Annotated in this window: 52 protein-coding genes and 1 riboswitch (2 of these 53 only partly in view); of the genes, 30 read left to right on the forward strand and 22 right to left on the reverse strand. The window is 48.3% G+C overall.

Annotation, left to right across the window (positions count from 1 at the left end):
- Nucleotides 1–1,212 carry the 3' portion of a glycoside hydrolase family 78 protein gene (locus tag K1Y79_RS22120; protein ID WP_220252375.1) on the forward strand. It extends 1,518 nt beyond the left edge of the window, so the window shows 1,212 of its 2,730 coding nt (coding positions 1,519–2,730); its start codon lies off the left edge, out of view; it ends in the stop codon at nucleotides 1,210–1,212.
- 100 nt (nucleotides 1,213–1,312) lie between these two features.
- On the opposite strand, the gene K1Y79_RS22125 is transcribed toward K1Y79_RS22120, so the two are convergent.
- Nucleotides 1,313–1,492, reverse strand: coding sequence for a hypothetical protein (locus K1Y79_RS22125; RefSeq protein WP_220252376.1), 180 nt, complete (start codon nucleotides 1,490–1,492; stop codon nucleotides 1,313–1,315).
- A 61-nt stretch (nucleotides 1,493–1,553) separates the two neighbouring features.
- Here K1Y79_RS22125 and K1Y79_RS22130 point away from each other — a divergent pair, with 61 nt between their 5' ends.
- On the forward strand, nucleotides 1,554–2,138 hold the full coding sequence (locus K1Y79_RS22130) for a Crp/Fnr family transcriptional regulator (protein ID WP_220252377.1): 585 nt from the start codon (nucleotides 1,554–1,556) through the stop codon (nucleotides 2,136–2,138).
- Nucleotides 2,139–2,175: 37 nt separating this feature from the next.
- On the opposite strand, the gene K1Y79_RS22135 is transcribed toward K1Y79_RS22130, so the two are convergent.
- The 9 genes from K1Y79_RS22135 to K1Y79_RS22175 all read right to left on the reverse strand — a co-directional run bounded on the left by K1Y79_RS22135 (nucleotide 2,176) and on the right by K1Y79_RS22175 (nucleotide 9,376).
- Nucleotides 2,176–2,784, reverse strand: a complete 609-nt coding sequence (locus tag K1Y79_RS22135) for a TetR/AcrR family transcriptional regulator (protein ID WP_220252378.1) — start codon at nucleotides 2,782–2,784, stop codon at nucleotides 2,176–2,178.
- Nucleotides 2,785–3,037: 253 nt separating this feature from the next.
- The gene (locus K1Y79_RS29445; protein WP_220252379.1) at nucleotides 3,038–4,018 is read right to left on the reverse strand and encodes a c-type cytochrome; all 981 of its coding nucleotides are present in this window, start codon (nucleotides 4,016–4,018) and stop codon (nucleotides 3,038–3,040) included.
- Nucleotides 4,019–4,029: 11 nt separating this feature from the next.
- A complete protein-coding gene (locus K1Y79_RS22145) occupies nucleotides 4,030–4,371 on the reverse strand; it encodes a DUF3817 domain-containing protein (RefSeq protein ID WP_220252380.1) in 342 nt (113 codons plus the stop codon).
- 11 nt (nucleotides 4,372–4,382) lie between these two features.
- The gene (locus tag K1Y79_RS22150) at nucleotides 4,383–4,847 is read right to left on the reverse strand and encodes a hypothetical protein (RefSeq protein WP_220252381.1); all 465 of its coding nucleotides are present in this window, start codon (nucleotides 4,845–4,847) and stop codon (nucleotides 4,383–4,385) included.
- A gap of 266 nt (nucleotides 4,848–5,113) precedes the next feature.
- Complete coding sequence (locus K1Y79_RS22155) at nucleotides 5,114–5,998, reverse strand: hypothetical protein (protein ID WP_220252382.1); 885 nt, start codon at nucleotides 5,996–5,998, stop codon at nucleotides 5,114–5,116.
- Between the two features lie 24 nt (nucleotides 5,999–6,022).
- A complete protein-coding gene (locus tag K1Y79_RS22160) occupies nucleotides 6,023–6,895 on the reverse strand; it encodes a hypothetical protein (RefSeq protein ID WP_220252383.1) in 873 nt (290 codons plus the stop codon).
- Nucleotides 6,896–7,378: 483 nt separating this feature from the next.
- Nucleotides 7,379–7,774 (reverse strand): (R)-mandelonitrile lyase, encoded by a 396-nt coding sequence (locus K1Y79_RS22165; RefSeq protein ID WP_220252384.1) that lies wholly within the window; start codon nucleotides 7,772–7,774, stop codon nucleotides 7,379–7,381.
- Between the two features lie 90 nt (nucleotides 7,775–7,864).
- Nucleotides 7,865–8,434 (reverse strand): DapH/DapD/GlmU-related protein, encoded by a 570-nt coding sequence (locus K1Y79_RS29450; protein ID WP_220252385.1) that lies wholly within the window; start codon nucleotides 8,432–8,434, stop codon nucleotides 7,865–7,867.
- A 63-nt stretch (nucleotides 8,435–8,497) separates the two neighbouring features.
- On the reverse strand, nucleotides 8,498–9,376 hold the full coding sequence (locus K1Y79_RS22175) for a helix-turn-helix domain-containing protein (protein ID WP_220252386.1): 879 nt from the start codon (nucleotides 9,374–9,376) through the stop codon (nucleotides 8,498–8,500).
- A gap of 325 nt (nucleotides 9,377–9,701) precedes the next feature.
- On the opposite strand from K1Y79_RS22175, the gene K1Y79_RS22180 reads away from it, so the two are divergent.
- Entirely contained in the window at nucleotides 9,702–11,687 is a 1,986-nt protein-coding gene (locus K1Y79_RS22180; RefSeq protein WP_220252387.1) for a WD40 repeat domain-containing protein, read from the forward strand.
- 53 nt (nucleotides 11,688–11,740) lie between these two features.
- Here K1Y79_RS22180 and K1Y79_RS22185 read toward each other — a convergent pair whose 3' ends face one another.
- The gene (locus K1Y79_RS22185; RefSeq protein ID WP_220252388.1) at nucleotides 11,741–12,031 is read right to left on the reverse strand and encodes a hypothetical protein; all 291 of its coding nucleotides are present in this window, start codon (nucleotides 12,029–12,031) and stop codon (nucleotides 11,741–11,743) included.
- A 361-nt stretch (nucleotides 12,032–12,392) separates the two neighbouring features.
- Here K1Y79_RS22185 and K1Y79_RS22190 point away from each other — a divergent pair, with 361 nt between their 5' ends.
- The 4 genes from K1Y79_RS22190 (at nucleotide 12,393) to K1Y79_RS22205 (ending at nucleotide 17,930) form a co-directional block, all read left to right on the forward strand.
- Nucleotides 12,393–13,262 carry a helix-turn-helix domain-containing protein gene (locus K1Y79_RS22190; RefSeq protein WP_220252389.1) on the forward strand — a complete coding sequence of 290 codons (870 nt, stop codon included), beginning with the start codon at nucleotides 12,393–12,395 and terminating at the stop codon, nucleotides 13,260–13,262.
- Nucleotides 13,263–13,568: 306 nt separating this feature from the next.
- On the forward strand, nucleotides 13,569–14,933 hold the full coding sequence (locus K1Y79_RS22195) for a right-handed parallel beta-helix repeat-containing protein (RefSeq protein ID WP_220252390.1): 1,365 nt from the start codon (nucleotides 13,569–13,571) through the stop codon (nucleotides 14,931–14,933).
- Nucleotides 14,934–15,070: 137 nt separating this feature from the next.
- Entirely contained in the window at nucleotides 15,071–17,137 is a 2,067-nt protein-coding gene (locus tag K1Y79_RS22200) for a CehA/McbA family metallohydrolase domain-containing protein (RefSeq protein WP_220252391.1), read from the forward strand.
- Between the two features lie 88 nt (nucleotides 17,138–17,225).
- Nucleotides 17,226–17,930 carry a class I SAM-dependent methyltransferase gene (locus tag K1Y79_RS22205; RefSeq protein WP_220252392.1) on the forward strand — a complete coding sequence of 235 codons (705 nt, stop codon included), beginning with the start codon at nucleotides 17,226–17,228 and terminating at the stop codon, nucleotides 17,928–17,930.
- A 50-nt stretch (nucleotides 17,931–17,980) separates the two neighbouring features.
- Here K1Y79_RS22205 and K1Y79_RS22210 read toward each other — a convergent pair whose 3' ends face one another.
- The 4 genes from K1Y79_RS22210 to K1Y79_RS22225 form a co-directional block, all read right to left on the reverse strand.
- Nucleotides 17,981–18,337, reverse strand: coding sequence for a response regulator (locus K1Y79_RS22210; protein ID WP_220252393.1), 357 nt, complete (start codon nucleotides 18,335–18,337; stop codon nucleotides 17,981–17,983).
- Nucleotides 18,338–18,343: 6 nt separating this feature from the next.
- Nucleotides 18,344–22,156, reverse strand: coding sequence for a CheR family methyltransferase (locus tag K1Y79_RS22215; protein WP_236059772.1), 3,813 nt, complete (start codon nucleotides 22,154–22,156; stop codon nucleotides 18,344–18,346).
- A gap of 56 nt (nucleotides 22,157–22,212) precedes the next feature.
- Nucleotides 22,213–23,256 (reverse strand): chemotaxis protein CheB, encoded by a 1,044-nt coding sequence (locus K1Y79_RS22220; RefSeq protein WP_220252395.1) that lies wholly within the window; start codon nucleotides 23,254–23,256, stop codon nucleotides 22,213–22,215.
- Between the two features lie 288 nt (nucleotides 23,257–23,544).
- Nucleotides 23,545–23,928, reverse strand: coding sequence for a response regulator (locus tag K1Y79_RS22225; RefSeq protein ID WP_220252396.1), 384 nt, complete (start codon nucleotides 23,926–23,928; stop codon nucleotides 23,545–23,547).
- A 385-nt stretch (nucleotides 23,929–24,313) separates the two neighbouring features.
- Here K1Y79_RS22225 and ygiD point away from each other — a divergent pair, with 385 nt between their 5' ends.
- Nucleotides 24,314–25,192 carry a 4,5-DOPA-extradiol-dioxygenase gene (ygiD, locus tag K1Y79_RS22230; protein ID WP_220252397.1) on the forward strand — a complete coding sequence of 293 codons (879 nt, stop codon included), beginning with the start codon at nucleotides 24,314–24,316 and terminating at the stop codon, nucleotides 25,190–25,192.
- Between the two features lie 51 nt (nucleotides 25,193–25,243).
- Here ygiD and K1Y79_RS22235 read toward each other — a convergent pair whose 3' ends face one another.
- On the reverse strand, nucleotides 25,244–25,966 hold the full coding sequence (locus K1Y79_RS22235; protein WP_220252398.1) for a 3-ketoacyl-ACP reductase: 723 nt from the start codon (nucleotides 25,964–25,966) through the stop codon (nucleotides 25,244–25,246).
- Nucleotides 25,967–26,748: 782 nt separating this feature from the next.
- On the opposite strand from K1Y79_RS22235, the gene K1Y79_RS22240 reads away from it, so the two are divergent.
- A complete protein-coding gene (locus K1Y79_RS22240) occupies nucleotides 26,749–27,279 on the forward strand; it encodes a DinB family protein (protein ID WP_220252399.1) in 531 nt (176 codons plus the stop codon).
- A gap of 72 nt (nucleotides 27,280–27,351) precedes the next feature.
- Here K1Y79_RS22240 and K1Y79_RS22245 read toward each other — a convergent pair whose 3' ends face one another.
- Nucleotides 27,352–28,644 (reverse strand): cobyrinate a,c-diamide synthase, encoded by a 1,293-nt coding sequence (locus tag K1Y79_RS22245; protein WP_220252400.1) that lies wholly within the window; start codon nucleotides 28,642–28,644, stop codon nucleotides 27,352–27,354.
- 30 nt (nucleotides 28,645–28,674) lie between these two features.
- Between K1Y79_RS22245 and K1Y79_RS22250 the strand changes: the two genes are divergently transcribed.
- From K1Y79_RS22250 to K1Y79_RS22350, 21 genes are all read left to right on the forward strand, one after another.
- On the forward strand, nucleotides 28,675–30,147 hold the full coding sequence (locus tag K1Y79_RS22250; RefSeq protein WP_236059773.1) for a cobyric acid synthase: 1,473 nt from the start codon (nucleotides 28,675–28,677) through the stop codon (nucleotides 30,145–30,147).
- On the forward strand, nucleotides 30,147–31,175 hold the full coding sequence (locus tag K1Y79_RS22255; protein WP_220252401.1) for a threonine-phosphate decarboxylase: 1,029 nt from the start codon (nucleotides 30,147–30,149) through the stop codon (nucleotides 31,173–31,175). The genes K1Y79_RS22250 and K1Y79_RS22255 overlap by 1 nt, the downstream gene beginning before the upstream one ends.
- Nucleotides 31,154–32,140, forward strand: coding sequence for an adenosylcobinamide-phosphate synthase CbiB (gene cbiB, locus K1Y79_RS22260; protein ID WP_220252402.1), 987 nt, complete (start codon nucleotides 31,154–31,156; stop codon nucleotides 32,138–32,140). The genes K1Y79_RS22255 and cbiB overlap by 22 nt, the downstream gene beginning before the upstream one ends.
- Nucleotides 32,114–32,313: riboswitch (cobalamin riboswitch) on the forward strand. Its footprint overlaps the gene before it by 27 nt.
- Before the next feature lie 112 nt (nucleotides 32,314–32,425).
- Nucleotides 32,426–32,812 carry a (2Fe-2S) ferredoxin domain-containing protein gene (locus tag K1Y79_RS22265; protein ID WP_220252403.1) on the forward strand — a complete coding sequence of 129 codons (387 nt, stop codon included), beginning with the start codon at nucleotides 32,426–32,428 and terminating at the stop codon, nucleotides 32,810–32,812.
- A gap of 10 nt (nucleotides 32,813–32,822) precedes the next feature.
- Nucleotides 32,823–33,647 (forward strand): HoxN/HupN/NixA family nickel/cobalt transporter, encoded by an 825-nt coding sequence (locus K1Y79_RS22270; RefSeq protein ID WP_220252404.1) that lies wholly within the window; start codon nucleotides 32,823–32,825, stop codon nucleotides 33,645–33,647.
- Nucleotides 33,648–33,666: 19 nt separating this feature from the next.
- Entirely contained in the window at nucleotides 33,667–34,509 is an 843-nt protein-coding gene (locus tag K1Y79_RS22275) for an SDR family oxidoreductase (RefSeq protein WP_220252405.1), read from the forward strand.
- Nucleotides 34,506–35,435 (forward strand): sirohydrochlorin chelatase, encoded by a 930-nt coding sequence (locus K1Y79_RS22280; RefSeq protein ID WP_220252406.1) that lies wholly within the window; start codon nucleotides 34,506–34,508, stop codon nucleotides 35,433–35,435. The genes K1Y79_RS22275 and K1Y79_RS22280 overlap by 4 nt, the downstream gene beginning before the upstream one ends.
- Nucleotides 35,436–35,438: 3 nt before the next feature.
- On the forward strand, nucleotides 35,439–36,152 hold the full coding sequence (gene cobI, locus K1Y79_RS22285; RefSeq protein ID WP_220252407.1) for a precorrin-2 C(20)-methyltransferase: 714 nt from the start codon (nucleotides 35,439–35,441) through the stop codon (nucleotides 36,150–36,152).
- Nucleotides 36,143–37,498: a precorrin-3B C(17)-methyltransferase gene (gene cobJ / locus K1Y79_RS22290; RefSeq protein ID WP_220252408.1), complete on the forward strand. Its 1,356-nt coding sequence runs from the start codon at nucleotides 36,143–36,145 to the stop codon at nucleotides 37,496–37,498. Before cobI ends, cobJ begins: the two co-directional genes overlap by 10 nt.
- A complete protein-coding gene (cbiE, locus tag K1Y79_RS29455) occupies nucleotides 37,498–38,682 on the forward strand; it encodes a precorrin-6y C5,15-methyltransferase (decarboxylating) subunit CbiE (RefSeq protein WP_220252409.1) in 1,185 nt (394 codons plus the stop codon). The genes cobJ and cbiE overlap by 1 nt, the downstream gene beginning before the upstream one ends.
- Nucleotide 38,683: 1 nt before the next feature.
- Entirely contained in the window at nucleotides 38,684–40,519 is a 1,836-nt protein-coding gene (gene cobM, locus K1Y79_RS22300) for a precorrin-4 C(11)-methyltransferase (RefSeq protein WP_220252410.1), read from the forward strand.
- Complete coding sequence (cobK, locus tag K1Y79_RS22305; protein WP_220252411.1) at nucleotides 40,516–41,274, forward strand: precorrin-6A reductase; 759 nt, start codon at nucleotides 40,516–40,518, stop codon at nucleotides 41,272–41,274. The genes cobM and cobK overlap by 4 nt, the downstream gene beginning before the upstream one ends.
- Nucleotides 41,271–42,353: a cobalt-precorrin-5B (C(1))-methyltransferase gene (locus K1Y79_RS22310; protein ID WP_220252412.1), complete on the forward strand. Its 1,083-nt coding sequence runs from the start codon at nucleotides 41,271–41,273 to the stop codon at nucleotides 42,351–42,353. Before cobK ends, K1Y79_RS22310 begins: the two co-directional genes overlap by 4 nt.
- Before the next feature lie 67 nt (nucleotides 42,354–42,420).
- Nucleotides 42,421–43,059: a hypothetical protein gene (locus K1Y79_RS22315; RefSeq protein ID WP_236059774.1), complete on the forward strand. Its 639-nt coding sequence runs from the start codon at nucleotides 42,421–42,423 to the stop codon at nucleotides 43,057–43,059.
- Nucleotides 43,060–43,068: 9 nt separating this feature from the next.
- Nucleotides 43,069–44,013: an ATP-binding protein gene (locus tag K1Y79_RS22320; RefSeq protein ID WP_220252414.1), complete on the forward strand. Its 945-nt coding sequence runs from the start codon at nucleotides 43,069–43,071 to the stop codon at nucleotides 44,011–44,013.
- Between the two features lie 65 nt (nucleotides 44,014–44,078).
- Entirely contained in the window at nucleotides 44,079–44,798 is a 720-nt protein-coding gene (locus tag K1Y79_RS22325) for a vWA domain-containing protein (RefSeq protein WP_220252415.1), read from the forward strand.
- 150 nt (nucleotides 44,799–44,948) lie between these two features.
- Nucleotides 44,949–45,452 (forward strand): bifunctional adenosylcobinamide kinase/adenosylcobinamide-phosphate guanylyltransferase, encoded by a 504-nt coding sequence (locus K1Y79_RS22330; protein ID WP_220252416.1) that lies wholly within the window; start codon nucleotides 44,949–44,951, stop codon nucleotides 45,450–45,452.
- Nucleotides 45,453–45,472: 20 nt separating this feature from the next.
- Nucleotides 45,473–46,513 (forward strand): nicotinate-nucleotide--dimethylbenzimidazole phosphoribosyltransferase, encoded by a 1,041-nt coding sequence (gene cobT, locus K1Y79_RS22335; protein ID WP_220252417.1) that lies wholly within the window; start codon nucleotides 45,473–45,475, stop codon nucleotides 46,511–46,513.
- A 2-nt stretch (nucleotides 46,514–46,515) separates the two neighbouring features.
- Nucleotides 46,516–47,319: an adenosylcobinamide-GDP ribazoletransferase gene (locus tag K1Y79_RS22340; RefSeq protein WP_220252418.1), complete on the forward strand. Its 804-nt coding sequence runs from the start codon at nucleotides 46,516–46,518 to the stop codon at nucleotides 47,317–47,319.
- Nucleotides 47,304–47,825: an alpha-ribazole phosphatase family protein gene (gene cobC, locus K1Y79_RS22345; RefSeq protein WP_220252419.1), complete on the forward strand. Its 522-nt coding sequence runs from the start codon at nucleotides 47,304–47,306 to the stop codon at nucleotides 47,823–47,825. The genes K1Y79_RS22340 and cobC overlap by 16 nt, the downstream gene beginning before the upstream one ends.
- Before the next feature lie 6 nt (nucleotides 47,826–47,831).
- Nucleotides 47,832–48,410, forward strand: coding sequence for a cob(I)yrinic acid a,c-diamide adenosyltransferase (locus tag K1Y79_RS22350; protein WP_220252420.1), 579 nt, complete (start codon nucleotides 47,832–47,834; stop codon nucleotides 48,408–48,410).
- Between the two features lie 15 nt (nucleotides 48,411–48,425).
- Here K1Y79_RS22350 and cobN read toward each other — a convergent pair whose 3' ends face one another.
- From cobN to K1Y79_RS22375, 5 genes are all read right to left on the reverse strand, one after another.
- Nucleotides 48,426–52,187 (reverse strand): cobaltochelatase subunit CobN, encoded by a 3,762-nt coding sequence (cobN, locus tag K1Y79_RS22355; protein WP_220252421.1) that lies wholly within the window; start codon nucleotides 52,185–52,187, stop codon nucleotides 48,426–48,428.
- An 8-nt stretch (nucleotides 52,188–52,195) separates the two neighbouring features.
- Nucleotides 52,196–53,242, reverse strand: coding sequence for a cobalamin biosynthesis protein CobW (gene cobW, locus K1Y79_RS22360; protein WP_220252422.1), 1,047 nt, complete (start codon nucleotides 53,240–53,242; stop codon nucleotides 52,196–52,198).
- A 265-nt stretch (nucleotides 53,243–53,507) separates the two neighbouring features.
- On the reverse strand, nucleotides 53,508–56,048 hold the full coding sequence (locus tag K1Y79_RS22365) for a zinc-dependent metalloprotease (protein WP_220252423.1): 2,541 nt from the start codon (nucleotides 56,046–56,048) through the stop codon (nucleotides 53,508–53,510).
- Between the two features lie 18 nt (nucleotides 56,049–56,066).
- Complete coding sequence (locus K1Y79_RS22370) at nucleotides 56,067–57,434, reverse strand: RagB/SusD family nutrient uptake outer membrane protein (RefSeq protein ID WP_220252424.1); 1,368 nt, start codon at nucleotides 57,432–57,434, stop codon at nucleotides 56,067–56,069.
- 12 nt (nucleotides 57,435–57,446) lie between these two features.
- A protein-coding gene (locus tag K1Y79_RS22375) for a SusC/RagA family TonB-linked outer membrane protein (protein WP_220252425.1) crosses the window boundary here: on the reverse strand, nucleotides 57,447–57,671 show its end. 3,318 nt of this gene lie beyond the right edge of the window; the window shows 225 of its 3,543 coding nt (coding positions 3,319–3,543); its start codon lies off the right edge, out of view; the stop codon is at nucleotides 57,447–57,449.

Raw genomic sequence — 57,671 nt, forward strand, 5'->3', positions numbered from 1 at the left:
TACAACTTCCAGGTCAATAACTTCTTTGCCAAATGGATGAAGGATGTGGCGGCAGACCAGCGTGCAGATGGCAGTGTACCATTTGTAGTACCCAATGTACTGGGCGATGGATCGATGGGCTCCGCGGGATGGGCGGACGCAGCGACAATCATACCCTGGAACATGTATCTGGCCTATGCAGATAAACGTATGCTGGAACAACAGTATCCGAGTATGAAAGCATGGGTGGAATACATGCATAAAAACAGCAAAGAAGACCTGTGGAATACCGGCTTTCACTTCGGAGACTGGCTGTTTTACCGTCCGGAGGACGACAACGATGGCCGGGCAGCGATTACAGATAAATACCTGATCGCACAGTGCTTTTACGCACATTCTACCCAGCTGCTGATCAATGCTGCCAAAGTACTGGGCAACACTGCCGATGCAGACACCTATAGTCATCTGCTGGAACGTATCAAAGCGGCATTTGTGAAAGAATATATGACGCCTGGCGGCAGATTGGTATCCAGCTCCCAAACAGCCTACGTGCTGGCTTTACAGTTTGACATGCTACCGGAGCAATTGCGGGAGCAGGCAGCAGCCCGCCTCGCAGAGAACATCCGCAGTTACGACAATCACCTGACCACCGGCTTCCTGGGTACGCCTTACCTTTGTCATGTACTGAGTCGCTTTGGCTACCAGGACCTGGCCTACACCTTGCTGTTGCAGGAAAGCTACCCTTCCTGGCTGTACCCGGTGAAGATGGGCGCTACCACCATCTGGGAAAGATGGAACGGCGAAAAGCCTGATCATACTTTTGCCACACCAGGCATGAACTCTTTTAACCACTATGCTTATGGCGCTATCGGGGACTGGATGTACCGGATAATGGTTGGCATTGACACCCGGGAAGATGCACCCGGTTATAAACACATTGTTATCAAGCCGAATCCTGGCGGTAATTTAACACAGGCAACGGGTAATCTGCAAACCTACTACGGCAACATCCGGTCATCCTGGAAACTGGAGAACGGTCAGCTGTTGCTGGAAGTAGATATTCCTGCTAATACAGCAGCAACAGTATACATACCGGTGAAAGAGGGCGGCACGGTGACCGAGGGTGGTAAGCCGGTGGGCGAACAGCGTGATATCAGTGCCGTAGGGACAGAGAAAGGGTTTGCAGTGGTGAAAGTCGGATCAGGGAAGTATCGATTTGCTACAGCTAAATAAATGTTCAGGCCCGGCAGAAAAACCGGGCTTTTTTTTACTCCACTACAATCTGTATGTGATGTAAATAAACTCCTGTTATGGTCTGGTCAGAAACGAGCGCTTACAGGTTCAGCCCTTTCCAGAACAGTAGTACAGATACGCCCATCTGCAGATAAGGTACAGGGTCAATTCTGTTATTGATGAAGTAGTTCGTCGGCTTGGCATTGTTTTCCAGTATCCTTCTTATCCAACTAAAGGCATCACCATACACAACTATCCTACAGGATAGCGCTGATGGCATCGTAGGTATAGTTAATATTTCCGATATTGGGCCATTGTTCAAGCGTAAGATATCCGGCCATATGTACGATGTATACTTCGGGCGATTCAACGAGAAAGTTATCCTGACCGATGAGGAGATGGAAATCATCAAAGCGCACTTAGTGCCAAAGACGCTTCGTAAGAAGGAGGTACTGTTGCATGAAGGCGAAATATGCAGGCAGATTGCCTTTGTAGAAAAGGGTGCCCTGCGGATGTATCTACAGGAAGAGAGTGGTCATCAACGCATCACACAATTTGCCGTTGAAGGCTGGACGATTTCAGATCTCTTCAGCTTCCTGACCGGAGAACCCGCTACACAGACAATCGATGCTTTGGAAGATACAACAGTACTGCTGATGAGTAAGGATGCACACGAAGCACTGCTTAAACAAATGGGAAAGTATGAAACTTACGTGCGTATGCTGATAACGAATGCCTATATCGCGCTACAGAAAAGATTTACCGCCTCATTCCGGCTGCCGCTTGAAGAACAGTACCAGCAGTTTGTAGGGACGTATCCGCAGATTGCCAACCGGGTACCGCAGCATATGATAGCATCGTATATGGGGCTTACACCAGCCACATTGAGCCGACTGCGTCGGCGTATAGCACTGCGGAAACAGTAAGGTTGGCCATTCCTGATAAGGAAATGACCAGGCGGTATTAAGATCCGGCGGAAGATGGCCTCAGCGTATTCAGATAATTTTTGAGTTCTTTCAGGTAAGGCAGGTATGCCTGCTGGGTATTTTCCAGCTTACCCAGGTTACGGATGCCCCAGTAACCGGAAACTACAAAGACAGTTACCTGCTTTGCATTGACGTCAACCCTTACAAATCCCTGCTTTTTACCAGCTTCAATATTGGCAGTCATGACCTTCATCCACTGCTGCGCCAGTTCCCTGAGCACCTTGCTGAAGTCTGCATTCCAGGGAGCCATCTCCTGCGTGAAGTTAGCTGCCGGACAACCATGTTCAACTTTCAGGAACTCGTCTTTCATCAGCAGATGATACATGAGATTGTATATGGCAGTCAGGGGATCCTGATCCCGCTGTAATGGGTCGATAAAGCTGTTACTGATAGTGGGCTTTAGTATCTCGTTGATGATGGCAATTCCCATTTCATCTTTATTTTTAAAGTGGTAGTAGAATGCCCCTTTTGTTACCTGCGTAGTAGCGATGATATCATCGATACTGGTAGTTTTATACCCCTTGATATAGATCAGTTCAAACGCCTTGCGTAGGATGTCTAACCTTGTTGCTTCCGATTTTTTCATAAAAGATACCATTGGGTATGTCCGGCAAAGAAAATGTAATTCACTGAATCCGGCAATTTCCATGCAGAAAGTGAGCAGGCTATGCTATCAGACACCGGCTGCCAAGTAATTGAGCTGGTGTATGGCAAACCGGCCGAGGCAGTATCTGTCAGGTGTTTGTCTTCGCCACCCGGAACATCGAAGAGCATGCAGGATAGTGTAGGCAATGCACCCGTCGATTTTACCTGGCAGGGAGCATAGCAATCCAGGCAGTCTATGGCAAACTCGTAATATACTGTTTTATCAGCCGGACGCCTTCTTCGTCTAATACGGTCGTACCGGTTTTGGGCATATGGTACGCTCCCATTACACTCATCCTGACCAATATATGTTGCTTGTTATACCCAATACCGGTTTCCCCATCCTGTGCGGTGTATAGCAGATTTAAGGAAGCGTTACCGGCGGCACCACCGGGCTGATGGCAATGAGCGCAGTTCATCTGCAGGTAAGCCCTGGCTCTTGCTGCTATGGGTAATGAGGTATCGTGATAGTCAGGGAGTGTAGTAATGGAGGAAATGGCTGACTGCTGTACTATCTGCTGTTGCATCAGGTAGGTAAGCTGGTTCAGTGAGCCCCCTTTCCTGGTAACAGAGATGTTCAGGTGCTGTGCCGTGGGACCTATAGGCGTGAGCGCATCACCTGACCGGTGGCAGCCGGCGCAGTCTTTACCGGCCGGAACCTGATAGGCGATTGTCTGTTTATTGCCGGCAGCGTTCTGAAAAGTGACAGGTACGACTGCGCCGTCAGTCAGCAGGTTAGCTTCCGTCTGCGTAGTATCCCACCGATAAGTGGCAGCGTTCCATTGGCCGTCTTTAAATATCAGCAACCGGGTTTCGATGATCTCCCGGCGGCCGGCACCTGCTTTTGAATAATAGAAGGTTTTGGCCAGTATAGTGCCCTCTGGGAATACAGGCAGCCCGTTACCAGCCAATACGATGGTTTGTCCGGCAGGCACCTTCACCAACCGCTGCTTCTCTGCATAGTCGGTGAATAGTGCCGAGGCGATGTCCAGCACTTCTACGCCGGCAGCGGGCTGCAATGTATACATATCCCCCTCGAAAAGCCTGTATGCGGACAGTTTGTCGGCAAATACCATATTATTGGTAACAGGTAGCGGCGCAGTGTTGCACGATGTGGTATACAGACCTATAGTCAATAGCAATAGGGCGGCCAGGAAGTGCTTAGTGGATGTCACAGCGCGTATACTTAACTGTTATTACCGTTACGTCCTTTTTCACTGACGAATGTTGCCGGCTTCAGTACGTATTTATCAATATAGAAAGTGCCAAACGGTATCATGCAGGCCAGTAATACTTTCCAGGTAGTCTGGAAGAACTTCCAGTTGTAAGTGACAGCGACACTTAAGGTAACAAGGACAAATAATGTAAATAGCAGGCCGTGCACCATTCCCACCATTTTTACCATGGCTGGCTCTCCGGCCCAATATTTCAGTGGCATAGCAATGAAGATCAGTATGATCAGGGACACCCCTTCCAGGAATCCGATAACCCGCAGCCGCCCGATAGGCGTTTTAAGTAGATGTAGCATAATATGTATGATTAAAAGAATCTGAAGTAAGGGCGGTGAGCGAATGGTGAAAATGGCCACGGTATAGCTACCAGGATAATCAGCAGCGCAAGGCTAAACCAGATAAGAATGGTTCGGAATTTCAGGCCGGCAGTCTCTATACGTTTCGCCCTGGCAGATCCGATAGTGATCAGTACAACCGCCACTACCATCAGTAGCAGGTGTATCAGGCGAAAGAAGGTGTGCTCACTTACGAGGCTGTGGCCTTCTGCTTCAATGACGTTATATTTAACAACAGGACTGATCATATAGAGGCTAAGACCGAGCATCAGTTGTATGTGCGCAATAGTAGCGGTAATATGTCTGACACTATTGTTAAAACGGCTGAACTGCCTGCCGGACCGGTAACCTTCCCATGCCATCCATATACCATAGATAAGGCTTGTCAGTACAAGCCACCTGGTGATGGAATGTAATGTTAAAAGTGTGTGATGCATTATAAACTGGTTCTACGGTGTAAAGATAATTACAAAACATACTAGTTGGTATGTTTTTAAAAGAAACCCTGTTTCGTGTAATTGTTGGGTAAGACCTGTGATGGGAGGAATAGCCCGGTGGGCAGATGTTTAGTGCAGGCTGTGGCAGGTGTGATCAGGTGTAAAAGAAAGAAAGGCAAACCCGGAAATGTACCGGATCTGCCTTTCAATAGCAGCGTGATATATGATTCGGGAGACCTGTTAGTCATATCCCGTAGCATTACAAATCAAGGTGCAGGTATATACTGGTACCGGAGATTTGTATAGTCGTTGCTGACAGGCTCACTGAACCTGGCGCTGGTGATTAGTCCGATACTGTCTTTTTCGTAGGAGTAGACCTCTGTCTTAATAATGGGTGCCCACTCAAATGATCCGATCTGCTCAACATAGTTCATCACTTTAGTCCTGACGTTGTTCCTGGAGATAAACGGCGGGTACAGGTAGCGGAATTTATCTTGGATGACCGGAAAATAGAGGTTCATATTCAGGTACCGGTACACATTGTTACAGGTATCATAGTTGTTATAGTCAATTACGTCTGACAAGGTATAACCGCCCCACTGACCTTCGTTCAATGTACGCCATTCTGCCAGGTTATTGCCTATATATGTATACCGGAAAGAATCTACCATTGGAAACTCGTTCATGGTGTAATAAGCGTATTGCCTGACTGACGTACCGCTGTATACAAAGACATGGGTGCCGGACAGCAATTGTTGCCCGTTTGACCCTGAAACTGTGTAAACGCGCAGTGTATCCATCTGGTTGTTTGCATTATAATGGATGCGTTTAATCATGCGCTGCGGTGGAAAGCCGGACAGCCAGCTATTAATCTGCGATACCCGGCGCTGACTGTCATAGGTAAAAGTATCTCTCCGGATAGTGTCAATACCATTTCTGTAATTCGGCGCGCAGCTGAGATTAACCCATGGCTGGTCTCCGCCTGCCGGATAAATAAACTCTTCTTTTATGTATTCTGTTTTACCGGGCAACTGCTCATATATTTTAGTGAGCAGCCAGTCGCCGGTAGATGGTTGTCCTGGTACGTGTTCGTACTTTGTACAGCCTGCCCAAAGAAGAGCGCTGCAACATATTAAGAGGAAGTATTTCATTGTTTGTAGTTAAATAGTGAGCAATTAGTTCCTGGCGTTGTACTGATAGATCTGGCTGTATCTGATGGCAACAGGCAATTCGATATAAGTGGAATTTAAAAGGTTGTACAAATCTCCGTAGGCGGAAGTATAATAATGAGTAATATCCAGCAGTGGCAGCCGCCGGGTCTGGAAGTTGTTTTTGGGCAATTTAGGAGCTGCCATGAGTATCCTGATGTCATCAAGCCAGGTATAGGAAGGCTCTATTTCGAGTGATTCCATGTGCGTCTGACGCAGGGCATTCGGACGATTGTCATAGTCAGACAGTTCCTGGTATACTGACTCCAGCCCGTTCATTCTTACACTAACCAGGTTTTGCTGACTATTGTAAACAAAAACGGCAGTATCAGGGGCTTTATTAGCATAGTGAGCAATCTTGCTGATGACGGTATCCTGGTATTGATAAACCGTACTGTCTACCAGGTAATAGCTGTTGAGCGTTGTGTTCAGCAGATACTTTTTACTGAGGGTTCTTCGTCCGCTACCATCGTAGCTGAACTCTTTCTTATACCGTTCAGCAGGGTAACTAGAGTGATCACCGAGTATATAGGATACTCGCTGCTGACTGTCATAGAAGAAGGTATCCGTCCTATCAAACGGAGTAGCCGGATTAATAAAATCTGTTCTGACATGGTAGTACTTTACTTTACCAAACTCGTTGTAGGTAAATTCATGCCGGGACATATCTCTTATACCTGCTCCTATGAACCTGTCTAATGACAGGTATTTGAGTTCCCATACATAGTCAATGTCTGTTGTCTGGCAACAGGTAGTTGTTTCTTTTTTACAGGCGCTGAGCATTGCCATGAATATAATGGCAAGGGGTATCAGCCTGAAAATGCGGATTGTGCTTTTCATAACATGATTGAGGTTAATTGAATAACATTCAGCAGACTGGTCTGTCGTAACTTATTACAGGGCTAATGGGGTCTATGATTTGGTTTTGGATTTTGGGTAATGCTAATTTAAGGTATATTGAGCTGTCATCAGAAAGTATTTTGCAACCCGGCCTAGTACGCACGATGGTGGGCGCTGATAAGGTAAGCCGGCAGCGGGTTTATTGCTGATAGCTGCGCAGGAGAAACGCATACAGCCGGCAGCAATAGTTATTCTTGCCGCTTAAGAAGATGAGGATTATTGCTGATAGCTGCGCAGGGGAAAAGCATACAGGCGGCAGCAATAGTTATTCTTGCCGCTTAAGAGGATGAGGATTATTGCTGATAGCGGCGCAGAGTGGACTGGCGCATCGCATAACAGGCGGGCGGCTTTTACCCGACTGGCGTTATAACAGCAGCTGACCCTGTGTAGTAGGATCAGCTGCGTGTCTTGCCTGAGAGAATGTTATTTGACATATTGTTCGTCACTCACCTTCTCCAGCCAGGTTACCACCTCGCCATTCAGTTCTTCCTGAATAGCAACGTGACTCATGGCTTTCCCTGGCGAAGCGCCATGCCAGTGTTTTTCACCTGGCTCAAACCACACCACATCGCCTGGCCTGATCTCTTCAACCGGTCCGCCTTCGCGTTGTACCCAACCCAGGCCAGATATAATAACGAGTGTTTGTCCGACGGGATGTGTATGCCAGGCCGTCCTAGCGCCGGGTTCAAACGTGACCAGTGCGCCAGCAGCTTTAGTAACATCCTTTTTCTGGAACAGCGGGTCTATTCTGACTGCACCAGTAAACCATGCTTCCGGTCCTTTAACAGATGCCTGCGCACCGTTTCTGATTATATCCATATCGGTTTATTTAATGAGTAATATGAGCTATTTATAAGCGAAACTTCTTTATCATCGGAAATGCCGGCTGCGTCGCTCAGTTTGCAGGCATCAGACCTGGTCAGGTTCGATTGTCCTGATCACTCTGGCAGGAATGCCTCCTACTACTGTATTATCCGGAACGTCTTTACTCACCACAGCACCCGCAGCAACAACTGCATTTTCTCCAACTGTAACACCTGGCAGAATAGTAGCGCCTGCACCAATCCAGGCATTACGTTTTATGAGGATAGGCTTACATAGCATTCCACGGCGTTCTGCCGGAGACAACGGGTGGTTTTCAGTGACCAGGTTTACCCGCGGACCGATCAGCACCTGATCCTCCAGCGTGATACCCCCCATGTCCAGGAAAGAACAGGCATGGTTGATAAATACGTTCTTACCGATAGAGATAAAGCGTCCGATGTTGGTGTAGAATGGAGCGAAGATAGTAGTACTTTTATCCACCGGACGTCCGATGATCTCACTCAACCTGTCGCGCACCTCATCAACGCTGGTGGCAGCATTTAAGGCCGGCGTCAAAGCCAGGGTACGGGCCACCAGTTCATCTACTTTCACAAACTCCGGATCGCTGAGTTGCACCAGCTCTCCTGCGCTTAATCTTTGGAAGATATCTTTCATTTCCCAAAGGTCGGTCATTCTGTCTGTACTGGCTTATGAAGATCAAAGCAATTATTAAGGATTTCAAACTACCGTCTCCCGGAATGCGCCAGGGTTAGTACCGGTAATTTTCCTGAAGAAGTTATTAAAGTAACTGGGATATTCAAAACCTAAAGCATAGGCAATTTCAGCAACGTTCCAGTCGGTGTGATGCAATAACGCTTTGGCTTCACGCACGATACGCTCGGCAATATGTGTGGTAGTTGACTTACCGGTGGTTTCCTTGACCGCTTTGTTCAGGTAATTGACGTGAATAGACAATGCTTTTGCATAGTCATGGGCAGTATTCATAGTCAGGGGGCGTTCAGCGGTTTCGATAGGGAACTGCCGTTCCAGTAATTCCAGAAATACAGCCGTGATACGCGACAAAGCATTTTTATGCTGGTTGAAGTTAGCCGAAGGCTGCATCTTCAGTGCTTCATGGATAATCAGGTTGATATAGTTGCGAATCAGGTCGTCTTTATAGGCATAGGTAGTCTGCTGTTCTTCAATCATTTTCTCGAATATCCCATTGAGGAAAAGGCGCTGCTGCTCCGTCATCATCAATATAGGCGTTCCACCGATTTTGAACAAGGGAGACTGCTGGAGGCTGTCAGACCGGTCGGCTGACTTCAGGAAGTCGCCCGAGAAAAGGCAGGTATAGCCCATGTAGGTGGTAGAGAGCGTCTCCCATGAATAGGGAACATGGGGGTTACCGAAGAATAGCACAGTGCCTTCCGCCTCAAAGCTTCTGTCAGCGTAATGAATGATGCTTTTTCCGGTAGTCAGGCAGATCTTGTAAAAGTCTTTCCTGCTATATATCCGGGTTGCGTTACTGTCACTTTCGATCTGCCACACGTTGAAGCCTTTCAGCTTCAGGTCCCGGTTAAAGTCAGACAGCAGACGATCATTTTTAATAGCCATACCACAAACTTAAGAAATTCAAAACTACGTAAGGGCTAATATGCTGGTGACAGCACCGATAGCAGCCGTCGTAGAAACGTGTAAGATAACTGTATACCTGGAGACGGGATAGCTAAAAGCACCGGTAGCAGCCGTCGCAGAAACGTGTAAGATAACTATATACCTGGAGACGGGATAGCTAAAAGCACCGGTAGCAGCCGTCGCAGATCCGCGTAAGATAACTGTATACCTGGAGACGGGATAGCTAAATCCGCACTCATATAATATTGTTTATATACAATAAGTCGTACTTTGCGCAGCACCCTATACCCTTAGAACGTACATCATGATAAAAAATAGTAAGATTAATGCGCTGGTCGCTACCGAAGTGGGTAACTTGTTTAATGACCACCTACGGATACTCGGATTTAAGTTCTCCAAAGCCAAGGCGCAGTTTACGAGAAAGAAAGGTCCGATACAGCAACTGATTGTTCTATCATCCCCAGGCACCAACCTTTACTATGAGGAAACCACAGCCACATTGTTCTTACGCTTCAGTGTGAACGCCTATATTGACGTACCAGGTTACCAGGAATGGTATACCCAATATACCGGAGACGGGTGCTATGTCAGGTACCCACAACGTACATTCAGGTCGGAGGTAGCCATCTCGTTTGATCAGCTTAAACCGGACGACTTCCTTTCCTTTTCAAGGCATGCTTCACCGCGGGAGCAGCTTATACAACGCACTGATTACGCCGCGTCAGGAATAGCCGACAGGTCGGCACAGGATTTTATACCAACCGCAGACCTTCTTACCACCGGTATAAACCTGTTGATGGAAGAGGTAGGAAAATACACAACTATTCCTGACATAGTGGATCAAATCACCGACCCGGCCCCTAAGCACCTCGGATTATTACTTTTCGGAGGTTATATAGAGAAAGCCATTCCTTTATTTGAGACGAACTATCAGCGATATATCAACAGCATCCAACAAACACAGACTACCGATCCTTCAGCCGCAAACGTGCTGAAAGTCGAACTGGCCGCATTAGTGATGCTGGCACAGCAGTTACTGAACATCACCTATGAGAATCCGTTCAGGCGCAGGATAAAAATCAGTGAGCCGAAGCAGGAACTGTTTGAACTGGCCCCAGGTTTGACCTATCAGGAGGCGCTCCGTTTTGATACAACAGGATTTACTATTGATGCGTTTCATGTAAATGCAACAGGAGAAGTAATGATCTTTTCAGCGAAAAAGACTATCTACAAATTTGACGCATCCGGTAGACTTGTCTTTGAGAAAACAATCTTACCAGCACCAGGATTTTGTCCTCCTTTTGGGCCGAAGTCAGGAAGTATTGAGGCTACAGGAGCTTTCTTTATCAATAACCATATCATCGATAAAGATAACAACCACCTGGAACTGCCTTTGCCGGATATGGGCAAACCTGGCAAGCACCTCCATAAATGCGACGTAACTGATCTGGTATATTCGGCAGCGCACCAACAATACTATGTCTTGTTCAATAACTGGTTCCTGATATATAACGACAAGGGCGTCCTAGAGAAGCAATTAGCCGTGGAAGATAACATGCATAATAGCATCGTTACAGATAAACAATGGATTGTAACCAGACAGCAACATACACTAAATACTATTCTCGATTTTGACGGGCAAGTGGTAGCCGAATATGACTTCACTGATGGTAATCACTATTATGCCTTCTCCCCTGCTAAAGACAGACTGCTTTGTTTCTTTTATACGGCCAAGTCGCAGTATTATGATCTGACTACCGGCCGTAAGGAAGTGCTATGGGCGCACCCGACCTATATTAAAGGGTACAAGGAGATCATGTACAACGATACTAACCACAATTTCGGGCTGACGATCGCCGCCTTTTCTCCTGACGGGCAATATATAGCCGGAGGCGGAGATCATGGCAAATATGTAGCCTGGAAACTGCCCGGACTGGAAAGAGTGGAACTGATACCTATGCAGGAAGTAATAGACCTGTTCAAGCCAGAAACCAGCATTGCCGTAAATATGGCAACGGGAGATGCACAAACCCTATCTTCAGCAAAAACCTCACTCGTAGAACTGGAAGGCCATACCTTTCTGAAAAACAGGAGTAATGATGTTAATCGTATCCTGTTTCTCGACAATGGAGACTATTTCCTGTTGGTATTGGATACCGGTATCACCATGATATGGGACAGGCATTTAAAGAATATTGGGTATGCCAGGGATATGAGTATACACGCGCATGCAGACCGGTTTATCAGCATCATTAAAGAGAATGAATACACTGTCTACACCCGGGTATAGAAGAAACGGGATAACTATCTGCTAAAGGCAGCATACAATTATCCTGGGCACAATCACTCTTCACCAACCCTTTTAGCCTGGCCGGCAGTGATAGTTACGACCAGGTTAAACCCATCCTGCTTCATATACGCTATCAGGCAATTATACAATTGTATAACTGCCGTCCGGCAGGCTGTATGGAAAGGTATGTTTATACCAGGAAAGAGCAGCCGGTCCAGACCAACTTTCGCCCTCAACAGGGATACAAGTTTACCATTACTGACGAAGTTATCAATGATCTTGATGAGGATAGCGCTGGCAGGCAGGTTGTCTACCTGTAAAGCTTTCAGCGCCAGGAGAATCATGCCTTTTTGAACTAATAAAGGCGTTTGTAAGCAATAAGAAGGTAAGCGTAATTCTCAGTAAAGGCATAACCTTGTCCATTTAACTATCATGCAGTCAGGGTTTTAACATTAATTACCTGAGATGCCAGTGGATGAAGTGGAAATTGTCGAATTAGACGATATAAAGTCGTCTTGTAATGGCAAATCCAACAATGGATAAACAGGTGTAAAAAATGTATAAAATTATGAATTGATACTTCATGAGTGGCCGCACCAGAACGGGAAGGAATACTGTTATCGTTGGAATTATTTATCATTCAGAATATAACTAACTTACGACAGCTTAAAAAGGATAGACATTATGCCGAACGGGAATGACGTTATGAAAAAGCTGCCAGATGGTTTTGCCGGGCAGCAATCCTGTATTCTGCCCGAGGCCAGAAGGAAGTATTGCGCTACGCATGCACTTTGCCGGAAGCTGTATATTACTGACATCGGCTTCTATCCACATGCCGGACTTCATAACAGAGAGCGCCCGGCTGGCTGTGCACAGTATATCCTGATCTATTGCATTGCGGGTGAAGGCTGGTACCGGCTAAATGGCAAAACATATGCAGTAAAGGCCAATCAGTACTTCATACTTCCGAGAAAAGAAGGACATGAATATGGCGCAGCCGATAAAACACCATGGAGCATATATTGGGTGCATTTTACAGGTGAACAGGCAGACCACCTTTCCCGTTTTCTGATGCCAAGAAAATATGCCGGTCCGCAAACTATTGCACCCTCCCCTATGCGGCAGATGTTATTCGAGGACATCCTGCATCACCTGGAGTTCATGAATAACACAGAAAGTATCATCTATGCTAACTGCAACCTATATAGTTTCCTCAGCTCATTCAAGCAGGTGCCACTGAAAGCTGCAGACCAGATCAGCAATCCCATTCAAAGCGTCATTGCGTTAATGAAAAACAACCTGGAAAAGAACCTTACGTTGAAAGACTTTGCCGCTTATGTGAACCTGTCGGCCTCCCACCTTTCTGCACTATTCAGGGAAAAGACAAAGTATTCTCCTGTCAGCCTATTTACTTCGCTCAAGATCCAGAAGGCCAGTCAGCTGTTACAGGAAAGCGACTATAACATAAAAACAATCGCACTGCAGCTAGGGTATGACGACCAGTATCACTTTTCGCGGGTATTTAAGAAAGTAATGGGCGTTTCTCCGCGGACCTTTAAGCAAACAGGAAAGTAACAGAACAATATGACTCAACCGCTACCAGCCTACGCGTTATTATCTGTGCGCTCAGCATGTTAAACGCGCCGGCAATCAACATCTGTGGCCCGTGCATCTTTCATTGTGGCATGGCACTCATTTTGTATTTTGTAGTGTAAAACCGACAGAAGAACCGATACACTTTACAGATAGATTGTCTCAACAAGATCATGTGAACGGAAGCCCCGTATTAACATTAAAACCTTATTTGATTGTTTCGACGAAAGCGCGACTCCGTACGTCTGCGCACACTGAAAATTTGATCATATCTTAAAAACCAAACCAATGAGAACGCCCATCCCTCTATTACAATCAATGATTGTAACCTGCCTCCTATTGGGAGCGCTGAGCTGCAGAAAAGAAGATACTGTAGCTGATCTGAACCTGTCACCTGAAACGCTTACTGCTGCCAAAGCCCAGGGCCATGCCCGACAATTTACCCTGGTACCCGACGCTAATGGCCGGCTGATTATCGACAATGCGGATAACACCTACCAACCAGGCGACATTCTTAATCTCCAAGGCGATTTTAAGGCTGTACTCATCTCCAATATGAGCGGCAAATCCAATGCGCCTATCATTATTCAGAATCTCGCTGAACATGTTGTAACTATCGGGAACCCATCCTGGAACGGCGGCGAGTTCCCCGTTGCCTTTGTGCTCTGGAATTGCCATTATATCAAATTACGTGGGCAATCCGGCAGGGAATCGCTCGTGATCAATGGTTCGACTCAACCGGCCCGGGAAGCCTATTATGACCTGCAAATAGGCAATAAATCAGACAATATTGAGATCAGTAACCTGACTATTAAAGACGGCGGTAATGGTATTGTTGCCAAGACAGATCCTGCCAAAGGCGATCCTGGTACCGTACACCCCAATCTCATCATGCATAACCTGTCTATACATGATGTAAATATCTCCAATACACAGAATGAAGGTATGTACATCGGACACACAGCTACCTACTGGGACCTGTCATCCAATACGCCATTTTATGGCTCTCCTGACGGAGCCGCGAAAGGACATCAATATGTACAGCCTGCGATGTGGAACAATGTAAAAATCTATAACTGTAATGTTTCGCAGACAGGCCTGGATGGTATACAGACTGCCGCCATCAATCAACTGGAAATTACCCGTAATGAGGTGTCCCATTGGGCATTGCTGCGCAACGCTGCACACAATGGCGGTATACTGATTGGCGGACGAACAACTAACACCCGGGTATACAGAAACTATGTGCATGACGGATGGGGTGAGCTCTGCCAGTTCTATGGCTCTGGAGAGAACGGTGCCCGTCACTTTATACATAACAATGTATTTGCCAACAATGAATCTGACGGCATCAGTGTAAGGGGTAGCCATAATGCGTTAGTATGGATCGGGGCTAACACCATTGCCAATACAGGCGGCAATAATATACGGCTTAATGGCTATACCGGCATGAAGGTAGCCCAATTCGTCTATAACAACACGCTGGTAGCGCCCCATAAAGGCCGGGGAACGATCTATGAAAAGTTCTATATCTATACAGAAGAAGGGGCTGCTGCTAAAGAAGGGAACGGCATGTATACTAACAAGAAGTACCCATCCCTCGAAAAAGCAAATATCAGCAGTGAAAACCTGCGCCAACGCGTGAATATATAATGATCAGTACCTGTATTGCGCAATACCGCTTTCAATAACAGTTGATAAGTTGGTATTGCGCAATTGTATTTTATACCATTATTCCCTTCCTATTTCTCACTTGTTACCTTATCTTGGAGCGAACATAAATTCACGTAATGAAGCTCCACTTATTACCCATCATTCCACTATTCATCTCTGTTTTTGCCATGGCCCAGGTAAAAGTAGATATGAAAGGCTACAAGCCGGACAACGGTACCCACGTTACTCAACAAGGACAATTGCTGACTCTCTCGTGGCCTGCCGGCAATGCACAACAAGGCCGGGTGGTGCTCGACCTTTCCCAGGAACGCCCGCTATTCAAAACAATGTCACTGAACGGGAAAGAGATCTCTGCCGGTATAGACCCTGCCTTTGTCATGACGGTCGGCAAACGCGACCTACTGTCGCAAAACGGCTGGAATATCTTCTTTGATAAAGTACCCAACCGGCCCTATGAGACCTACCCGTTATCCGTCAGGAAAACAACTGTCAGCGTCAGAACAGAAGGCAGCCGCACCATAGCCAGTGTCGGTCCGGTTACGGCCGAGAAGTTCTCAGGCACCCTGGAAGTGACCCTGTATAATGGAAGTCCGCTGTTAAATATTGCCGCGGTCATCAGTACTGACGCCCCTGCCAAAGCCATCGTGTTTGATGCAGGTATGGTTAGTACGACTCCGGACTGGCAGCATATATCCTGGATGAGCACCGGAGATAGTCTCCGGCAGGTCAAAGTCGCCCAGGCAGATACCGCCCGCCACCAGGCGGTGAAGTACAGAGCTATCGCTGCCAGCGGCAAACAAGGTACGCTGACTGTCTTCCCCCCTCCTCACCAATACTTTTATCCGCTGGACGAAGCCTTTAACCTCGACTTTACCTGGTACGGCAACCGCTACCGCAAGCTGGTTAACGGGTATGGTATAGGCATCAGGCAGGAACTGCAGGGCGACCGCCGATTCGTACCCTGGTTCAATGCTCCTCCGGGTACCCAACAAAGACTGAACTTCTTCTGCCTGCTCAGCGAGCAGAAGGATACTGCGGCATTTACGGCACTAAAAGCCTTTACGCGTGCTGACCGGTATGCATCTCTTCCCGGATTCAAAACCATGTCGAGTCATTTTCACAATGAGTTCGTCATGAACGTGATCATGGCAGGCAAACCTGTACCGGAAAAGCCTGAGTTTGTGCAGGTTTTTAAGGATATGGGCGTAGACATTGTACACCTGGGAGAGTTTCATTATACTGCCGATCCCCGAGGTCCGGACGAGAAGCGACTACCACAGCTGAAAGCCTTGTTTGAGCTTTGTGAAAAGCAATCAGACGAACAATTCCTGCTATTACCAGGGGAAGAACCTAATGAGTTCTTTGGCGGGCATTGGTTGAATATCTTCCCTCGTCCGGTATACTGGGTCATGTCCCGTAAACCGGAGCAGCCTTACAAGGAAAATAAACCGGGTTATGGCACTGTATACCACATCGGGAACAAAGCCGAGATGCTGCAGTTGCTAAAGGATGAACAGGGACTGGCCTGGACAGCACATCCACGTACAAAAGGCTCGGTAAATACACCCGATATCTATAACCACGAGGATTTCTTCCGTTCAGACCGGTTTATGGGCGCTGCCTGGAAAGCGATGCCAGCAGATCTATCTCAACCCCGATTGGGTAAAAGAGTCCTCGATCTGATGGATGACATGAATAACTGGGGCGTGCGCAAGACAGTGATCGCAGAGGCAGACCTGTTCACCATTACACGTCATAATGAGATGTATGCCCATATGAACGTCAACTACCTGATGCTGGATGCTCTTCCAGGCTATAAAGACAGCTGGCTGCCAGTGCTGGATGCTATGCAAAAGGGGCGCTTTTTCAGTAGTACAGGTGAAGTACTAATGCCTTCTCTGAAGGTAAACGGTAAAGCTCCTGGAGACAGCGTACAGCTTCCGGCAAATGGCATGGCGAATATCGAACTCACGCTTCAATGGACATTCCCCATGAACTTTGTCGAAATTATCTCTGGAGATGGAGAGAAAGTATATAGAGAAAAGATCACACTTACAGATACACAAGCATTTGGCATGAAAACCTTCCGCATGAACAGCAAGCTATCCGGTAGAAAATGGGTACGTGTTGAAGCGTGGGATGTAGCAGCAAACGGCGCTTTTAGTCAGACGTTCTGGTTATAAAACTATACCGGTAGCAGCAAATCAAGATGCCTGTAAAACTATTACAGCTAATATCAGATCACTACATCAAACATTAACGCCTGGTCTTATGTCATTGTCACATGAAATATATGCGGACCCGTTATTCGCCGCACAATACGCCTCCATGATCACTGACAATCCATGGAACGCCTGTTACGAGCGGCCTGCCAGCCTGTCACTGTTGCCGGATGCGCTTCAGGGCAAACGGTTACTGGACGCAGGATGTGGGCCGGGAATCGTGACCCGGATGCTTATAGACAGGCAGGCTGTCGTTACTGCTATTGATTACAGCCCGGAAATGGTGGCACTGACGAACGCCCGGACGGGTCATCGCGCTATTGCAAGCGTACATGACCTGAATAACGGACTACCACAGTTTACCGATGCTGCCTTTGATATCATCTATTGCTCTCTTGTGATACACTACCTGGACGACCTTCCGCATGTATTCAGTGAGTTCGCACGGGTTCTGTCGCCCGGCGGACTCCTGATCTTTTCCACAGACCATCCGCAGAGTCCAGACATGTTAAATAAACAATTAACAGGCAAAGAAAAGATCTCTGTATACTGGTCAGGCTTTGATGTACACATGGACATCTACCAGCGACCATGGGCAGAGATAGAACAGGCATTGCAACAGAATGGCTTCAAGATGGATATGGCCATTACGCCAACACCAACGGCAGATTGTGAGCTGTTGTATCCGAAGGAATATGCGTTCCTGAAAGCAAACCCACATTTTATTTGTGTGAGGGCGCACAAGCTGGATTAGATGGCATACAAGGTTAACAAGTTACGCGACTCCAGGCTGGCAATTTATACTTATTGGCTGGTAAATTTGTCAATAGTTTCCCGCAAGGACTGTAAAGTAAATGGCTTGGCGATAGATGCATCTGCGCCAGCCATCTCTGCAAGCTCGCCGATATTCGGGCTGGCAGAGAGGATAATGACGGGCGTGTTATTATAAATATCGCTTGCTTTAATGAACCGGCATAGATCCAGGCCGTCGGTACCGGCAATATTCTTATCCAGCATGAAGATATCCGGAACGACGACCTGGTTTTCCAGAATCACCTTACCCGAACTGTATGCAAACAGCTTGTATCGGTCAGGGTCCAGTATCAGGGAGAATACATCCCGGATGGCACTATCGTCTTCAATCAGCACTATCTTTTTCATTAGTTTTTATTTTGTAGGGTAGTGTAATGAGAAGTAGGAACCTTTTCCTGGTTGACTCTCCACATTTATTGTACCCTGATGTCTCTGAATGATCTGTGCAGAAATGTACAAACCCAGGCCCATTCCGGGAAATGTATCAAAGTTGTCTGTAGTAACCCGATAAAATCTATCAAATATTTTACTGAGGTGCTCTTCAGAAATACCATATCCTTCGTCCCGCACTCCTACCTTGATGCCTTCATTTTCCCACTGTGTAACAATTTGGATTGTTGTACCGGCAGGAGAATATTTTATAGCGTTTGTCAATAAATTAGTAATAACCTGTCCTATACGTTCCGTATCTGCTTTAATAAGCGGCAGGTCTGCCTGCTGCAACACCAGCTGATGATCGCTGGTACGTTTGATCTCTTCTACTCTCTCGGCCACCAACTTATTGATATCTGTTTCTTTAAAGGATAGCTTCAACTGTCCTTCGGATACCCTGGTTGTATCCAGCAACATATTAATGAGCAGTGTTAAGCGGTCTATCTGTCCGTTCATCCGCTGCAGCAGATCTCCTTCTTCATCGTTACCTGCCACCTGCATCTTTTCATATACCAGCTCAGCATAGGCTTTCAGACTGGTAATAGGCGTTTTCAGTTCATGACTGGCCACGCCAATAAACTCTTCTCTGATCCTTAGCAGGTTTCTAAGTCTGTGTTCACTTAAACGCAAGGCTTGTTCTGCCTGTGCGCGTTCACCTGTTTCGATATACCAGGATATAATAATAGCTGCAGCATGTGTAATGACGCCCGCCAGTTCAAGTTCCCTTGGTTGCGGTTTCCGTGGTTGCCTGTAATACATGGCAAAGGTTCCCAGTACGGGTCCGCCGATGGTTTTCACCGGAAACGACCAACAAGCACGAAAATCATGCTTCCTGGACACCTGCAGCCATTCTGTCCAGCGGGGTTCATCTTCCAGATCGGGAGTAATCACAGGCTCTCCGGTATGCATGCACAGCCCACAGGCAAGGGAGTCAGCGCCTATCTTAAAATCTTTAACATCCTGACCATATTCCTCACTCATACCCACCACCAGGTGAAGGCCATCTGCACCTGAAGGTGCCATGTAAAAGGCTGCACGCGCTTCACCGTCTCCGTATTGCGTCACCGTTTTAACCAGGGCAGCCAGTGCTACCGACAGTGGACGTCCACTCATCGCTGCCTGAAAAGCCTCCTTCTGACCATTCAGCCATGCCTCATTCTCCCGTAGTATTATTTCGGCCTTCTTATGCTCTGTCATGTCGATGAAGGTCATCACTACTCCATTGATACGGTCTTCTTCTGTACGATATGGTAATATCCGCATCAGGAAAACCCGGCCATCAGTCGCATTCACTTCCCGTTCTATCGTCTGCAATTTATCCAGCACGACTTCTGCATCTGTAATAATACTATCATAGCTGAGTTTATTGGTGATATCCGAGAGAGGCCTTCCTATATCATTGGGGATGAGATTGAACACTGTGCGGGAAGGTGGTGTAAACAATGCCACCCTCAGACTTCGGTCCAGGAATATAGTACCTATTTCACCAGAGTTGATCAGGTTTTGCAGGTTATTGCTGGCAAGTGTTGTTTCGTCCACCTTGACCTTCAGTTCCTGGTTGACAGTGCGCAGTTCTTCATTGATAGACTGCAGTTCTTCCTTGCTGGTTTCCAGTTCCTCTGCGGAAGAACGTAGTTCCTCATTCATCGCCTGCAGTTCTTCATTGGAGGCTTTCAGTTCCTCCTGCTGAAACTCATGTTGTTCTACAGAAGGCCGCAGTTGCGCCTTCAGGCGTATTAATTCTTCTTCCAGCTGCCGGGCTACCGGCTCGTCAGATGACAGAATCACTTCCTGCTCGGGCACTTCTTCCGCGCTACGCTCAAATATTACCAGTATCAATCCATTGGAAACATTTCCTTGTCTGAATACCGGGCGGATATGAATATTGATATTTTCTGACTTTCCGTCGATGCTAACTCTTAGTCCTCTCGCCTCTACCGCTGTCTGACGCTGTACTGCCTGATAGAGGGCGGAACGAAGTTCAAGGCGCAATTCCTGCCGTACCAGCTTCAGTAGATTCTGCGTTGGCTCGCCGCCGGCCATCTGTAGAAATTTCCCTGCCTGTTCAGACAAATGCAGAATATCATATTCTTCATTGATGACCATAGACGGCGGAGCATATTCCTCCAGGAGGCGCTGATGCAGGTCATGAATCATAATGCGCTCGCGCGTTCTGCTGTCGTGATTGATGGCCGCCTGCCTGACTACGGGTTCAGAAAACTTAAAGTTGGGCAAGGATTCCGGTACCGGGTAGCTGCTTTGTGCGATCCGTTTTGACTGAAAGATATGAAACTCCCTGTTGAAGGCCGTATACAGATCGCTGGCGCTTTCTGCTGATTCAGAGAGACCCAGTACCAGGTATCCTCCGGGCTTCAGGGCGAAGTGGAATGTTTCCATCACCCGTTCCTGCGCCGTATGATTTAAGTATATCAGTACATTTCTGCAAGACACCATGTCCAGGTGAGAAAATGGTGGATCTTTGAGAAAATTATGCCCTGCAAACAGAATCGTTTCACGTATTTCCCTTTTTATCCGGTAGCCTTCGCCTTCCTTGTTAAAGAACCGCCGGAGGCGTTCGGGAGATACATCTGCTGCATCATTCAGGGTATAATACCCTTCCCTGGCCACACTGATGGCTGCTTCGTCTATGTCTGTTGCAAAGATCTGTATTTTAGGATCATCGATAGAGCCCATGGCCTTCTCGGCAAATAACATGGCCAGCGAGTAAGCTTCTTCTCCTGTCGCGCAACCTGCAATCCATACCCTTACGTGATTCTCCGACTTCCTTTTCTGTAAGATGGCCGGTACCACTTCCCGCTCCAATACTTCAAAGGCTTTTTTATCCCGGAAGAAGTTAGTGACAGAGATCAGCAGATCTTTCAGCAATGCCGTCACCTCGTCAGGGTTATGTTGTAAATAAGCCGCGTAAGCCTGTAAGGTATTCAGGTTCCGGATGTTAATACGCCGTTCAATCCGGCGCAGCAAGGTAGGCCGCTTGTAGTTTGTAAAATCATGCCCGGTGCGTAACCGCAGATGTGCAAACACCTCCCGCAACGCATGTTGCTCATCTTCCGCTCTTTTTTCACTATCTACCGGTATCTGTACGGAGCCCAGGCTTAGTTTATACGCTATGATCTTTTCAGGTATCTCTGTTACGGGTAATATATCATCCACAAGGGCGGTCGCGATGGCATTCCTCGGCATTTCATTGAACTCCGCTTCCCGGGGGTTCTGAACAAATGCCGCTCCGCCACACTCTTTGATGCGCTTCAGTCCCATAGAGCCATTTGCGCCTGTACCGGATAAGATAACACAGACAGCCCTGGGACCCATTGAATTGGCGAGGGTGCGAAAGAAGATATCTACCGGAGCTCTCCGTTCTTCCATGCCGGCATATTCAGATACCATAATATAGTTGTCAGACATGATCAGGTGATGATCAGGTGGAACAACATATACCTGGTTGGCCTGTACTTTAGTCTTTTCCGTTACCCAGGTAACTGGCAAGGCTGTGGCCTGTTGCAGTATGCCGGTGAGTTTACTATCATGGTCAGGAGAAAGATGCAGGATGACTACATATGCCATGCCAGGGTTAGCAGGAACATTTTCAAAGAATGATTGCAGCGCCCGTACACCTCCTGCGGAAGCGCCGATAGCTACGACCAGCAGATCATCTTTGTCAGGTCTGCCTGCTAAAATATTTTCTTTATCCTGGTTATACTCCATTGTGTTCATAAGATTATACAAACATAAGCTTTTTGCATTCCATTCATCATTGAAGCGTGGGCTGATCAGGACAGGTGTTCATCCCTGGCCTGCTCTTTTATTTCTTCTGCTGTAGGCTGATCATGACTAAATACAGCCTTCCTGATCAATACGGATCGTTCCATGGCTTCTCTTCCTTTGCGGAAATACATGGCAGCTAGTTTTGCCTGGTTGGCCTCAGCAAAATGATCGCCCATATGATTGAGCAGCAAAGCGCTTTCCTGCACGTTACGGATGGCATTCCATAATGATTCCTCTATGTTTTCGGTGATGCCTGCCAGTAAACTTTCGGCGGTAAAGGCATGTCCTGTATGACAACGGAAACGGATACGTCCTCCTTCACGCAGTGCTGATAATACGCCATGACATTCCGGACAGGTATATGTTGTGAGCTCGCCTGCATTGAAGACACTTCTGCTTACTACGCTGTCTTCCATGGCTATCGCCACTTCTTTCTGCAACATCTTCTTATGATTAGCAGGTAGTTGTTCTTCTATGGCCACATCATCTTTTACCAGGCGGGTAAGTAATAAGCCAATCTCGTGCACGGGCAACACGTAATCTACATCAACTGCATCCATTGTTGTCTTTGGCATAGAAGGAACCTCTGCATCGGAAGGGTCCTGGACGATGGCCAGTCCTCCCTGTTGTTTGATAGCCCACATGCCGGCAGCACCATCATCCAGTGCACCGGATAATTCAATACCAATCACACGCGGCCCATATGCCAGTGCAGCCGAGCGGAATAACGGATCGATGGCGGGACGGAAGCGATTCTCTTTTGGACCTCTGGTAACTCTTATATAGCCATTTTCCAGCAGCAGGTGCCGGTCTGGCGGTGCGACATAAATATGATTTTCGCTGATCAACTCACCATCCAAGGCCTGAGTAGCAGGCAGTGTTCCCAACATATTCAGCACATGCGGCAGGATCCCTGTGGTATTGGCCGACATGTGCCACACGACAAAGATGGAAGCTGCGAGGTCGGCCGGCAGGTCAGCCACTATGCGCTTGATCGCATCAAATCCACCAGCAGATGCTCCGATCACAATTATATTTCTTTTATCCATAAGTCAACTTATTAATGGTGATCCGGCACGGCGCGACATACCGGTTAAACAACGCGCTATATACATCACACAATTACCATGCTGTAGAATGTTAAGAGAAAATCAGTGCATAGGAATAATTACCGGCTTGGCTACACAGGTTAGCTATTCAATCACTCTTACCAGGTGATTAAAGAAAACAATAATCAGAATAGTGCTAAATAAAAGAGATGATATCTTAAGATGATAATAGAAACCATAGCCGCTGTGGTCAGCGGTGCGCACTTAGGTACAGAATATCATCCACTACTAGCCCATCGCTACGGTCGTCGTACAGGTATATGTACTATAGTGGGATACCGTCTCCCGCAAATCTCTTAGGGAAAACGGTTTCATCAATGCACCTTCTGCGCCAGCTTCCCTGGCATGCTCGAAGATATCCGGGGCTGCTGAAACAAGAATCACGGGCACATGGCCATATTTACCACTGCTTTTTATAAACCGGCATACATCCAGCCCATTAACACCGGATAGCTGCTTGTCCAGGACGAAGAGTTCAGGGGCTTCCACTTCTTCGTTCATAATAGCATCACAGGTGGCAAGCAACGTAAGGTCGTACAGGCCAGGTTTTAGAGCAATACCGAAAATAAACCTGATGGATTCGTCATCTTCTACTACAACGATGTGCTTCATGATAATGGCTAAATTTTAAAGTTGTCAGTAATGGTTGAAATTTCCAGGTGGGATAAACCGGAGGCATGCTAGTATTTGATGGCAACAACAAGATAAACATTCACAATGCTTACAGCGACAGTGTATTAGGGGTTGCTAACCTACATTCTAAAAGTAAAGAATGTTATTAAGATTACCCAACATTTTAGAAAAAAACATCTATAGTACAGGTTGGCAACACCTTCATTATCAGGCACTCGTCATATCCTAGCCTTTTTCTTGCTTCAAAGCAACAGCAATTAGCAGCAACACAGGTAACTTTATACACATATTCCGGCAGGTGACGACAGCAGACATGACCTGGCGGAACAGACAAAAGACGAACAGAAAGAAAAGACTGTTTCAAATGGAAAGACAAACTTTTATTAAATCGATAGCAGCAGGAGTATTCAGCATGACAACATTATCAGCATTTAAAAACTTTACCGATAGCCTGGGAGAAACTGAACAACTGATGCCGGTACTGTTCATCGGGCACGGCTCTCCCATGAATGGCATTGAAGATACGGAGTTCAGCCGTCGCTGGACGCAGATGGCGAAAGAGATACCTACACCTAAAGCGGTGCTGGTTGTATCCGCGCATTGGCTCACCAGGGGTACAAAGATCACTGCCATGGACTTTCCAAAAACGATCCATGACTTTGGCGGATTCCCTAAAGAACTGTTTGCTGTTCGTTATCCCGCCCCTGGCGATCCGCTCTTAGCAAGAGAGACGGCAAAGCTGATCCACTCCACGCAGGTGGAACTGGATCATGACTGGGGACTGGATCATGGTACCTGGACCATCATCCGCCATATGTATCCTGCGGCCAACATACCTGTGTTACAACTCAGTATTGATTACACTCAACATCCCCAGTACCATTATGACCTGGCCCGCGAACTGGCCGGGCTGAGAAAGAAAGGCGTGCTGATTGTGGGTAGCGGGAATATGGTACATAACCTGCGAATGGCAGCATGGGACAGGTTGAACGAACAGTTTGCTTACGATTGGGCGGGTAAGATCAACGACCAGTTCAAACACCTGATACAGGAAGGCGATCATCATTCGCTGATCCATTATGATAAGTTAGGTAAGGAAGCGATGATGGCCATACCAACACCCGATCACTACCTGCCGTTACTGTACACATTGGGATTGAAACATAGTAAGGATAATGTGTCCTTCTTCAATGATAAAGCCGTGGCGGGTTCATTGACTATGACATCTGTCAGATTGGGTTAACAAGAAAAGAGGCCTGCTCAGCAGAGCGGGCCTCTTTCCTGTATGCTTTTATCATGGGTTGGTAGACCATAGTCCCACTTCTTTCACAAATGCACGCGGTGGCAGCTTCAGATTATTCACTACCAGGAATGCCAGATCTTCCGGTTGCAATACCTTCTCTGCGTTGCCGTCTGTGAAGTTGGCGGAAAGCGTCATTTCAGTAGCAATCGTACTTGGATTCACCGTAGTAACCCGTACATTCGACTTACGTACTTCCTGCATGATTGCTTCTGTCAGGTTGATAACAGCTGCCTTGGACGCGCCATAGGCACTCATCTTAGCTGCGCCTTTCAGTCCGGCGGTAGAGGCCACATTGATAATATCGCCTTTACCCTGTTCCAGGATGTAAGGCAATACCTCGCGTACCATATAATAGGTACCCATTACATTCACCTGCATCACTTTTTCCCATTGTTCAACCGGTACTTCCAGGATGCCGCCATATGCCAGGATACCGGCATTGTTAACCAGGATATCAATGGTCTTCAGTGTACCTGCCAGGCTGGCTACTGCAGCTTTGACCTGCTGATAGTCACCTACATCAGCTGTTGCGTAGGCTACCTGGATGTCTGCATTTTGCTCTTTTGCTGCGGCAGCTACGGCTTCGAGGTCAGTGGCTGTTCTGGCTATAAGGCCGAGATGTACACCTTCTGCTGCCAGCGCCAGCGCCATTGCTTTACCAAGTCCCTTTCCTGCGCCGGTGATAACGGCGGTCTTTCCCTTTAATGATTGCATATATTGATATTATTCGTTGACTGATGATGGCTGCCCCAGAAGGCAGTTGACCGCTGCAAAACTCCTAAGATTTGAATTTCAAACCAAACAAATACAGAGAAATTACCAGCTGACCGATATGCCCCATGACTATCCGTAATATATACACGAAAAAAGTATATGCCATTTCGGCGGACGATCATCGGCTCATCTTCCTGCTGTCTTCCCGGCCGGTGTAGCCGGCAAGACCACGCACTATACGTTTTAGCTTATAGCAACACTTTCGGTAACTGATGTTTATGCAATATAAACCAGCTATTTACATTCTCCAATAGATTCCGGACTTAACTAGTTAACAGACCATAGTAAATGTGTATGAGCATTGTTGAGATGGAGCCGGCGATGGCTGACAGCCTGGCAAATTGTACTACCGCTTGTTGTTATTATAATTACCTAAAGGCGATGCCGGCAGTCGGCAGGTGGTAGCGATGCCTGCAGGAGAAAATGCTTGCTGATCCACCCAATGATATGCAATTTTCACGCCAGGGTAAACAGCCGGTTTTTACCTGCTTTGTTCGTCGCTTGTTCGTCGCTTCGCCGTCGCTTGTTCGTCCCTTGTTCGAACACGCTTCTTTTGCCAGTCGGTTGTACTAGCCGTCAACAATGATCGCCAGCATATTGTTCCGCCATTCCGCATAAAACAGGAAAATTGCCGGTTACTTGTCCCGGCATCCAAACCAAAAGCCATAAAACAGTGTTAATTTCCATGCGAGTCCATTTCGCCACCAAAAAAACCACACGTAATGAAAGCTTTACAATTGCTGCAGACCATGATGCTTTTCCTGGGTATCACGGGTATCGTACGCGCACAGTCCACCAGCGCCGACATGATCAAAGAATGGGAACGCGCCAAGGCCTACACCAAAGAGTACCTTGATGCCATGCCCGAAAAGGACTATGCATTGAAGCCGACCCCTGAGATGCGCTCCTTTGCCGACCAGATGCTGCACCTTACAGATGCCAACTACGGTTTTGCAGCTGCAGCCAGCGGTACTAAAAGTCCTGTTGGATTCGGGGAATCAGAAAAATCGACTGACAAGTCAAAAGAAGGTGTTACCAGGTCGGTAATGGAAGGGTATGATTTTGTGATCAGCAGCCTGCAGAAGATGTCTCCTGAACAGTTGAATGAGAAGATTAAATTGTTTGACCGGTTTGATGTAACCAGAAGAATGGCCTTCGACAAAGCATTTGAACACCAGACCCACCATCGCGGACAAACCACCGCTTACCTGCGGCTGGCTGGTGTAACACCGCCTATGGAGAAGTTGTTCTGAGAAAGTGCTTTTTCTGCTTATCCTGCGTTGAACCGGTCGGGCATAACGCAGGGTAAGCATAACACAGCTAATTCAGACCATAGTCAGCCAATCCTGTTGCTCTCCCCAGTAGAGGTGCAGGTAAGACGCAATGACATTGCGCTTCCGGTATACCGGCATCGGCACCTCTATCCCTCTTGCGTTGTATACCGTGCCTAGTTTTTCGAGGGGGGCTGTCTCCTCACAACGGGAATAATGAAATTCATGCCCTTTAAAGCGTTTTTGCCCTATGCTGACCTCCCGGTAGCCTAATGACAATTTCGCGTCTTTCATGGTCGTTTTAATGCCCAGGAAACCCACCATCGGATATTCGGTACCATCCCGGTCAGCGAGGGTCTCTCCCAGGTACATCATCCCCCCACATTCCGCAATCACTTTTCCGCCGCTGGTGCAATGGTCCAGGATGGACTGCCGCATCGGGGTATTGGCACTCAACGCTTCCAGATGCAGTTCAGGGTAACCGCCGGCCAGGTATAGCAGGTCGGCTGGCGGCAGCTGGTGGTCGTGCAGCGGACTGAATAGCGTAACGGTACCGAGTTTGTGCAATGCTGCGAGATTCTCTGCATAGGTAAAATTGAAAGCCTCATCACTGGCTACTGCGATGCGCAGCTGTCCCTTCGGGGAATCTGGTATGGGGGTGGCGGCAGGCAGCGGGCTGCGCATGCTATCAAGTATCAGGTCTATATCGACGGTTTTGGCAATATGTGCAGCGGCGGCTTCTATTATCCCCTCATAATCATGTTCGGCTGAAATGGCCAGTCCGAGGTGACGGGACGGGATCTTCACCGCGTCATTCACCGGCACATATCCTAATGGGGTTACTCCCAGGTCGGCACAGGCATCTTTGAGGAACTGGTAATGACTGGCAGTATTGACAAAGTTAAAGATGACGCCAGCGATCCTGATTCCGGGATGAAAATGCATGAAGCCATAAATAAGTGGGGCGACGGAGTAAGCCATCGCCTTTGCATTGACAACGAGTATTACCGGCAGGTGCAGCAACATGGCAATTTCTGCGCTGCTGCCTTTCATCCGGTCTGCCCCGTCAAAGAGGCCCATAACTCCTTCGGTGATCACCACATCCGCCTGCGCGCTATATTTACCATATACCTCTTTCAGATGTGCTTCACTCATCATGAAGGTATCCAGATTGATACTGGCCGTATGGGCGGCAAGCGTATGATGTTTTGTATCGATGTAGTCAGGACCGCACTTAAACGGCTGTACGCGCAACCCACGGTTATGGAGTAAGCGCAGCAGGCCCAGTGTGATGGTGGTTTTACCTGAATTACTGCCTGGTGCTGCAATTAAAAACTGAGGTGTCATGTCGGTCAAAGATAGTAATTTCGTATCCTTATGCAGCGACTAAAGTCTATCATGTTTGCCGGTACCGCGTCGGATGTCGGAAAGAGTTTAATCAATACAGGGATGTGCCGCATTTTCAGACAGGATGGCTATCATCCTGCACCGTTCAAGGCACAGAATATGTCCCTGAACAGCTATGCAACACCTGATGGCTTTGAGATCGGCCGCGCGCAGGCGGTACAGGCAGAAGCCTGTGGCATACCCTGTAGTACTGATATGAATCCGGTGTTACTGAAGCCGACGAGCGAGAAGGCATCACAGGTCGTATTACTGGGCAAACCAGTAGGCAGTCAGTCGGCCTATGATTACTTTATGGGTAATAACAAACAGGAGCTGTTCAATGAGGCAAAAGCGGCGTATGACAGGCTACGCATCCAACACAACCCGGTAGTAATGGAAGGCGCAGGCAGCATCAGTGAGCTGAATCTTAAGCACCGGGATATCACGAACATGCGCATGGCCGGGCATGCGGGTGCAGATGTATACCTGGTGGCAGATATAGACCGGGGCGGCGTGTTTGCCAGTGTATATGGAACAGTGGCGCTGCTATCGGCAGAGGAACGTCAACTGCTGAAAGGGATTATTATCAATAAATTCCGGGGAGATGCCCGGTTATTTGAAAGTGGCAGAACCATGATAGAAGATCTGTGCGGCGTACCCGTGGTCGGCGTGGTGCCCTATCGGAAAGATATCTATATTGAAGAAGAAGATTCGGTCGGGCTGGAGCAGAAGCACCGGCAGCTGACGTCAGGTAAGGTGAATATTGCGGTTGTACTGCTGAACCGTCTTTCTAACTTTACCGACTTTCATGTACTGGAAAGAGATGAACGCGTGCATCTCTTCTACAGTAACAATCCCGCCGACCTGGAGAAAGCGGATATCATTATTCTGCCTGGTAGTAAAAACACCATTGCAGATCTGACAGATATCAAAAACAATGGTGTAGCCAGGGCTATTATACAGGCACACAGGAACAACAAAACGGTCATCGGTATATGCGGTGGCTATCAGATGATGGGAACTGTTGTAGAAGACCCGCATCATGTAGAGGGTATGGTGGAAGCAATGCCGGGACTGGGCCTATTACCCGTAGCTACCACACTGACGCAGGAGAAGGTGACTGAACAATGCCGATTCTTCTACAAAGGACAGCCAGCCATCTGTGAGGGGTATGAGATTCATATGGGTATGACCAGCGCTACGGAAGACGATCGTCCGCTGAACAGGACGCTGTCTGGGCACGCAGACGGCTATCTGCTGAGTGACAACTGCTGGGGTACCTACATACATGGTATTCTTGACAATGCGGCTGTGGTTGACGACCTGCTGAAAGGCTATAGCGGGCCGGCAGCAACACCGTTCAATTATATATCTTTTAAAGAGGAACAGTATGATAAACTGGCACAGCATCTACGGGAACATATAGACATGGATTATATTTACAGACAATTAAAGATGCAGTAATGATCAATGGTCACGGAGACGACAGGTACCTGTTTAATTATCCTGTCAATGCGGATTTCAGTTCTAATGTTTACTATGAAGGCTTTTCCGAAGGATTGCAGGAGCACCTGACCGGGCGGCTGCAAAAACTGAATAATTATCCGGAGGCAAATGCGCAAAGTCTGCAACATGCATTGGCCGACTGGCACCAGCTGAGCGCACCGCAGGTACTGGTAACCAATGGCGCAACAGAAGCTTTTTACCTGGTAGCGCATGCATTCAGGAGAAGATCAGTTACCGTTGCTATACCGGCATTTGCGGAATACGAAGATGCCTGTCAGGCAAACGATCTGGAGATCAGTTTCATCAGCTATGATGAACTGAACGCAGATACCCGCTGCTGGTCAGACCTGGTGTTCTTTGGTAATCCTAACAATCCGACAGGAGCGATACTTTCTGTTGATACTGTCCGGGAAATACTGTTGTCTCATCCGCAGACCACCTTCGTGATTGACGAAGCTTATGTTGACTTTACGGAAGCAGCGATCTCTATGGTGCCCTTCCTGGATCAGCATCCGAACCTGGTCATTATTAAGTCGCTGACCAAAACGTATGCTATTCCTGGCTTAAGACTGGGTTACATCTTAAGCAGCGAAGCGATGATTGCTAAGCTATTAAGCGCGAAGATGCCCTGGTCAGTGAATACGCTGGCCATTGAAGCCGGACTATATATCACCCGGCACAGCGATCAACTGCAGTTACCTATCCGGGCATTACGCCGGGATACGGCGGAATTAATAGCACAGTTAAGCGCAGTCGATGGCATCAGGATCAGGGATACACATACTAACTTCTTTCTGTGTGACACCACAGCAGGAACGGCGGCTGACCTGAAGCAGTACCTGCTGGCACAACATGGCTTACTGATCAGAGACGCTGCGAATTTCAGAAGTCTGACACCGCAGCATTTCCGTATAGCAACGCAGCGGCCTGCGGATAATCATTCACTGGTAAAAGGAATCAGCGCATGGATCAGCAGTTTCTCCTGATAGCGGTTCCCTTGCTGGCAGGTTATATATTGGACCTGTTACTGGGGGATCCCCGCTGGCTGCCGCATCCTATCCGCCTGTTCGGCAATACGATTGACCGGGGTACGAAAGCTTTGAACAGCGGGCAGCACCGGTTTGTGAAAGGGATGCTGATGACAGTAGTGTTGTGCAGCACCACCTGGCTGTTCTTCTACACGGTGCAGTACTATTTACTGCAAACAGGTACGCCGGTATGGTATTACCTGTTCAGTAGCATATTTGTTTTCTACGGACTGGCCAACAGAAGTTTATTGCAGGAAGGCAGAGAGGTGTTTGATACCCTGGCCCATCAGGGGCTGGAAGCAGGAAGGAAACGATTATCTTGGATAGTAGGACGGGAAACGACCCATCTGAACGAAAATCAGATCCGTACAGCCGTGTTTGAGACGCTGTCGGAAAACCTGAGCGATGGAGTCATAGCACCGCTGTTTTATTATGCCATCGGCGGCGTGCCTGCCATGATGACCTATAAAATGATCAACACGCTCGACTCAATGATCGGCTACAAGAAGGAGCAGTATTTCTGGTTTGGTAAATTTGCTGCCAGGCTGGATGACGTAGCTAACTATGTTCCCGCCAGGATCACTGCTTTCCTGATGATAGTGGTGACATTCAGTAAGCGGGGATGGATGTATATACTCAGGTATGGACACCAGCATGCAAGTCCTAATTCGGGGTATCCCGAAGCAGCGCTTGCAGGGATTATGGATCTCCGGTTTGGCGGACCGAATACCTACCATGGCCAGGTGGTAGTAAAACCGTATATAGGCACACGTGCGCGACCGATCGGGCATGAGGAAATAGGAAAAGTGGTATGGGTAAATCACGGGGTTACATTGGTTTCGGTAATTGTCATCCTGGTTGTTAACGCCATAGTGGTTATTTCCCCTAAAACCACTACATTTGCGACAGTTCTTGGTTTTTAGTCCGGCGTGACCGGACCGAAATTAAAAGGGAATTTGGTGTAAATCCAAAACAGTTCCCGCTGCTGTAAGTTCTTAGCCAGCTTTTAACCAGTGCCACTTTCATGATGCTCATCAGATGGGAAGGCGTTAAAAGTAGAACAAGTCAGAAGACCTGCCAACAACGATGTTTATCCAATACTTCGGGAAGAAAGTAATCAGGAGACAATGTACAGTATACCGCCCGGTATACCTGCTTGTGTTTTCACCCTTCTTTCCGCAGTCTTGTTTATCATTAACGGGTAATTAATGTATTCATTTAAAGCAATCACCGGTATGGCGATTAAAGACCTGACTAAAGTTCAGAAGATCCTGTTTATGTGTAACGGCGGCACCTGTAGTAACAAAGGTGCAGACGACACCACGAATCAGATAAGGGCGCACCTTACAGAAAACGACCTCAACGCAGAAATCCACACGGTACGTACTAAATGCCTGGGACAGTGTACCTGGGGACCTATGATATTTATGCATCCGGAAGGTGTATGGTATAAAGGCGTAACTCCGGAAGCCACCCGTGACATTGTTACGCAGCACCTCATAAGAAATGAGCTGGTGACAGGGCATGTACACTTCCCTGACGCAGCACAGATTGAGGCGAAACCATTGGTACGTATTCCACAACCCAACGAATAAACGCAGGTATATGGACATTCTCCAACAGGATCTGACGGGATTTATTGTCCTGTCAGTACTCGGTTTACGCCATGGGCTGGACCCGGATCATATCACCGTCATAGATGGTTATACATACAGGCTGCACCTGCATCAAAGTCCGTGGACCCGTTGGGTGGGCACGCTTTTCACGTTTGGACATGGTATTATGGTTACAGGCATTGCCCTGTTCCTCTGTATACTGAAGAATAACTTTGAGATGCCGCCCCTGCTGGATATTGTAGTAGCATGGTTATCGTCGGTGATGCTGCTGTTCATGGGTATCTCTAACCTGATCAACCTGACCAGGAAAGAAGGAGCGCCAGTGGGCAGCTTCCGTAAAAGACTGCTGCCGAAGTCATTTGACAACAGCGTAAATCCATTTACCGTGATACTGACAGGTATTATCTTCGGTTTCATCTTTGACACCTCTTCGCAGATAGCGGCCGTAGGTTACACCGTATCCGTATCCAATCAGTGGGTATTTGCCATCCTCGGCGGCGTGGTATTTTCCCTGGGGCTGATCCTGACGGGCACCTGCGATTCGCTGCTGCTGAGCAAGTTACTGAAGACGTTTGACCAGAAAAAGATCCAGCGTCACAGGTTCAAACTGAATGTGCTGATCACGATCATGTGTTTTGCCATTCCTTTGTATAAAATTGCAAGCACATGGAATACTTCACTTGAACTGAGTGAGTATCAGAATAATATTGTCGGACTGGTTTTTATTAGTATCATTATATCTTTATATGCCGAACTCTATCTGCGGCACCGGTATGCGAAAGCGACCGCAGTGGCAGAGAGCGACGCAGTTTAGTTATAAGGATCTGTTAATTATGAATAGAGCATCGGAACAATCGATCAGTATATTGGGTTGCGGATGGCTGGGGCTTCCGCTGGCAGCTCACCTGGTTAAAGAAGGCTACCTGGTGAAAGGCTCTGTGACAGCAGATGATAAGATGGAAGAACTGGTGACGCGCCAGATTACGCCTTACCGCGTGATGATCACAGACGCCGGCATTGACAGCAACGACCTGGCCGGTTTCCTGCAAAGTCAGATATTGATCGTCAACTTCCCTCCTTCCCGGCGGGAAGATGTTGTATTGTATCATCAGGCACAGATGGCACACCTGGTGAAAGAGATAGAGAAGAGCCCTGTGAAGCAGGTGTTGTTTGTAAGCTCTACCTCGGTATACCCTGATGTGAACGGAGAAGTGTACGAGCATGAAGTGGCAACGCCTACTAAAGGCAGTGGCAAAGCGCTGCTGGCCGTAGAGAAAATGCTGCGCACGAATGTACGCTTCATGACAACCGTGATCCGTTTTGCAGGACTGATCGGGTACGACCGTATGCCCGGGCGTTTCCTGGCTGGCAAGAAAAATGTAGAGAACGGGGACGCACCGATCAATGTCATACACCAGGACGACTGTATTGCGTTGATCAGGGAGATCATCAGACAGCAGGCCTGGGGCGAGGTGTTCAATGCCTGTGCAGACGAGCATCCGACGCGGAGGGAGTACTATACGCAGGCCGCCGCTGTGGCGGGACTGGAAGTACCGACATTTGCCGCAACAGCTGACCCGCATTTTAAGATAATTAATGCTGATAAGATCAAACAGCGCCTGGACTATACGTTCAGGTATCCTGATCCGCTCAGCCTTTTACATAGTGGTATATGAAAGGGATATTAATCTGTGGGCATGGCAGCCGCGATCCGGAAGGTATCGAGGGCTTCAAGACCCTGGTAGCATTATTACGTAAACGCTATCCTGACAGGATGGTGGACTATGGTTTCCTGGAGTTTGCGCACCCCATATATGCAGCCGCAGTAGAGCGCATGTATGTGGCCGGCGTAAGGGAGATCATTGCTATTCCCGCCATCCTTTTTGCCGGCGGGCATGCCAAAAACGATATTCCTTTTGAGATGAATACGCTGCAATCTCAGTATGCAGACCTGAAGATAAAACTTGGGCGGCATATCGGCATTACACCTTCCATCCTGCAACTGGCGAAGAAGCTGATAGAACAGGCGGAAGCGGCACATCCCATGGCTGACAGGAAAGATGCCTGTTTGCTGCTGGTAGGCAGGGGTACCTCCGATCCGGACGCAAATGCAGATGTAGCCAAGCTGACCCGGATGCTGGGAGAAGGATTGGGTTTCGGCTTTGCTACTACTGCATTCATCGGGGTGACACAGCCTTTACTGAAAGATCATCTGCCAATAATAGACTACCTGCCTTATCAGAGGATCGTGGCATTACCGGTATTTCTCTTTACCGGAGTGCTGCTCAAAAAGATCTACGCGCAACTGGAGGAGTTTGGCAAGACAACAAATAAAACCATCATCACTACCGGATCTTTCGAGTGTGATGAACTGTTACTGCAAACGATCGACGAGCGTATCAGGGAGGTACAGGAAGGCAATCCGAATATGAACTGCCAGCTATGTAAATACCGTACGCAGATCATCGGTTTCGAGGAAGAAGTAGGCAAAGAGCAGGTAGGACACCACCTGGCCGTTAAAGGCATTCTATTCGAGGAAGATGAAAAACCTGGTGAGAAGAAAACCGTGTTAACCACCGTAAAAAAGCTCCTCGGTATCTGATACATGAACAGACAAGGAAAGATATATGGCGTTTCATTAGGCCCCGGTGATCCGTTGCTGATCACCGTGAAAGGGTTGCAAACGCTGCAACAGGCAGACAAGATCTACTACCCCGGGTCCAGGCTGGCAGACGGTAGTACTTCCAGTTATTCATTGCAGATATTACAACATTATGCGCTGGATAGCCGCAAACTGCATGGCATGTTCCTGCAGATGTCTGACGACCGTACCGCAGCAGAACAGACCTATGCGGCCACCTTCAGGGAGCTGCTGGCTGACTATCAGGCAGGGTTACAGGTAGCTTTTGTAAGCGAGGGTGATATATCCTTTTACAGCACATTTGCCTACCTGCTGAAACATATACAGGCGCATCAGCTGGACCTGGAAATCATTGCCGGCGTACCGTCTTTTATACTGGGAGCGGCAGTTAACCAGACATCGCTGGCTATCCTCAATGAGAAAATTGCCATCCTGCCCAGGATGAAGGACAGGGCCGCGCTGGCGCGCTACCTGGAAGAATTTGAAACGGTGGTGCTGATTAAGGTAAGAAGCGTGCTTCAGGATATACGTAGTCTGATACAACAGACCGGCCTGGAGATCGTATACTGTGAAAGGCTGGGTACTCCGCAGCAATATATTACCACAGATATCAATGACCTGGAAAAAAGGGAGATCCCCTATTTTTCATTACTTATTTTAAAACGAGCATGCAGTTAAGCGTAGTTGGCATAGGACCCGGCGGAAAAGATTATATTCTACCCGTTGCACAGCAGGTGCTGGCGACAGCAGATATCGCTATCGGTTACAGTTATTATTTTCAGTTTGTCGAACACCTTTTGCCTGCACACTGTGAATGTATTGGTAAGGACCTGACAGAAGAAGAAGCGCGGGCAGTACTGGCTGTAGACCGTTGTGCGCCGGGGAAACATGTCGTTGTGATCAGCTCGGGAGACGCCGGCATCTATGCCATGGCATCGCTGGTATACCAGTACGCCAGTACCCGTACAGATAAAGATATTGACCTGCAGACCATACCGGGCATCAGTGCCTTTATTGCTTCGGCGGGCCGGCTGGGTGCTCCGCTGGGACATGACTTCTGCTGTATATCGTTGTCAGACCTGATGACGCCATGGCCGGTGATAGAAAAGCGTATTCAGGCAGCCGCCATCGGCGACTTCGTTACTTCATTATACAATCCGCGCAGCAAGAAGCGGTTCTGGCAACTGGCGCGGTTCAGGGAATTGTTCCTGCAACACCGGGATCCTGCGACACCTGTAGCTATCATCCGGCAGGTAACCCGTCCTGAAGAAACATTTACCCTTACTACCCTGGGAGATATGGATGTAGACATGGTAGATATGTTCTCGCTGGTCATGATCGGCAATTCGCAGACCTATCAGTTCAAAAACTATCTGGTGACCCCCAGAGGCTACCTGGCGCGGAAGCCTGTCTCCGGACAGGAAATTCAGGACGAAAGTTTCCGCCAGATCGCCGCACAGCTGAAGCGGGATGATGTGAGTGCAGCAGACAGGTGGGCGATCATGCGTTGTATACATACCACTGCAGACTTTGAATATGAAGACCTGTACCTGTCCAACAATGATGCAGTGGCGCAATGGCATGAGTACCTCAGTGCAGGCGGCACTATTGTTACTGACGTCACCATGGTACAGGCAGGCATCACGAAAGAATTTATCAGAAAATACAACACCAATGTATACTGTTACCTCAACGATGAGGCAGTAGTCCCGTTGGCAGAGAAGGAAGGGCTGACCCGCAGTCAGGCAGGTATGCGTATTGCGATTGAGAAACATCCTGACGCATTGTTTGTAGTAGGCAACGCCCCTACTGCCCTGTTTGAGTTATGTGATCAGTTACAGGAGGGAAGGTTCCGGCCGGCAGGTATTATAGGAGCGCCGGTAGGGTTTGTCAATGTGGTAGAGTCGAAACTGAAGCTGCAGGCGCTGAAGGCTATACCGTATGTCATCATCCGGGGCCGTAAAGGAGGAAGCAATGTTGCTGCCAGTATTGTTAATGCAGCATTTACCGTAAAAGTCAGGTAGTGAAATATATCGTGATCGGCATATCAAACCATGCAGTGCAGGAGCTACCGGCGACGGTACGGGAGCTGTTGCCGCAATACAGGGTTTTCTCCGGCGGTCAGCGGCATTATGCACTGATACAGGCTTACTTGCCTGCCGACCATCAGTGGATCGATATCCGTAGTGATATGCCCGCGTTATTTGCACAATACCACTCACTGAATGAGGACGTAGTGGTGTTCGCCTCCGGCGATCCGTTGTACTATGGATTTGCCGCTACCATCCGGAAGTATCATCCGGAAGCAGACATGCAGGTGTTCCCGTATTTTAATAGTCTGCAGTTGCTGTGTCACCGGCTAAACTATCCGTATGCCGGCCTTGTCAGCACCTCTGTACATGGCCGTTCCTGGGAGGAGCTGGATCAGGCGTTACTGCGTCAATGCGGTAGCATCGGCGTATTAACAGATCAGGTAAAAACGCCGGCAGCCATTGCTGCGCGCCTGCTGGAATATGGCTTTGACAACTATGTGATGCATATAGGCGAAGAGCTGGAAGGTACAGCGCAGCGCATTGTTTCCGGAGAACTGGCAGACATGGCGAGCTATGAGGCGCATGCACTGAATTGTGTGCTGTTGCATAAGAAGGAAACCAGGTCTTTGTCGGCCGGTATCCCTGATCATCGTTTTGCCGGACTGGAAGGACGGCCGAATATGATCACCAAGATGCCTGTCAGGTTAGCGAGTCTGGCGCAGCTGGATTTATCGGCCAGGAAGACTTGCTGGGATATAGGTTTTTGTACAGCGTCCGTATCCATAGAAGCGAGAAGGCAGTATCCGCATTTACAGGTCATTGCTTTTGAGAAGCGGCCGGAATGTGCAGCCATATTTGAAGAGAATACCCGCCGGCATAGTACGCCCGGTATAACAAAGGTAATGGGAGACTTCTTTGCGCAGGATCTTGCGGTGCTTCCCCGCCCGGACGCCGTATTTATAGGCGGTCACGGGAATCAGCTGGAAGCGCTGATGCAGCGGTTGGATGTTTATTTGTCAGCCGGTGCAAAGCTGGTCATTAATGCCGTAAAGGAAGATAGCAGAACGCAGTTCATTGCAGCAGCACAACATTTAAATTATATACTGTCTGAACCGATGGTGATTACTGTGGATGCCCACAACCCTATCACTATCCTGACAGCAGAAAAGCATTAATATGAGTAAGACAGTCATCATAGCCAGTACAGATAAAGGTGTTGCGCTGGGTAACATCATCAGGACGGAATTTCCGAAGTCTTTGCTGGTCAGCACGCGTCAACATGAGCAGGCAACGCCGATAGTAAGCATAGGGCAATTCCTCGAAAAGAACTTCAAGAGTTTTGATACACTGATATTTATCGGCGCACTGGGCATATGTGTAAGAAGTATAGCGGCTCATATAGAAGATAAGGAGACGGATCCGGCCATCATCAATATGGATGACCGTGGCCGGTTTGTACAGTCAGTAGTGTCAGGGCATCTGGGTGGTGCAAATGACATTACACGGAAAATAGCAGCAGCCATCGGCGCTCAGGCCGTGATCACTACCAGCAGCGATCTGCAGGAAATCTGGGCGCTGGATACCCTGGCCGCAAAGTTTGGCTGGAAGCAGTCAGCAACGGCAGACATGAACCAGATTATTTCGTTGTTTGTCAACAATAAACGTACAGCATTGCTGCTGGATGTAAAGGACCAGGGGACCGCTTACCTGGAAAAGACGCTGCCTGATTTTGCGGACATATACTATGATTTTAACAGCATAGACCTTGAACAATATGACCTGTTGATAGCGGTGACTTACCGGGTATACCAGGCAGACATCCCTGTGCTGTCTTTCCATCCCCAGGTATTACATGTGGGCATGGGCTGCTCCCGCGATATAGAGCCGGACCAGCTGGAGGCGTCTGTGTATGATCAGCTGGCGCAGCAGCAGCTGGCAGTAGCCGCTATAAAAACGATAGGGTCTATTGATGTGAAGCATGACGAGGTAGCTTTTATCGCATTGGCTGAGCAATTAGGCGTACCATTCATTACCTATAGTGCAGCAGCGCTCAATACACAACAGGTGGTCAATCCGTCTGAAGTGGTGATGTCCAAACTGGGCGTACACAGTGTATCAGAAGCAGCCGCATTGTTATCGTCGGGCAACCGCAATTTATTACTGGAGAAACAGAAGATTACCGTTCCTTCCGGGAAGAAACATACCATTGCCATCGCTATTGATCCGCAGGCAGTACGTAAGGCCGTAGTGGCCATTGTGGGAGCTGGTCCGGGAGATGCAGCGCTGATCAGTATCAAAGGGAAAGAGCTGGTAGAAACTGCCGACCTGATACTATATGCCGGCAGTCTGATACCCGAAGAGATCACTCATTATGCAAAGAAGGAAGCCATTGTACGTAACTCAGCCAGCATGACTTTGGAAGAGCAGATCCATCTGATGGAAACGCATTATGCCAAAGGCCATCTGATCGTGAGGCTGCAATCCGGCGATCCGAGTATATACGGCGCTATACAGGAACAGATGACCATCTTTGATGAGAAAGGGATGGACTATTATATCGTACCGGGCATCTCTTCCTTCCAGGCAGCAGCCGCCAGTCTGAAGTCAGAGTTTACCATTCCGGAAGTGGTACAAACCATCATCCTGACACGGGGTGCTGGTAAAACACCGTTGCCCGAGCATGAGAAGCTGAACGAGATGGCGAAGCACAAAGCCACGATGTGCATCTTCCTGAGTGCAACAATCGCGAAATCCGTGCAGGAGCAGTTACTGGAACACTATGCACCTGATACGCCGGTAGCAGTATTATACAGGGTAAGCTGGAAGGACGAAGAGATCTATACCGGCGAACTCAAAGACCTGGCGCAGATCGTGCGGGAAAACAAGCTGACACTGACCACGCTGGTGATTGTGGGTGCCGCAATTGGCGCGCGCAAGAACCGCTCGCATTTGTATAGTCCGGAGTGGAAGCATACATTCAGAACCGGCAAAGCCCTTAAAGCGAAAGAATGATATTGGTTTTTGGTGGAACGACAGAAGGTAAAATAGTAGCTGGCATACTGGAAAAGCATGGCAGGCACTATTACTATTCCACCAAAACAGCTATTGCATTTACGCCGGGGCCTTACGGGAAATACCGTTCCGGAGCGCTGACGGCAGCAGACCTGCAAACATTTTGCAGGGCACAGGATATTAAAGCCATTGTGCATGCCAGTCACCCGTTTGCCGCCGTGCTACATAACACCATTGATACTTGTGCAAGGGAACTGGCATTGCCGGTATACCGGTTTGAGCGACGTTATCCGGAGCGGCAGTCGGATGCCCTGATCAGGTATGTGGCTTCTTACCAGGAAGCAACAGAATGGCTGGAAAGGCATGTACAGGGAACATTGCTGGCGCTGACAGGCGTACAGACCATTGCTCCGCTGAGGCACTATTGGGAAAAGCATCACACTATTTTCAGGATACTGCCCAGGGAAAGCTCGCTGGCACTGGCCAGGGCAGCAGGATTTCCTGTGGAGCAACTGATTATGGAGATGCCAGGCAGCGACCTGGTCCTGGAAACAGCGCTGATCAATACAAATCATATCAGGGCGATACTGACAAAAGACAGTGGGGAGTCGGGGTTTATATCGACAAAGATCGGAGCCGCCTTAGCCAATGGAATACCGATTGTGATCGTTGAGCGGCCGGCATTGCCGGAGAGCTTCATTCCGGTAACGGACGAAGCCTCGCTGATGGAAGCATTAAACCGGTCATCGCTATGAGTTTACAGCCGATACCAGCAGGCCCTTTAAGACAAGGGTATACGACCGGTGCATGCGCCACCGCCTGTACCAGGGCGGCGCTGTTGTCGCTGATCAGGCAGGAGCCGGTAACGGAGGTGGAGATTACACTGCCGCTGGGAGAAAAGGTCACATTTGCCATCAGCTCGTGCACCTATACCGGTGCTCAGGCCACCTGTACTACAGTAAAGGATGCAGGCGATGATCCGGACGTAACCAACGGAGCAACGATCGGGTGTACCGTATCATTCAATGATACCCTGGACGTAAGATTTTTCAGGGGTGAGGGCGTAGGGATAGTGACATTGCCGGGACTGGCCATTGGCGTCGGAGAGCCGGCCATCAATCCGGTACCCCGGCAGATGATGACAGCAGTTGCCCAATTCCTCACCCATCAGTATAAGCTAAATAAAGGGGTAAATATCGAGGTTTTCGTGGTCGGCGGAGCTGAGATAGCTCAAAAGACCCTGAACAGCCGTATCGGGATCTTAGAGGGCATTTCCATACTGGGCACGACCGGCATAGTGAGACCGTTCAGCGCCTCGGCCTATATTGCCAGTATTACACAAGGTATTGATGTAGCAGTGGCCAATGGTTGCCGGGAGATTGTGATCAATTCGGGCGGCCGGTCAGAGAACATCCTTCGTAAACGGATGGACCACCTGCAGGAATATGCTTTTATACAGTATGGCAACTGGATCGGGGAAACCCTGGAAAAGATCCGTAGCGTGCCGCTGGAAAAAGTAACGATGGGCATCATGCTGGGCAAAGCAGCCAAGCTGGCGCAGGGAGAGCTGGATACTCACAGCGGGAAGTCAACCTGGGATAAGCAGTTCATCTATGAGCTGGCAAAAGGATGCGGTTACACGGAAGAGCAGTGTACACCGATACTGGACCTGAACATGGCCAGGCGGCTGACAGCGCTTTTTCCGTTTACTGAGACAGAGCCTTTTTTCAGGGAACTGGCCAGGCGCTGTTATGCAGTATGCGCACCACTGATACCCGAAGTCAGGTTACAACTTTTATTGATTGACGCAAACGACACAATTCTAAGTTTTTGATATGATTGGATACCTTTTTACAGACTCACTATTATTAGGCATACAGCATTCCTTTGAACCGGACCATATGGCGGCAGTATCCGTACTGGCATCAGAGAAAGCGAATAACAGGATAAGTCTGTCAAAACTGATCTGGCGTTCTTCCCAATGGGCATTAGGGCACTCAGTGACCCTGATCCTGTTCAGCACCATAGCGCTGCTGGTAAAGTCGGCATTGCCGCTCGACATGTCATCCTATGCAGAGATGATCGTTGGGCCGGTAATGATCTGGCTGGGTATTTCAGCCATCCGCAGAAACCATAAGCTCAAAAAGATGATGGAGACGCATAAGGTCTTTGCAGAACATGCCCATACAAACAATGCCCTTCACCTGCATGGCCGTCAGGGAGAGGAAATAGCGATGAATCCGCTCAGCCGCTCCTTCTGGGTAGGCATGTTACATGGACTGGCAGGAACAGGGGGCGCGTGTGCTGTAGCATTGATCATGGCCTCCCGCAACACCGGTACCGCGATCGGTATTATTGTACTTCAGAGTATCGGTATTATTGCAGCCATGACTACCTATAGCTGTGTGCTGGCATTCTCCGTATCCAGGTTTATTGAGCGTAACCAGACAGCGTTCAAAGCAATGAACGCCGTTGTAGGACTGTTCTCCATCGCCGTAGGCTGCCTCTGGATCTACAACATCTTTGCTGAAGCTAATTAAGAACAAAGCATGCAATCATTTCCATTCTCCGCAATATATGCCCAGGATGACTTTAAGCTGGCACTTATACTCTGTATGATAGAGCCCGGTTTAGGAGGTGTACTGGCACTAGGCGATAAAGGTACCGGTAAAACGACGACCGTCAGGGCCATGAGTGACCTGATGCGACGCAGTGAAGCCGCCTTTCCGTTTGTCAATCTGCCAATAGGCGCTACTGAAGACAGAGTACTGGGCACTATCCACCTGGAGACGCTGATCAATGAGAAAAAGGTAGTGGTGCAGCCCGGCTTATTGGCAGCCGCGCACCAGGGTATCCTGTATATAGACGAGGTAAACCTGCTGAATGACTACCTGATGGATATATTACTGGACGCAGCCGCCAGCGGTGGCTATCACCTGGAAAGAGACAGCATTTCCCGCTGGTTTGAGAGCAGGTTTTGCCTCGTAGGAACCATGAACCCGGAGGAAGGGGAACTACGACCGCAGTTGCTGGACAGATTCGGACTGAGCGTGACGGTGCATACACCGTCAGACAGGGCGGACCGTATGCAGATTGTGAGTCGCCGGTTAACTTTCGATACCGATACAGCAGCTTTCTGCGCACAATATGACGCATCAGAACAGGCGTTGTCGGAAAGAATAACCAGCGCCAAAAGCGAACTAAAGGCTGTCAGTTATAATGAGGATATACAGATATTAATTGCTGACACCTGTATTAAACATGAGGTAGAAGGACTACGTGCAGACATCCTGCTACTAAAAGCAGCGAGGGCCCACGCAGCCTACCATCACCGGAAAGCGGTGAGTACCGACGATGTACACAAGGTAATGCCCTTTGTACTGTCCCACCGTTCGAAGCATTATTCTCCATCACAAAATCCTCAGCAGCAGCGGGAGCAGCAGTCTCCCAGGGATGAAAAGGAGGGCGACTCGATAAGGATCAGAATGAGCTGAGAAAAGAGAATAATCCATTACAGGAGTATCTGTCCCGGGCCGCCAAAACGGACAAATATATTCAGTTGACGCACCATTCGGCCGATAGCCGCAAAGGCGTAACAATTAAAAACCCGGCACGCGGAAGGCAGTTGACTCAACGTCAGCCTGTAGCCCATCCATCTGACAGTATAGATACCCTGGCAACACTCCGGCATTACCTGATACACGGAAAAACGGAGATACAATACAAACGGGAGCAGGCGAAGGTAGACATGTTCATCTTCTTCATCCTGGACTCCAGCGGATCTATGATGAGGGACCAACAGATTGCTTTTATCAAGGGACTGGTCGCTGCTACGGTGCAAAAGTACAAAACGAGGCGTATCAGGTATGCAGCAGTGGCATTGTGTAATGGTGGAGCGCAGTTGTTATCGGCCCCTACCCTGCATGCAGATGATTTACTGACAGCAGTATCCGCCCTGAAAACAGGTGGAAAAACAAACCTCCAGGCAGGATTTGCCCTGCTCCGGCGGCAACTGAAAGCAAACATGTACAACAAAACGCAACTCTACATCTTTACGGACGGGAAGATCAATGCAGGTAGTACCCCTACCCCATTTGAAGAAGCCGTACAGTACTACAAACAGTACCTGTCTCCCGTGAAAGAAACGACAGTAGTTAATACAGAAAGCGGTTTTATACAGCTGCACCAGGCCCAAAAACTGGCTAGGGCTATTAATGCAGTACACTACCAGGATATGAGCGTTTATAACCTGCCCGCCAAAGGCCAGGCACACCGTTAGCCGTTAACGGGCAGGACATACAATAACCATTTATCAGACAATAAATCATCGGATAACAGCATACCCGACAGGCGAGGCTGATCAGGCAAAACCTGAACAACGACAACTTATCCGATGGCTAATTACTCATTCTTAATTGCTAATTCTTTCATGCTGCATTACATTTCCGGTGGACAACGATCAGGCAAAAGCGACTTTGCTGTGAGACAGGCACTCGACCTTTCCGATAATCCCGTTTATCTTGCCACATCACGTATCTGGGACGAGGATCACAGGGCGAGGGTGCAGCTGCACAAAAATAGCCGGGACACCCGTTGGGAGAATATCGAAGAGGAAAAATATATCAGCCGGTTACAACTGGAAAACAGGACGGTGGTATTTGATTGTGTAACCCTCTGGCTGACCAACTTCTTTGTAGACCATCAGTATAACGTAGCCGATGCACTGGAAGAAGCTAAGTCAGAATTTGAGCGATTTATACAACAACACTTCCACCTCATCATCATCTCTAACGAAATAGGCATGGGTGTACATGCATCAACAGATGCCGGCCGGAAATTCACCGACCTGCAAGGCTGGATGAATCAGCATATCGCCCGGAAGGCAGACAAAGCGACCTTTATGGTATCAGGCTTACCGCTTACTCTCAAATAACACGTAACGATCAGACAGATATGACTACATTCCACATTGCACCGGTTGATCATCACATAACGGCAGCATTGCAACATAAAATTGACAATAAGACCAAACCGCTGGGCGCACTGGGACAGCTGGAAGGTCTGGCATTAAAGATAGGCCGTATCCAGCAGACGCTTACCCCCACACTCAGCAAGCCTGCCATGGTAATCTTTGCTGGTGATCATGGCATTGCCCATGAAGGCGTGAGTCCATTCCCGCAGGAAGTTACCTACCAGATGGTGTTCAACTTTCTGCAGGGCGGGGCCGCTATTAACGTATTTGCCCGGCAGCACAATATGGATATCAGGGTAGTTGACGCCGGTGTAAACTTTGACTTTAACGGGCATCCGGGTTTGATACACGCGAAGGTAGCCATGGGCACTAAAAGCTTTCTCCATGAAGCAGCCATGACCCAGGCCGAGTGCGAGACAGCTATTGAAAAAGGTGCGACCATCGTCAAAGCGTTACATGAGCAAGGGTGCAATGTTATCGGTTTTGGAGAGATGGGTATTGCCAATACTTCCGCCGCCTCTGTTATTATGAGCCTGTTGTGCAATATTCCGCTGGAGCAGTGTATAGGTCGAGGCACCGGCCTGGATGACGAAGGCCTGATACGCAAGAAAGTCATCCTGGCAGAAGCCATGATCCGCCATAACAGGATAGAGAAGACACCGCTGAACGTACTCTCCACCTTCGGCGGCTTTGAGATAGCTATGATGTGTGGCGCGATGTTACAGGCAGCCGCTTCCGGCATGGTCATATTGGCAGATGGTTTTATTACAACCGCCGCCTTACTCGTCGCCTCAGGCATGTATCCGGCAGTATTGGACTATACTATCTTCACGCACCAGTCCAACGAACAGGGGCACCGGCTGATGTTGGCCCACATGAAAGCAGTACCTTTACTGGACCTGGGCATGCGACTGGGTGAAGGCACAGGTGCAGCAGTCGCTTATCCGGTCATCCAGGCAGCAGTCAACTTCCTGAACGAAATGGCCAGCTTTGAGTCTGCCGGCGTGTCCAACAAAGCATAAATATGAAGAAGGAGATCCGCATATTTCTGACCGCGCTTATGTTCTTTACCCGCATACCCGTGCCGTCGGGTATTGACCATAATGCCGCTGATCTGAATAAGTCCAGCCGTTATTTTCCGATGGTAGGGATACTTACAGGTATTATCGGGGCGGCCGTATTTGCCGGAGCGAATATGCTGTTTAAAGACATCTTCACAGCGGTGATCCTTTCGGTAATAGCAACCCTGCTTACGACCGGTGCGTTTCATGAGGACGGCCTGGCCGACGTAGCTGACGGCTTTGGCGGTGGATGGACCAGGCAGCGTATACTGGAAATCATGAAAGACTCCCGCGTGGGTGCCTTCGGTGTCATTGTCCTGATCATGACCCTGCTACTGAAAATATGCCTGCTCGCCAAACTGGCGCTGTTGATGATCAATACAAACCTGTTGCCTTACTGCCTGCTGTATGTAGCTGCACATGCGTTCAGTCGTACGATGCCGGTTTATCTCTTACGGTTCATGGCATATGCGCGTGAAGATGACAGCACGGCAAAAAGCAAACCACTGGCAACAAAGATCAGCTGGACAGGTTTTGTCATTGCCAACATCACCGGATTGATACCTTTGTTAATGCTCATCATCTGCTTCCATCATTCATGGTGGCTACTAATGGTTGTCATTCCCTGCGGCTTACTCACTTTATACCTGTGCCGCTATTTCCGCAAATGGATCAATGGGTATACGGGAGACTGCCTGGGTGCTACACAACAACTTAATGAACTGATATTTTATATGGGAATCCTGGCTATATGGAACTTCATCTGATCAGACATATTAAACCGGACTACCCGGAAGGAACAAACTATGGTCAAACGGATGTACCGTTACCTGCAGACTATCATCTTATACATGCAGGCATTGTAGAGCAACTGGCTGCTTATGATGCAGTGTATAGCAGTCCGCTGAGTCGTTGCAGACTGTTGGCCGCCGCGATTACCCCTCATCATCAGGTAGACAGCCGCCTGATGGAACTACATTTCGGAGACTGGGAAGGCCGGAAGTGGGATGATATTGACAGAGAAGAACTGGACCCATGGATGGCGGATTATATCAACCTGTCGCCACCCAATGGAGAGTCATTGCAAACACTGGTTAAGCGGTTTGCAGGCTTCGTTGAAGAGTTGCAGGCGATGCCGCATCAGCGCGTACTAGTGGTGACACATGCAGGCATTATCCGCTCAGCCATGCACCTTTTCAACAATATCCCACTGGACCAGGTCATGATGGAAAAGGTAGCGTACGGTGGTCGCTATACATTCAATACGAAATAAGACACGATGAAAATATATACTAAAAAAGGCGATAAAGGCACGACCGCATTATTCGGCGGCAGCCGTGTAGACAAAGATGACGTAAGGGTTAACTGTTATGGCACCCTGGATGAGGTTAATTCCACTATCGGGCTGTTACGTGCGAAGCTGGGACCAGACCATGAATGGCAGCCCAATCTGCATAAGATACAGAAGGATATGATGGACATGATGTCACACCTGGCGAGGCCGTCAGACTGTAAAAAGGAAAATCCCAATCCTAAACCGGAGGATGGTGCCGCCTTCTGCGAGCAATGGATCGATGAGCTGGAAGCCGGTATGACCACAAAGTCGGATTACTTCCTGCTACCAGGAGGCAACGAGATATCGGCATTATGTCATGTAGTGAGAACCCAGATGCGCAGAGGAGAAAGACTGCTGGTCACACTGATGAAAGCAGATCATGTGGACGACTATATTGCAGCCTACATCAACAGGCTTTCAGATCTGTTCTTTATCATGGCGCGTGCCGAGATGGATAAGGCAGGCGTGGCAGAGGAAAAGTGGCAGTTGTTTTTATACAAACGTAAAAAGAGTGTGGAATAAGGAATGAGGCGTGCCTCATTCCTGCTGTATATAGAGTTGCTGTAATCGTTCAATCGTTTCCTGCGCTGGTTGTTTCCACATCCCGCGCTGAACAGCTTCCAGCATACGCTCTGTCATGTCCCTGAGCGCCCAGGGGTTGACCTGCTCAATGAACTGCCTGTTCTCTTCATTAAAGAGATATTCTTTTGTGATGCCTTCATACATGAAGTCGTCCACCAAGTCCGTAGTAGCATCGTAAGCAAAGAGGTAGTCCATAGTAGCTGCCATCTCAAAAGCACCTTTGTAACCATGTCGCTTCACTCCTTCAATCCATTTCGGATTAATAACGCGTGAGCGGTACACTTTGAGCAACTCTTCCTTTAGTGATTTTACCTTCGGATTTTCCGGGCGTGCATGATCACCGAAATAGATAGCGGGTTGTTCTCCTTTGACAGATTGTATTGCATTAGCCATACCTCCCTGGAACTGGTAATAGTCATCCGAGTCGAGGATGTCATGCTCCCGGTTATCCTGGTTATGCATCACTACCTGTATATCGGACAGCCGCTTTTCAAACACTTCATGCGCCGACTCTCCTATCCGGTCTGCACCATAGGCGTAGCCGCTCCAGTTGATATATACTTTAGCCAGATCTTCCCGCGACTGCCAGTTCTTTTCATCTATCACCGCCTGGAGGCCAGCCCCATAAGCGCCGGGTTTCGATCCGAAGACGCGGAAAAGTGCACGTTTGTAAGCTTTCTGTTCATCCAATCCTTTGCGCTGCCATTCCTGTTTCTCCTGCAAGAAGCGTTTTCTGACAGGGTTCTGTTCAGGAGGTTCGTCAAGAAGTGCCACCTTTTCAACAGCTGCATTGAAAAGGGAGATCACATCGGGAAAGGCGTCGCGGAAGAAGCCGGAGATGCGCAGCATAACATCTACCCGTGGCCGTCTTAGCATGATCAGCGGAATAACTTCAAAGTCACTCACCCTCCTGTTGGCAGTTTGCCATACAGGTTTGACACCCATCAGCGCAAGCGCCTGTGCTATGTCGTCTCCACCGGTGCGCATGGTGGAGGTCCCCCATACAGACAATCCGATGGTTTCAGGGTAGTCTCCATGTTCCTGCATATACCTGTCTATGATCAGGTTAGCACTTTTCACGCCCAGGTTGTAAGCGGTCTGGGTAGGTATGGCGCGTACGTCTACAGAATAAAAGTTCCTGCCGGTAGGCAACACATCCAGCCGTCCCCGGGTGGGTGCGCCGGAGCTACCCGAAGGTACATAGCGTCCGTTCAGCCCTTCGAGCAGATTACTGATCTCTGCTGTGGTATTACTGACTTTAGGCAGTGTATCTGTTGCGATATAGGCCGCCAGTTCGCGGGTATGCGGGTACGCAACGGAGACTTCTTCATTGCCGCATATTGCGGTTATCACTTTTCTGGCTTCTCCTTCCAGTACCTCTACTACATCTCCGTTGATACGGCAGGTAGAGAACAGCGGATGTTGCCCCTCTGAAGAAAAGGTCTCCTGGTAGTCAATATTCAGCGGATCAAGAGACAACCCAAGATCTGCAGCCAATGCCTGGGTAATCCCCATTCTTCCTGATACAGGGATACGGTGCAGTGCAACCAGCAGGTCTGTCAGCTGATCGCCTTCCGGCACTTTCCCCAATATATGCAGGCCATCTCTGATCTGAGCTTCTTTCAGCTCACAGAGGTAGCCATCCAGTTTTACAAGTAATTCATCGATATCCTTTGCAGATGTCTGCAGGTCAGCTTCCAGATTGGCTTCCTTTACCAGCTGCCGGATCTGCGTTTTGATGACGGCAGTCCGCTTAGGGTCAACACTGTATGCGTCATAGTATTCGTCGATGAGGTGCTCCAGTTTGGTCAGCACACCGTAACTTTCTGCCCTGGTCATAGGCGGAATCAGGTGATCTATGATCACTGCATGATTACGTCTTTTAGCCTGCGTACCTTCCCCCGGATCGTTGATGATAAATGGATAGAAATGCGGCACAGGTTCCAGCAATACTGCCGGGAAACAGGAGGTTTTACTTAAGGCGACACTTTTGCCGGGCAGCCATTCAAGGTTACCGTGTTTACCCACATGTACAACAGCGTCTGCTGCGAAGACATAGTTCACCCAGAAGTAATAGGCCAGGTAGTTATAGGTCGGCGGGAGGTCCGGCGAGTGATAAATGGCTTTAACATCCTGATTATACCCTCGGGCCGGTTGAATACTGACAAATGTATTACCAAGCAGGAAGCCAGGAATAATAAACTCCTGCTGACTAAAATAAGGAGAAGACTCCGGTGTTCCCCACTGAGTAGTGATCTTTTCCCGCAGTCCCGGAGCCAGGTTGTTGAAATGCTTATAAAATGTCTCAGCCGGCAGACTTACCTGGAAGGGTCTGTACTCCGTAGTGTCGGCATCATTAGTAATATAGTGGGTGATCAGTATGATCAGTTCACTGCTATCGGTAGGTACAAATTCGCCCAGTTCATATGCATTTGCCTTCATGGCATGCAGTATTTCAATAATACTGGCAGGGGTGTCAAGTCCGACACCATTGGCTAGCCGGCTATCCTTATTGGGATAGTTAGGCATGATAAGCGCGACGCGTTTGTCGTGGTTCTCTTTACGGCGGAGGGCAATCCAGCGTTTAGTAAATTCAACGGCGAAGGTGCAGCCTTCTTCATGTGTGGTATACTTCAGAATGTCTGAATCGGTGAGTTCGTCCCGGCCTTCTGATGACTTAAAAGATACAGCGGTGGTAATGATACGCCCGTCTATTTCGGGCAGGGCAATATTCATTGCTACATCTGTCGGGGTTAATCCAAACAGGTTCTCTTCCCATACCTCTTTGGTACAGGATGCAAAGATTGCCTGAATGACTGGTACATTCATCCTCCTGAAAATGAACTGATCATCGGTAGTATCCAGTAATGATTTGATGGAGAAGCTGGTAGTGTTGATGATAACGTCTATTTCTACTGCCGTCTTATGTAGCAGCAACTCAGCCAGTTCGTCACATATAGCCTGGTCGCGCAGGTTGCTGACAAAAGCAATAACAGGATGAATGTTTTCTTTTATCAGGCTATTGGCCAGGTGATAGACCGGGTCGAGATTATCTGCCAGGTAATGAGTTTGGTACACCAGGATAGCTACATTACTTCGTCCGGGGTCGCCGGCAGTATGTTCTTCTCCTGCAGGTATTATACCCCGTTCCGGTTGGAACAGGAACAGGTCTGGCAATCGGGTTGGCGGCTCGTAAGTAGACGCGATATTGAAAAAGGTATGGAAGATATAGCGAAGGCATTGCACATGATTGTGTTTACCACCGGCGCAAAGATATTTCCATACCGTGTCTGCAACGTGTATAGGTGATGTGGAGCTATTTAACAGCTCCACATCAGGTACATCATATCCCGGAAGGAAGAGGACAGGAATCTTTTTCAGTTCGCAGGCGATGCTGACGGCCTCAAACAGGTAGGGGTAATAGCTTTTACCACCCAGAAAGCGGCAGATCACTACTTTGGCGTTACTGATCACTTCTTCCACGTACTTATCAATGGTCAATTCCTGCTTCAGGTATACCAGGTTGGCAATACGCAGGGAAGGCAGTGATATTTCTGCGCCGGCGGACAGGTAGAGCTGCCGGTAGGCATTGTTCAGTGAATGAATCTCTGTGTCGGCGGCCGACAGGAATACGACATCACCCGGTTGCTGTTGAATATGGAAGACTCCTTCGCCATTAGGGTTCCATCCTCCCGGAATAGTTGGAATTAGATGCATGTATGGAATTAGCTGACTACGGTCAGTCTTTCATTGATAATAGCTGCCAGGTCTTTGTCATGTAATTCATCACCGATGATCACCAGACTGGTTTTGCGGGTTTCTCCATCTTTCCATTTGCGGTCAAAGTAATGGTCGAAGCGGTTAGATACCCCTTGTAATACCAGTCGCATCGGTTTACCTGGTACATCAATAAAGCCTTTTATACGGTAGATCTCATGTTCTTCGATCAGTTCTTTCAATACGCCTACCAGTGTCTCCGGGGTATGTGGCGCAGTAATGTCAACCACTACAGAGTCGATATCATCGTCATGATGATGGTCCAGACCATTGGCGTGATCTTCTTCATGATGCGAGTGACGGCTTTCCAGGTCATTCTCAGCAGCGGCGTTTACACCCAGGAGTATATCGGATGATAGCACGCCGTTGGCAGCAGCCACCATCTTAACGTCCGGACGTACTTTACCTGCAATGATTGCCCTTACCTCTTCATATTGGTTTTCATCCACGAGGTCTTTTTTAGTCATCACTACCAGGTCAGCACAGGACAACTGATCTTCAAACAGCTCTTCGATAGGCGTCTCATGATCCAGGGAATCATCTGCCAGGCGTTGTGCCTGTACACGTTCTCTGTCACAGATCTCACCGGTTGCCTGCCCTACTACATCTACTACGGTCACTACCGCGTCTACAGTGATCTGAGGTTTCAGTTCAGGCCAGTTGAAAGCATGCAGTAAGGGTTTAGGTAATGCCAAACCCGAAGTCTCTATGATAATATGATCAATAGTATCCTTGCGTTCCATCAGCTGAAGCATTACGGGAAGAAACTCTTCCTGTACAGTACAGCAAAGGCAGCCATTGTTAAGCTCCAGTACATCTTCTTCGTTCGAGCAACAGGACTTAAGGATTTCGCCGTCAATACCCATTTCCCCAAATTCATTGACAATGACAGCCAGTCTGCGGCCGTTTGCGTGCTGGATCAGATTACGGATTAACGTCGTTTTTCCTGAGCCGAGAAAACCAGTGATAATAGTAACCGGAATTTTTGAAGCCATAATAATATCGTTTAAGAATAGGATCTTTTTAGAAGGCCGTAAATTACTGATTATTTGGCAGGATAACGCCAACCCGGGAAGCGTATTTTACACTACAGACGGCACCGAATGGCATACCCGTTATAGTTATACCTTTCAGGCTGTGAGATATATGCCACAGACATGAAGATCATTTAACATATGCTGCCCAAAATGGACAAGTAAATAAAAAAGGGGCTGTTAGAGAACAGCCCCGGATACATAAATGCTTATTTTATTGACAATTTTAATATTTCAGATCTCTTTCGCCTATCTTTTTGATTTTGTAAGCCAGATCTTTCAGATGACGCTGCGTTTCTTTATCCATTCCCGGATGGTTCTGGTATTTTGAAATCAGCTGTAATTCTTTTGTTAATGTAGCTCTCATGATGTTGCTGAGATCTGTCATATAGTAAGTATACATCTGTGTTATACCAGAGATCATCTGATCCATGTTGTCAGTAGGATATACCAAATCGAGCAGTTTATTGATGTAGACTTTCTGCAGGTTACGTCTGTAAAAACTTACGCTCTTCCCTTCATATAGTTCACGGAAGATGACTTTGTCCATATCCTGCATCAGTTCTTCAACGGTATATACCTTATTGGTGGTCTTGCTATCGAACTGAGCGCCCAGCATAGAAGTCATACGTACACGGTTGAAGATACCATTCAGCACACTTCTCTGCATCTCAATAAGGTCGATACCGAATCGGTCAGGGATCTTGTCCATCAATGACTTCTCATTCAGCCATTCGGGAGTGGTAAACAGCTCTTTGTCCAGGAAAGCAACCGCCTCTTTCTGGCGCTTATACTCTACCGGTACATAGGTCGGACCTGGCTGACTGGTAATTTTTTCATAATGGTATTCACCGCCTACATTACGTACCACATGGCCTACATAGGTTGAGTATTGATTGTAAAGCGTGGAAAGCATATCGCGCATATCGCTGTAATCTTTCTGCGGCTGATTAGTCCACTCACCCAGGTTTTTGATGATACGTTTCAGATTCATAATACCATAAGTACCTGCTTTCATAGCGTCATCGCCCAGATCTTCGTTCTGAGAACGCGGGTCCAGTGGTTCCATTTCATTACCAAACCACAGGCGTTTGTTCTTTAGACTGTCGGTCACAATGGCAGTGAGCAGCTTCTGCTCTTCCCACTCGTTCTTCACATCCGGACGCCATCTGTAGCCCCATTCAATGGCCCATTTGTCATAGTCGTTGATACGGGGATAGAGGCCGGCACGACCAATGTTATCTTCGGGCTGCGCAACATAGTTAAATCGGGCGTAGTCCATAATAGACGGCGTGTGACCGTATTTCTCTACCCAGGCTTTATTGCGCAGGTTTTCTACCGGTACGGTAGAACTGGAGCCAAAGTTATGCATGAGGCCCAGGGTATGTCCTACTTCGTGAGATGACACAAATCGGATCAGATCTCCCATCAGATTATCATCAAACACCAGTTTTCTGGCACCGGTGTCTACGGCAGCGCATTGTATGAAATACCATTTCTGTAGTACTGACATCACATTGTGGTACCAGAAGATATGGCTCTCAAGGATCTCTCCTGTACGCGGGTCATTTACATTCGGGCCCATTGCATTAGCAATAGCAGAAGGGCGATAAATGATAGCGGAATGGCGGGCATCTTCAAGGCTCCATGTGCTATCTTCTTCACGGGAAGGTGCTTCACGGGCATATATCGCATTCTTAAAGCCAGCCTGTTCAAACGCGGCCTGCCAGTCATTTACACCCTGAATCAGGTAAGGAACCCACTTCTTTGGTGTAGACGGATCGATGTAGAATACTATCGGCTTTGCCGGCTCTACCAGTTCGCCGCGTTTGTATTTCTCAACATCCTCCGGCTTAGGCTCTAATCTCCAGCGTACTGCGTAAGAGGTATTTACTACGCTCTGCGGATGGGCGTCAAAGTCGCGGTGTGTGATGGAAAAGTAACCCACACGTTTGTCCTGCAGGCGCGGACGCGCAGGACGTTCAGGCAACATTACCATAGAAGAATTAAGTTCGACGCTGTAGTTGGCTGATGTCGGGTTTTTGCCGGCAGCATATGTTTTGAACGCACGCACCTCGACATTGGTCGGGTAGGCATGTACATACTTCACATAACTTCTGTCATTCTGCTGTGCACCCATACCTGCACGGTCTTTAAACAGTGATTTCGAGAAATAGGTGATATCGTTATCACTGTTCAGGAAGTCTGTCATATTTAATACTACCGCGCTTGAATCAGCGTTGTAGGCAACTATGGGAAATGCAGCTGCTATAGCCTGTACATTGTTTTTCTGTACGCTGGTGTACATAGCAGTGGTACTGTCAGCACTGTACTCTGAGAAGGACAGTCTTCGGAGGTACAGGTTATTATTACGCGCTTTTTCAAAGCGGTATACTGCTTCTCCTATCTGGTCGCCGGTGAGGCCCCAGTTGCCGTTACGCATATCTACAGAAGCGGCTGCGACACGGTTAACAATGAGTATATCTTTTCCCATGATAGCAAAAGGCACCTCAAAGTAGTAATCATCTCCCTTAGAGTGTACGGTAATGAATCCTTTGTCCGTACGCATCTCTTTTGTGATCACATCACTATACTTCTTCAGTTTTGAAGGCTCCGGTTTCTTACCGGCAGTGGAATCTGCTTTGACTTCAGTGGGCGTAGACGCCTTATCCTTCTTTTTCTTCTTTTGCGCCGTTGCGTGCAGAGACGCGGCCAGCATAACGCATGACAATAGCCATGCGCTGCGGCCTGAGTTTAATCTAAACATAGTTCAGCTGATGTTGTGTTATCTCGGATTCTGTGAGATCTCCGGGTTAAATTGAATATATTTTGCAGCAATAGGGAATATGTACCTGTTGCTGTTGGGTTCAAGTGTAAATGTCTCGCCGCGGTAAGTACGTGTTACGGTCACCTCAAAACCTGGCTCCATATTCAGGCGTTTCTGGTCAAACCAGCGCAAGCCCGTGGCCATCAGTTCCATACGACGTTCTTTTATCACCAGACGTAACGCATCCTGGGCATTGGCAGCTGACAGTTCCTGGTAGGTCTCTGCCGTGAAACGTTTCTCCCGCAGTTTATTTAGCAGTGACACTGCATCTGCTGTTCTGCCACCGCGTGCATCTGCTTCCGCACGTATCAGCATCATCTCAGGTACGTTCGGACCAGCCCATGGGCCGGTATTCATCAGTCTTGAGCGCCAGTACCCCCTGCCAGGGAATGAAGACCACTGGTAGTTGGAGCCGTCGGCAGTGAACAACCCATAACGCAGGTCGCCGGTTTCAAACAATGCCAGCAGATCCGGATTCAGTGCATAAGCGCTGAACACGTTTAGTGATTTTGCCAGCATTACTTCCGGATCACTATAGATCAGCGGCAATGCCACGGTATTATTAACATACTGGCGCAGGTCGAGCAAGCCTGATTGTCTGGCCAGGGCGCTGTCAGCATATGCTGCTGCAGCAGTATAGTCTGCCATATACAGGGCTGCCCGTGCCATCAATCCGTAGGCAGCTGCTGCTGATGGTAACAGTGAAGTAGTAGCTCTGGCAGGTAAAATTGACGCGGCTTCCTTACAATCTGCAAATACCTGGTCATATACGGTCTGTACAGAGGCTCTGTTCAGTTTTGCAAACAGATCTGGTGTCAGCAGTACAGGTACGCCCGGATCAGTGGCGGCAGTTGCTTTGTTATAATGACGGGCGTAGGCATTTACCAGCATCAGGTAGGAATAGGCACGGTGTACCAGTGCTCCTGCGCGAATAGTTTCTTTCTCCATGGCAGTTCCGCCCTGGGCATCCCGTACACCGGCAATGATTTCATTGCTGACATATATCTGCTGATAGCACTTCTGCCAGTCAGGATCTTCTGCATCCACCACAAAGGATTCTGCCCAGGTATAAGCGGCCCCCTGTGAGGCCATCATGCTCATTTCGTAGGTGGTATTACTGATACCGTAATCGTCCGCTGCATAGGCAGGGAAAGCGTAAGTAGTCTGAAAGGTATTCTGGCTCTGCAACAACAACTGATAATCACTCGTATTCACCAGGGCACGCTTTCCCTGGGGTGTTACCTCCACGTACTTGCGGCATCCTGTACCATATACCAGTGCTGCACTACCTAATGCGATATATATAAATCTCTTTATGATAGACATGATCTGTAATGATTAAAATGAAACATTTAAATTGAAGGTATAGGTCGGAGACGGTGCCAGGCTACCAAAGTCCTGTGTCAGCACGTACATCGGATCAATACCGTCTTTATTCTTCCGCCAGATAACACCCAGGTTACTGGCGGTAGCACCCATGGTCACGCTTTTGGCGAAAGACAGTTTCTTCATCACTGCCGCCGGCAGTATATAACTCATTGTCAGCTGATCAAACCTGGCGTG

The organism is Chitinophaga rhizophila (genome assembly GCF_019492185.1).
GTDB classification, from domain to species: Bacteria; Bacteroidota; Bacteroidia; order Chitinophagales; family Chitinophagaceae; genus Chitinophaga; species Chitinophaga rhizophila.

Excerpts from the sequence above, each read along its gene's own strand:
- cobI (WP_220252407.1), top strand. The coding sequence starts at position 35,439 with ATGAACAGACAAGGAAAGATATATGGCGTTTCATTAGGCCCCGGTGAT.
- K1Y79_RS22215 (WP_236059772.1), bottom strand. The coding sequence starts at position 22,156 with ATGAACACAATGGAGTATAACCAGGATAAAGAAAATATTTTAGCAGGC.
- K1Y79_RS22220 (WP_220252395.1), bottom strand. The coding sequence starts at position 23,256 with ATGGATAAAAGAAATATAATTGTGATCGGAGCATCTGCTGGTGGATTT.
- K1Y79_RS22155 (WP_220252382.1), bottom strand. The coding sequence starts at position 5,998 with ATGAAATACTTCCTCTTAATATGTTGCAGCGCTCTTCTTTGGGCAGGC.
- K1Y79_RS22245 (WP_220252400.1), bottom strand. The coding sequence starts at position 28,644 with ATGACACCTCAGTTTTTAATTGCAGCACCAGGCAGTAATTCAGGTAAA.
- K1Y79_RS22235 (WP_220252398.1), bottom strand. The coding sequence starts at position 25,966 with ATGCAATCATTAAAGGGAAAGACCGCCGTTATCACCGGCGCAGGAAAG.
- K1Y79_RS22370 (WP_220252424.1), bottom strand. The coding sequence starts at position 57,434 with ATGTCTATCATAAAGAGATTTATATATATCGCATTAGGTAGTGCAGCA.
- K1Y79_RS22195 (WP_220252390.1), top strand. The coding sequence starts at position 13,569 with ATGAGAACGCCCATCCCTCTATTACAATCAATGATTGTAACCTGCCTC.
- cobW (WP_220252422.1), bottom strand. The coding sequence starts at position 53,242 with ATGGCTTCAAAAATTCCGGTTACTATTATCACTGGTTTTCTCGGCTCA.
- K1Y79_RS22340 (WP_220252418.1), top strand. The coding sequence starts at position 46,516 with ATGAAGAAGGAGATCCGCATATTTCTGACCGCGCTTATGTTCTTTACC.
- K1Y79_RS22145 (WP_220252380.1), bottom strand. The coding sequence starts at position 4,371 with ATGCTACATCTACTTAAAACGCCTATCGGGCGGCTGCGGGTTATCGGA.
- cobN (WP_220252421.1), bottom strand. The coding sequence starts at position 52,187 with ATGCATCTAATTCCAACTATTCCGGGAGGATGGAACCCTAATGGCGAA.
- K1Y79_RS22225 (WP_220252396.1), bottom strand. The coding sequence starts at position 23,928 with ATGAAGCACATCGTTGTAGTAGAAGATGACGAATCCATCAGGTTTATT.
- K1Y79_RS22190 (WP_220252389.1), top strand. The coding sequence starts at position 12,393 with ATGAAAAAGCTGCCAGATGGTTTTGCCGGGCAGCAATCCTGTATTCTG.
- K1Y79_RS22130 (WP_220252377.1), top strand. The coding sequence starts at position 1,554 with ATGTACGATGTATACTTCGGGCGATTCAACGAGAAAGTTATCCTGACC.
- ygiD (WP_220252397.1), top strand. The coding sequence starts at position 24,314 with ATGGAAAGACAAACTTTTATTAAATCGATAGCAGCAGGAGTATTCAGC.
- K1Y79_RS22160 (WP_220252383.1), bottom strand. The coding sequence starts at position 6,895 with ATGAAAAGCACAATCCGCATTTTCAGGCTGATACCCCTTGCCATTATA.
- K1Y79_RS22310 (WP_220252412.1), top strand. The coding sequence starts at position 41,271 with ATGAGTTTACAGCCGATACCAGCAGGCCCTTTAAGACAAGGGTATACG.
- K1Y79_RS29450 (WP_220252385.1), bottom strand. The coding sequence starts at position 8,434 with ATGAAAGATATCTTCCAAAGATTAAGCGCAGGAGAGCTGGTGCAACTC.
- K1Y79_RS22365 (WP_220252423.1), bottom strand. The coding sequence starts at position 56,048 with ATGTTTAGATTAAACTCAGGCCGCAGCGCATGGCTATTGTCATGCGTT.
- K1Y79_RS22185 (WP_220252388.1), bottom strand. The coding sequence starts at position 12,031 with ATGATTCTCCTGGCGCTGAAAGCTTTACAGGTAGACAACCTGCCTGCC.
- K1Y79_RS22330 (WP_220252416.1), top strand. The coding sequence starts at position 44,949 with ATGCTGCATTACATTTCCGGTGGACAACGATCAGGCAAAAGCGACTTT.
- K1Y79_RS22275 (WP_220252405.1), top strand. The coding sequence starts at position 33,667 with ATGAATAGAGCATCGGAACAATCGATCAGTATATTGGGTTGCGGATGG.
- K1Y79_RS22320 (WP_220252414.1), top strand. The coding sequence starts at position 43,069 with ATGCAATCATTTCCATTCTCCGCAATATATGCCCAGGATGACTTTAAG.
- cobJ (WP_220252408.1), top strand. The coding sequence starts at position 36,143 with ATGCAGTTAAGCGTAGTTGGCATAGGACCCGGCGGAAAAGATTATATT.
- cbiB (WP_220252402.1), top strand. The coding sequence starts at position 31,154 with ATGGATCAGCAGTTTCTCCTGATAGCGGTTCCCTTGCTGGCAGGTTAT.
- K1Y79_RS22205 (WP_220252392.1), top strand. The coding sequence starts at position 17,226 with ATGTCATTGTCACATGAAATATATGCGGACCCGTTATTCGCCGCACAA.
- K1Y79_RS22250 (WP_236059773.1), top strand. The coding sequence starts at position 28,675 with ATGCAGCGACTAAAGTCTATCATGTTTGCCGGTACCGCGTCGGATGTC.
- cobC (WP_220252419.1), top strand. The coding sequence starts at position 47,304 with ATGGAACTTCATCTGATCAGACATATTAAACCGGACTACCCGGAAGGA.
- K1Y79_RS22180 (WP_220252387.1), top strand. The coding sequence starts at position 9,702 with ATGATAAAAAATAGTAAGATTAATGCGCTGGTCGCTACCGAAGTGGGT.
- K1Y79_RS22150 (WP_220252381.1), bottom strand. The coding sequence starts at position 4,847 with ATGCATCACACACTTTTAACATTACATTCCATCACCAGGTGGCTTGTA.
- K1Y79_RS22165 (WP_220252384.1), bottom strand. The coding sequence starts at position 7,774 with ATGGATATAATCAGAAACGGTGCGCAGGCATCTGTTAAAGGACCGGAA.
- K1Y79_RS22125 (WP_220252376.1), bottom strand. The coding sequence starts at position 1,492 with ATGCCATCAGCGCTATCCTGTAGGATAGTTGTGTATGGTGATGCCTTT.
- K1Y79_RS22240 (WP_220252399.1), top strand. The coding sequence starts at position 26,749 with ATGAAAGCTTTACAATTGCTGCAGACCATGATGCTTTTCCTGGGTATC.
- K1Y79_RS22200 (WP_220252391.1), top strand. The coding sequence starts at position 15,071 with ATGAAGCTCCACTTATTACCCATCATTCCACTATTCATCTCTGTTTTT.
- K1Y79_RS22135 (WP_220252378.1), bottom strand. The coding sequence starts at position 2,784 with ATGAAAAAATCGGAAGCAACAAGGTTAGACATCCTACGCAAGGCGTTT.
- K1Y79_RS22210 (WP_220252393.1), bottom strand. The coding sequence starts at position 18,337 with ATGAAAAAGATAGTGCTGATTGAAGACGATAGTGCCATCCGGGATGTA.
- K1Y79_RS22265 (WP_220252403.1), top strand. The coding sequence starts at position 32,426 with ATGTATTCATTTAAAGCAATCACCGGTATGGCGATTAAAGACCTGACT.
- cobK (WP_220252411.1), top strand. The coding sequence starts at position 40,516 with ATGATATTGGTTTTTGGTGGAACGACAGAAGGTAAAATAGTAGCTGGC.
- K1Y79_RS22270 (WP_220252404.1), top strand. The coding sequence starts at position 32,823 with ATGGACATTCTCCAACAGGATCTGACGGGATTTATTGTCCTGTCAGTA.
- cobM (WP_220252410.1), top strand. The coding sequence starts at position 38,684 with ATGAGTAAGACAGTCATCATAGCCAGTACAGATAAAGGTGTTGCGCTG.
- K1Y79_RS22350 (WP_220252420.1), top strand. The coding sequence starts at position 47,832 with ATGAAAATATATACTAAAAAAGGCGATAAAGGCACGACCGCATTATTC.
- cobT (WP_220252417.1), top strand. The coding sequence starts at position 45,473 with ATGACTACATTCCACATTGCACCGGTTGATCATCACATAACGGCAGCA.
- K1Y79_RS22175 (WP_220252386.1), bottom strand. The coding sequence starts at position 9,376 with ATGGCTATTAAAAATGATCGTCTGCTGTCTGACTTTAACCGGGACCTG.
- K1Y79_RS22315 (WP_236059774.1), top strand. The coding sequence starts at position 42,421 with ATGGCGGCAGTATCCGTACTGGCATCAGAGAAAGCGAATAACAGGATA.
- K1Y79_RS22255 (WP_220252401.1), top strand. The coding sequence starts at position 30,147 with ATGATCAATGGTCACGGAGACGACAGGTACCTGTTTAATTATCCTGTC.
- K1Y79_RS22280 (WP_220252406.1), top strand. The coding sequence starts at position 34,506 with ATGAAAGGGATATTAATCTGTGGGCATGGCAGCCGCGATCCGGAAGGT.